The sequence below is a fragment of the Streptomyces sp. NPDC001339 genome, from assembly GCF_042895955.1.
In the GTDB taxonomy this organism is placed as follows: domain Bacteria; phylum Actinomycetota; class Actinomycetes; order Streptomycetales; family Streptomycetaceae; genus Streptomyces.
In genome coordinates, this window is sequence record NZ_JBIAWT010000019.1 from 1 (window position 1) to 56093 (window position 56093).

54 protein-coding genes, 1 rRNA gene, 1 pseudogene and 1 riboswitch (1 of these 57 running past the window's edge) are annotated in these 56093 nt (G+C 71.3%); of the genes and pseudogenes, 35 read left to right on the forward strand and 21 right to left on the reverse strand.

Going from position 1 to position 56093, the window contains the following annotated elements; all coding sequences use genetic code 11:
- The 11 genes from rrf to ACFY12_RS33710 form a co-directional block, all read left to right on the forward strand.
- Nucleotides 1-88: ribosomal RNA gene (rrf, locus tag ACFY12_RS33660) — 5S ribosomal RNA — on the forward strand; the annotation flags it as partial.
- Between the two features lie 149 nt (nt 89-237).
- Nucleotides 238-846, forward strand: coding sequence for a CDP-alcohol phosphatidyltransferase family protein (locus tag ACFY12_RS33665; protein WP_390719777.1), 609 nt, complete (start codon nt 238-240; stop codon nt 844-846).
- Nucleotides 847-967: 121 nt separating this feature from the next.
- Nucleotides 968-3463 carry a sugar phosphate nucleotidyltransferase gene (locus tag ACFY12_RS33670; RefSeq protein WP_390719778.1) on the forward strand — a complete coding sequence of 832 codons (2496 nt, stop codon included), beginning with the start codon at nt 968-970 and terminating at the stop codon, nt 3461-3463.
- A 76-nt stretch (nt 3464-3539) separates the two neighbouring features.
- Nucleotides 3540-4472 carry a DUF881 domain-containing protein gene (locus ACFY12_RS33675; RefSeq protein WP_390719779.1) on the forward strand — a complete coding sequence of 311 codons (933 nt, stop codon included), beginning with the start codon at nt 3540-3542 and terminating at the stop codon, nt 4470-4472.
- Nucleotides 4469-4801: a small basic family protein gene (locus tag ACFY12_RS33680; RefSeq protein ID WP_003984969.1), complete on the forward strand. Its 333-nt coding sequence runs from the start codon at nt 4469-4471 to the stop codon at nt 4799-4801. The genes ACFY12_RS33675 and ACFY12_RS33680 overlap by 4 nt, the downstream gene beginning before the upstream one ends.
- A 5-nt stretch (nt 4802-4806) precedes the next feature.
- The gene (locus ACFY12_RS33685; protein WP_390719780.1) at nt 4807-5826 is read left to right on the forward strand and encodes a DUF881 domain-containing protein; all 1020 of its coding nucleotides are present in this window, start codon (nt 4807-4809) and stop codon (nt 5824-5826) included.
- Between the two features lie 130 nt (nt 5827-5956).
- Entirely contained in the window at nt 5957-6793 is an 837-nt protein-coding gene (locus tag ACFY12_RS33690; protein ID WP_390719781.1) for an FHA domain-containing protein, read from the forward strand.
- Nucleotides 6794-6810: 17 nt separating this feature from the next.
- A complete protein-coding gene (locus tag ACFY12_RS33695; protein WP_390719782.1) occupies nt 6811-7560 on the forward strand; it encodes a MerR family transcriptional regulator in 750 nt (249 codons plus the stop codon).
- A 53-nt stretch (nt 7561-7613) separates the two neighbouring features.
- On the forward strand, nt 7614-8087 hold the full coding sequence (locus ACFY12_RS33700) for a bifunctional nuclease family protein (protein WP_006606439.1): 474 nt from the start codon (nt 7614-7616) through the stop codon (nt 8085-8087).
- A gap of 195 nt (nt 8088-8282) precedes the next feature.
- On the forward strand, nt 8283-8888 hold the full coding sequence (locus ACFY12_RS33705; protein ID WP_390719783.1) for a MerR family transcriptional regulator: 606 nt from the start codon (nt 8283-8285) through the stop codon (nt 8886-8888).
- Between the two features lie 78 nt (nt 8889-8966).
- The gene (locus tag ACFY12_RS33710) at nt 8967-10478 is read left to right on the forward strand and encodes a DNA polymerase IV (RefSeq protein WP_390719784.1); all 1512 of its coding nucleotides are present in this window, start codon (nt 8967-8969) and stop codon (nt 10476-10478) included.
- Nucleotides 10479-10612: 134 nt separating this feature from the next.
- Here ACFY12_RS33710 and ACFY12_RS33715 read toward each other — a convergent pair.
- Nucleotides 10613-10822, reverse strand: a pseudogene (locus ACFY12_RS33715) (PRC-barrel domain-containing protein); the annotation flags it as partial.
- Nucleotides 10823-10885: 63 nt separating this feature from the next.
- Nucleotides 10886-10983, forward strand: a riboswitch (glycine riboswitch).
- Nucleotides 10984-11169: 186 nt separating this feature from the next.
- Here ACFY12_RS33715 and gcvP point away from each other — a divergent pair.
- Nucleotides 11170-14055, forward strand: a complete 2886-nt coding sequence (gene gcvP, locus ACFY12_RS33720) for an aminomethyl-transferring glycine dehydrogenase (RefSeq protein WP_390719785.1) — start codon at nt 11170-11172, stop codon at nt 14053-14055.
- Nucleotides 14056-14155: 100 nt separating this feature from the next.
- Here gcvP and ACFY12_RS33725 read toward each other — a convergent pair whose 3' ends face one another.
- Both ACFY12_RS33725 and ACFY12_RS33730 read right to left on the reverse strand, forming a co-directional pair.
- On the reverse strand, nt 14156-14350 hold the full coding sequence (locus tag ACFY12_RS33725; protein ID WP_066939193.1) for a DUF5999 family protein: 195 nt from the start codon (nt 14348-14350) through the stop codon (nt 14156-14158).
- A 337-nt stretch (nt 14351-14687) separates the two neighbouring features.
- Nucleotides 14688-15275, reverse strand: coding sequence for a hypothetical protein (locus tag ACFY12_RS33730; protein WP_390719786.1), 588 nt, complete (start codon nt 15273-15275; stop codon nt 14688-14690).
- Nucleotides 15276-15963: 688 nt separating this feature from the next.
- Here ACFY12_RS33730 and ACFY12_RS33735 point away from each other — a divergent pair.
- Nucleotides 15964-17520 carry a glutamate-cysteine ligase family protein gene (locus ACFY12_RS33735; RefSeq protein ID WP_390719787.1) on the forward strand — a complete coding sequence of 519 codons (1557 nt, stop codon included), beginning with the start codon at nt 15964-15966 and terminating at the stop codon, nt 17518-17520.
- Between the two features lie 305 nt (nt 17521-17825).
- Nucleotides 17826-18683 (forward strand): CPBP family intramembrane glutamic endopeptidase, encoded by an 858-nt coding sequence (locus ACFY12_RS33740; protein ID WP_390719788.1) that lies wholly within the window; start codon nt 17826-17828, stop codon nt 18681-18683.
- 13 nt (nt 18684-18696) lie between these two features.
- On the opposite strand, the gene ACFY12_RS33745 is transcribed toward ACFY12_RS33740, so the two are convergent.
- Nucleotides 18697-19518, reverse strand: coding sequence for a PhzF family phenazine biosynthesis protein (locus tag ACFY12_RS33745; RefSeq protein ID WP_390719789.1), 822 nt, complete (start codon nt 19516-19518; stop codon nt 18697-18699).
- 216 nt (nt 19519-19734) lie between these two features.
- The gene (locus tag ACFY12_RS33750) at nt 19735-19929 is read right to left on the reverse strand and encodes a hypothetical protein (RefSeq protein WP_390719790.1); all 195 of its coding nucleotides are present in this window, start codon (nt 19927-19929) and stop codon (nt 19735-19737) included.
- Nucleotides 19930-20154: 225 nt separating this feature from the next.
- On the opposite strand from ACFY12_RS33750, the gene ACFY12_RS33755 reads away from it, so the two are divergent.
- Entirely contained in the window at nt 20155-20787 is a 633-nt protein-coding gene (locus ACFY12_RS33755; RefSeq protein ID WP_390719791.1) for a PadR family transcriptional regulator, read from the forward strand.
- Between the two features lie 203 nt (nt 20788-20990).
- Complete coding sequence (locus tag ACFY12_RS33760; protein WP_390719792.1) at nt 20991-21521, forward strand: Clp protease N-terminal domain-containing protein; 531 nt, start codon at nt 20991-20993, stop codon at nt 21519-21521.
- On the opposite strand, the gene ACFY12_RS33765 is transcribed toward ACFY12_RS33760, so the two are convergent.
- Together ACFY12_RS33765 and ACFY12_RS33770 are read right to left on the reverse strand one after the other, a co-directional pair.
- The gene (locus ACFY12_RS33765) at nt 21481-22206 is read right to left on the reverse strand and encodes an FMN-binding negative transcriptional regulator (protein ID WP_390719793.1); all 726 of its coding nucleotides are present in this window, start codon (nt 22204-22206) and stop codon (nt 21481-21483) included. The two genes, ACFY12_RS33760 and ACFY12_RS33765, sit on opposite strands and share 41 nt — an antisense overlap.
- A 9-nt stretch (nt 22207-22215) precedes the next feature.
- Complete coding sequence (locus ACFY12_RS33770; RefSeq protein WP_390719794.1) at nt 22216-22884, reverse strand: pyridoxamine 5'-phosphate oxidase family protein; 669 nt, start codon at nt 22882-22884, stop codon at nt 22216-22218.
- A 35-nt stretch (nt 22885-22919) separates the two neighbouring features.
- Here ACFY12_RS33770 and ACFY12_RS33775 point away from each other — a divergent pair, with 35 nt between their 5' ends.
- Nucleotides 22920-24251 (forward strand): aminotransferase class I/II-fold pyridoxal phosphate-dependent enzyme, encoded by a 1332-nt coding sequence (locus ACFY12_RS33775; protein WP_390719795.1) that lies wholly within the window; start codon nt 22920-22922, stop codon nt 24249-24251.
- A gap of 112 nt (nt 24252-24363) precedes the next feature.
- Here ACFY12_RS33775 and ACFY12_RS33780 read toward each other — a convergent pair whose 3' ends face one another.
- The 3 genes from ACFY12_RS33780 to ACFY12_RS33790 form a co-directional block, all read right to left on the reverse strand.
- Nucleotides 24364-25191: an APH(3'') family aminoglycoside O-phosphotransferase gene (locus ACFY12_RS33780; RefSeq protein ID WP_390719796.1), complete on the reverse strand. Its 828-nt coding sequence runs from the start codon at nt 25189-25191 to the stop codon at nt 24364-24366.
- A 70-nt stretch (nt 25192-25261) separates the two neighbouring features.
- Nucleotides 25262-26722, reverse strand: coding sequence for an acyl-CoA synthetase (locus tag ACFY12_RS33785; RefSeq protein WP_390719797.1), 1461 nt, complete (start codon nt 26720-26722; stop codon nt 25262-25264).
- 209 nt (nt 26723-26931) lie between these two features.
- The gene (locus ACFY12_RS33790; RefSeq protein ID WP_390719840.1) at nt 26932-27423 is read right to left on the reverse strand and encodes a pyridoxamine 5'-phosphate oxidase family protein; all 492 of its coding nucleotides are present in this window, start codon (nt 27421-27423) and stop codon (nt 26932-26934) included.
- A gap of 179 nt (nt 27424-27602) precedes the next feature.
- Here ACFY12_RS33790 and ACFY12_RS33795 point away from each other — a divergent pair, with 179 nt between their 5' ends.
- Nucleotides 27603-28250, forward strand: coding sequence for a cysteine hydrolase (locus tag ACFY12_RS33795; RefSeq protein ID WP_390719798.1), 648 nt, complete (start codon nt 27603-27605; stop codon nt 28248-28250).
- Nucleotides 28251-28332: 82 nt separating this feature from the next.
- Here ACFY12_RS33795 and ACFY12_RS33800 read toward each other — a convergent pair whose 3' ends face one another.
- On the reverse strand, nt 28333-30426 hold the full coding sequence (locus tag ACFY12_RS33800) for a prolyl oligopeptidase family serine peptidase (RefSeq protein ID WP_390719799.1): 2094 nt from the start codon (nt 30424-30426) through the stop codon (nt 28333-28335).
- 433 nt (nt 30427-30859) lie between these two features.
- Here ACFY12_RS33800 and fabG point away from each other — a divergent pair, with 433 nt between their 5' ends.
- The 4 genes from fabG (at nt 30860) to ACFY12_RS33820 (ending at nt 34054) form a co-directional block, all read left to right on the forward strand.
- Nucleotides 30860-31621 (forward strand): 3-oxoacyl-ACP reductase FabG, encoded by a 762-nt coding sequence (gene fabG / locus ACFY12_RS33805; RefSeq protein ID WP_390719800.1) that lies wholly within the window; start codon nt 30860-30862, stop codon nt 31619-31621.
- Nucleotides 31622-31651: 30 nt separating this feature from the next.
- Nucleotides 31652-32422, forward strand: a complete 771-nt coding sequence (locus ACFY12_RS33810; RefSeq protein WP_390719801.1) for an SDR family oxidoreductase — start codon at nt 31652-31654, stop codon at nt 32420-32422.
- Between the two features lie 235 nt (nt 32423-32657).
- The gene (locus ACFY12_RS33815) at nt 32658-33326 is read left to right on the forward strand and encodes a uracil-DNA glycosylase (protein ID WP_390719841.1); all 669 of its coding nucleotides are present in this window, start codon (nt 32658-32660) and stop codon (nt 33324-33326) included.
- Between the two features lie 227 nt (nt 33327-33553).
- Nucleotides 33554-34054 carry a hypothetical protein gene (locus ACFY12_RS33820; protein WP_390719842.1) on the forward strand — a complete coding sequence of 167 codons (501 nt, stop codon included), beginning with the start codon at nt 33554-33556 and terminating at the stop codon, nt 34052-34054.
- A 154-nt stretch (nt 34055-34208) separates the two neighbouring features.
- Here ACFY12_RS33820 and lnt read toward each other — a convergent pair whose 3' ends face one another.
- The 4 genes from lnt to ACFY12_RS33840 form a co-directional block, all read right to left on the reverse strand.
- Entirely contained in the window at nt 34209-35792 is a 1584-nt protein-coding gene (lnt, locus tag ACFY12_RS33825; RefSeq protein ID WP_390719802.1) for an apolipoprotein N-acyltransferase, read from the reverse strand.
- Between the two features lie 167 nt (nt 35793-35959).
- Nucleotides 35960-36445, reverse strand: coding sequence for a nuclear transport factor 2 family protein (locus ACFY12_RS33830; protein WP_390719843.1), 486 nt, complete (start codon nt 36443-36445; stop codon nt 35960-35962).
- Between the two features lie 108 nt (nt 36446-36553).
- A complete protein-coding gene (locus ACFY12_RS33835) occupies nt 36554-38530 on the reverse strand; it encodes an ABC transporter ATP-binding protein (protein ID WP_390719803.1) in 1977 nt (658 codons plus the stop codon).
- 178 nt (nt 38531-38708) lie between these two features.
- The gene (locus tag ACFY12_RS33840; protein ID WP_390719804.1) at nt 38709-40361 is read right to left on the reverse strand and encodes a GAF domain-containing protein; all 1653 of its coding nucleotides are present in this window, start codon (nt 40359-40361) and stop codon (nt 38709-38711) included.
- A gap of 265 nt (nt 40362-40626) precedes the next feature.
- On the opposite strand from ACFY12_RS33840, the gene ACFY12_RS33845 reads away from it, so the two are divergent.
- A complete protein-coding gene (locus ACFY12_RS33845) occupies nt 40627-41067 on the forward strand; it encodes an STAS domain-containing protein (RefSeq protein WP_390719805.1) in 441 nt (146 codons plus the stop codon).
- 117 nt (nt 41068-41184) lie between these two features.
- Here the strand turns inward: ACFY12_RS33845 and ACFY12_RS33850 are convergent, their stop codons facing one another.
- Nucleotides 41185-41349 (reverse strand): hypothetical protein, encoded by a 165-nt coding sequence (locus ACFY12_RS33850; RefSeq protein WP_390719806.1) that lies wholly within the window; start codon nt 41347-41349, stop codon nt 41185-41187.
- A gap of 124 nt (nt 41350-41473) precedes the next feature.
- Nucleotides 41474-43111, reverse strand: a complete 1638-nt coding sequence (locus tag ACFY12_RS33855; RefSeq protein WP_390719807.1) for an FAD-dependent oxidoreductase — start codon at nt 43109-43111, stop codon at nt 41474-41476.
- Nucleotides 43112-43441: 330 nt separating this feature from the next.
- Between ACFY12_RS33855 and ACFY12_RS33860 the strand changes: the two genes are divergently transcribed.
- The 7 genes from ACFY12_RS33860 (at nt 43442) to ACFY12_RS33890 (ending at nt 48777) form a co-directional block, all read left to right on the forward strand.
- Nucleotides 43442-44551 carry a SchA/CurD-like domain-containing protein gene (locus tag ACFY12_RS33860; protein ID WP_390719844.1) on the forward strand — a complete coding sequence of 370 codons (1110 nt, stop codon included), beginning with the start codon at nt 43442-43444 and terminating at the stop codon, nt 44549-44551.
- A 79-nt stretch (nt 44552-44630) separates the two neighbouring features.
- Entirely contained in the window at nt 44631-45065 is a 435-nt protein-coding gene (locus ACFY12_RS33865) for a cupin domain-containing protein (protein ID WP_390719808.1), read from the forward strand.
- Entirely contained in the window at nt 45062-46330 is a 1269-nt protein-coding gene (locus ACFY12_RS33870; protein WP_390719809.1) for a beta-ketoacyl-[acyl-carrier-protein] synthase family protein, read from the forward strand. The genes ACFY12_RS33865 and ACFY12_RS33870 overlap by 4 nt, the downstream gene beginning before the upstream one ends.
- On the forward strand, nt 46327-47577 hold the full coding sequence (locus ACFY12_RS33875) for a ketosynthase chain-length factor (protein ID WP_390719810.1): 1251 nt from the start codon (nt 46327-46329) through the stop codon (nt 47575-47577). The genes ACFY12_RS33870 and ACFY12_RS33875 overlap by 4 nt, the downstream gene beginning before the upstream one ends.
- Nucleotides 47578-47592: 15 nt before the next feature.
- On the forward strand, nt 47593-47898 hold the full coding sequence (locus tag ACFY12_RS33880) for an acyl carrier protein (protein ID WP_390719811.1): 306 nt from the start codon (nt 47593-47595) through the stop codon (nt 47896-47898).
- Between the two features lies 1 nt (nt 47899).
- Nucleotides 47900-48373 (forward strand): SRPBCC family protein, encoded by a 474-nt coding sequence (locus ACFY12_RS33885; RefSeq protein WP_390719812.1) that lies wholly within the window; start codon nt 47900-47902, stop codon nt 48371-48373.
- 77 nt (nt 48374-48450) lie between these two features.
- A complete protein-coding gene (locus ACFY12_RS33890; RefSeq protein WP_390719813.1) occupies nt 48451-48777 on the forward strand; it encodes a TcmI family type II polyketide cyclase in 327 nt (108 codons plus the stop codon).
- Nucleotides 48778-48858: 81 nt separating this feature from the next.
- On the opposite strand, the gene ACFY12_RS33895 is transcribed toward ACFY12_RS33890, so the two are convergent.
- Both ACFY12_RS33895 and ACFY12_RS33900 read right to left on the reverse strand, forming a co-directional pair.
- Entirely contained in the window at nt 48859-49887 is a 1029-nt protein-coding gene (locus ACFY12_RS33895; RefSeq protein ID WP_390719814.1) for a methyltransferase, read from the reverse strand.
- Between the two features lie 41 nt (nt 49888-49928).
- The gene (locus ACFY12_RS33900; protein WP_390719815.1) at nt 49929-51017 is read right to left on the reverse strand and encodes a nitrous oxide reductase family maturation protein NosD; all 1089 of its coding nucleotides are present in this window, start codon (nt 51015-51017) and stop codon (nt 49929-49931) included.
- A 407-nt stretch (nt 51018-51424) separates the two neighbouring features.
- Between ACFY12_RS33900 and ACFY12_RS33905 the strand changes: the two genes are divergently transcribed.
- Nucleotides 51425-51685 carry a hypothetical protein gene (locus tag ACFY12_RS33905; RefSeq protein ID WP_390719816.1) on the forward strand — a complete coding sequence of 87 codons (261 nt, stop codon included), beginning with the start codon at nt 51425-51427 and terminating at the stop codon, nt 51683-51685.
- 50 nt (nt 51686-51735) lie between these two features.
- Nucleotides 51736-52140 carry a GNAT family N-acetyltransferase gene (locus ACFY12_RS33910; RefSeq protein ID WP_390719817.1) on the forward strand — a complete coding sequence of 135 codons (405 nt, stop codon included), beginning with the start codon at nt 51736-51738 and terminating at the stop codon, nt 52138-52140.
- A 127-nt stretch (nt 52141-52267) separates the two neighbouring features.
- Here ACFY12_RS33910 and ACFY12_RS33915 read toward each other — a convergent pair whose 3' ends face one another.
- Complete coding sequence (locus ACFY12_RS33915; protein WP_390719818.1) at nt 52268-53026, reverse strand: CbtA family protein; 759 nt, start codon at nt 53024-53026, stop codon at nt 52268-52270.
- Nucleotides 53027-53040: 14 nt separating this feature from the next.
- Nucleotides 53041-53256 carry a CbtB domain-containing protein gene (locus ACFY12_RS33920; protein WP_066939286.1) on the reverse strand — a complete coding sequence of 72 codons (216 nt, stop codon included), beginning with the start codon at nt 53254-53256 and terminating at the stop codon, nt 53041-53043.
- Between the two features lie 306 nt (nt 53257-53562).
- Here ACFY12_RS33920 and ACFY12_RS33925 point away from each other — a divergent pair, with 306 nt between their 5' ends.
- The 3 genes from ACFY12_RS33925 to ACFY12_RS33935 form a co-directional block, all read left to right on the forward strand.
- Nucleotides 53563-54135 carry a histidine phosphatase family protein gene (locus ACFY12_RS33925; protein ID WP_390719819.1) on the forward strand — a complete coding sequence of 191 codons (573 nt, stop codon included), beginning with the start codon at nt 53563-53565 and terminating at the stop codon, nt 54133-54135.
- 138 nt (nt 54136-54273) lie between these two features.
- Nucleotides 54274-54720: an SPW repeat protein gene (locus ACFY12_RS33930; RefSeq protein ID WP_390719820.1), complete on the forward strand. Its 447-nt coding sequence runs from the start codon at nt 54274-54276 to the stop codon at nt 54718-54720.
- 247 nt (nt 54721-54967) lie between these two features.
- Nucleotides 54968-56093: the 5' portion of an alkyl/aryl-sulfatase gene (locus ACFY12_RS33935; protein WP_390719821.1), read on the forward strand. The gene runs 704 nt beyond the window's last position; 1126 of the gene's 1830 nt are visible here — the first part of the coding sequence; it begins with the start codon at nt 54968-54970; the stop codon falls past the right edge of the window.

Sequence of the window (56093 nt, forward strand, 5' to 3'; positions counted from 1 at the left end):
CGGTTACATTCCGAACCCGGAAGCTAAGCCTTTCAGCGCCGATGGTACTGCAGGGGGGACCCTGTGGGAGAGTAGGACGCCGCCGAACAAATTTTGAGAGAAGCCCTGTGGGAATGTCAGTTCCCACAGGGCTTCTCTGCGTTGTGGGGATCTTGGGACCCCCGGCGCGGCGCGGCCGGCGGGGCGGGTAAGGTCGAGGGGCATCATAGGCGCACATTTCCCACAGGAGGCCCCCGCGTGGAGGTCCAGGAGACGCGGGTCCAGACGGATCGAGTTCTCACCATCCCCAATATCCTGAGCATGGCTCGCCTGGCCGGCGTACCACTGTTCCTGTGGTTGATCCTCTGGCCGGAATTCGGTGGTCCGAATGCGGACGGCTGGGCGCTGTTGGTCCTCGCGCTGAGCGGCGTGAGCGACTACCTGGACGGTAAGCTCGCCCGCCGCTGGAACCAGATCAGCAGTCTGGGACGGATCCTCGACCCGGCGGCCGACCGCCTGTACATCCTGTCCACCCTCGTCGGTCTCACCTGGCGCGAGATCCTTCCGCTCTGGCTCACCGCGGCCCTGCTGGCCCGCGAACTGATGCTGCTGATCGCGGTGGGTTTCCTCGGCCGTCACGGATACGGTCCTCCCCAGGTGAACTTCCTGGGCAAAGCGGCTACGTTCAACTTGATGTACGCCTTCCCGTTGCTCCTCCTGAGCGGCGGGGACAGCTGGCTCCGTATGCTCGCTACTGTTTTCGGATGGGCGTTCGCCGGATGGGGTACAGCGCTGTACTGGTGGGCAGGGATCCTCTACGTGGTCCAGGTCCGCCGGATCATCAAGGCGGACACCACAGCCGACTGAACTCTCCGAACCGGCATGTTCTGCCAAGGCCCGGCGCCCGTAGGTGAGAACCGGAACAGTGGGCGAGCTGGATAAGTGAAGTCGGCAAGACCGTCGTCTCTCAGAGGAGGACGCTTCCGACATGAAGGCCGTCGTGATGGCCGGTGGCGAAGGAACACGCCTTCGCCCCATGACGTCCAGCATGCCCAAGCCGCTGCTTCCCGTCGCCAATAGGCCGATCATGGAGCATGTGCTGCGGCTGCTGAAACGGCATGGTCTCAACGAGACCGTCGTGACCGTGCAGTTCCTTGCCTCGCTCGTCAAGAACTATTTCGGTGACGGGGAAGAGCTCGGCATGGAACTCACCTATGCCAATGAGGAAAAGCCGCTCGGCACCGCCGGCAGCGTCAAGAACGCCGAGGAGGCCCTCAAGGACGACGCCTTCCTCGTCATCTCCGGTGATGCCCTAACAGACTTCGATCTCTCCGACCTGATCCGGTTCCACAAGGAGAAGGGCGCTCTCGTCACGGTGTGTCTGACGCGGGTACCCAATCCGCTCGAGTTCGGCATCACCATCGTCGATGAGGGCGGCCGGGTCGAACGCTTTCTGGAAAAGCCCACCTGGGGTCAGGTCTTCTCGGACACCGTCAATACCGGCATCTACGTCATGGAGCCGGAGGTCTTCGACTACTTCGAGCCCGATGTCCCGGTGGACTGGTCCGGTGATGTCTTTCCGCAGCTCATGAAGGAAGGCAAGCCGATCTATGGCTATGTCGCCGAGGGCTACTGGGAGGACGTCGGCACCCACGAGAGCTATGTGAAGGCCCAGGCCGACGTGCTCGAGGGCAAGGTCGATGTGGAAATCGACGGCTTCGAGATCTCGCCGGGCGTGTGGGTCGCCGAGGGCGCCGAGGTCCATCCCGACGCTGTGCTGCGCGGGCCGCTGTACATCGGCGACTACGCCAAGGTCGAAGCGGGAGTGGAGATTCGTGAGCACACCGTCGTCGGCTCCAATGTTGTGGTGAAGAGCGGGGCTTTTCTGCATCGGGCCGTGATCCACGACAATGTCTATCTCGGCGAGCAGAGCAATCTGCGCGGCTGTGTGATCGGCAAGAACACCGACGTCATGCGAGCCGCCCGGATCGAGGACGGCGCGGTGATCGGCGACGAATGCCTCATCGGCGAGGAGTCGATCGTCCAGGGCAACGTGCGGGTCTATCCGTTCAAGACCATCGAGGCCGGTGCGTTCGTCAATACCTCGGTGATCTGGGAATCCCGTGGCCAGGCACATCTGTTCGGCGCCCGGGGCGTGTCCGGGATCCTCAATGTCGAAATCACCCCGGAACTCGCCGTGCGGCTCGCGGGCGCGTACGCCACCACGCTCAAGAAGGGCTCCACGGTCACCACCGCCCGCGACCACTCCCGGGGCGCCCGGGCGCTCAAGCGCGCGGTGATCTCCGCACTGCAGGCCAGCGCCATCGACGTACGCGACCTGGAGAACGTCCCGCTGCCCGTCGCCCGCCAGCAGACCGCCCGGGGCAGTGCCGGCGGCATCATGCTGCGGACGACGCCCGGCGTGCCGGACTCCGTCGACATCATGTTCTTCGACGAGCGCGGTGCAGACCTCTCGCAGGCGGGGCAGCGCAAGCTCGACCGGGTCTACGCCCGGCAGGAGTACCGGCGCGCCTTCCCCGGCGAGATCGGCGATCTGCGCTTCCCGGCCAGTGTCTTCGACTCGTACACCGGAGCGCTGCTGCGGGCCATGGACACCACCGGCATCGCCGAATCGGGGCTGAAGGTCGTCGTGGACGCCTCCAACGGCAGTGCGGGCCTGGTACTGCCCAGCCTTCTGGGGCGGCTCGGTGTCGACTCGCTGACGATCAACCCCGGGCTCGACGAGGCCCGCCCGACCGAGACCGCCGACGCCCGGCGCTCCGGGCTGGTCCGGCTCGGGGAGATGGTGGCCTCCGCGCGGGCCGCCTTCGGGGTGCGCTTCGACCCTGTGGGCGAGCGGCTCTCCCTCGTGGACGAGCGTGGCCGGATCATCGAGGACGACCGTGCACTGCTGGTCCTGCTGGATCTGATCGCGGCCGAGCGGCGCACCGGGCGGGTGGCGCTGCCGGTGACCACGACCAGGATCGCCGAGCAGGTGGCGGCGTACCACGGCACGCAGGTGGAGTGGACGACGACCTCGCCGGACGACCTGACCCGGGTGGGGCGTCAGGACGGCACGGTCTTCGGCGGGGACGGTCAGGGCGGATTCATCATTCCGGAGTTCAGCAGCGTCTTCGACGGCGCGGCCGCGTTCGTCCGGCTGATCGGCCTGGTGGCCCGTACCCAGCTCACCCTCAGCCAGATCGACGCCCGGATCCCACAGGCGCATGTGCTGCGCCGGGATCTGGCCACCCCCTGGGCCGTCAAGGGCCTGGTCATGCGGCATGTTGTCGAGGCGGCCGGCGACCGGGAAGTCGACACCACCGACGGTGTGCGGGTCGTGGAGGCCGACGGCCGATGGATCCTGGTGCTGCCCGACCCGGCCGAGGCGGTCACCCACCTGTGGGCGGAGGGGCCGGACGAGGCCTCCGCCCAGCAGCTGCTGGACGAGTGGTCGGCCGTGGTCGACAGCGCGGGGCGCTGACCCGGATTCCCACCGGCGGGCCGCTGATCGGCACGCCGGTGGGGCCATTGGGAGACCGCGCGGCCGACGTGGGACGATGTGCGGCATGTCGCAGCAGCGCCCCGACCGGAGCACCCCGACCACGTCGGCCGTGCGCCCCGACGCGTCCATGTCGCTGCTGACCAACGTGATGGATCACAGCCTCGACGACGGGTATGCCGAGGCCGCCGCGCGGAAGGCCGAGTCCGGGGTGCGGGGTCTGCCGCGTACCCTGCGGGCGAAGTTGGGCCTCGCGGCCGGTCTGGTGCTGGCCGCGCTCGTGGTGACGGTGGGGGCGGCGCAGGCGCAGAAGTCCGCACCGACACTCGCCAAGGAGCGGGAAGAGCTGATCAACCGCATCCAGAAGGGCACCGGCGAGGCGGACCAGCGGCAGCAGCGGGTCGACGCCCTCCGGGACGACGTCAGCCGGATGCAACGCGAGGCGCTGCAGCACTACGGCACCGGCAAGGCCGAACTCCTCGCCCTGCTCTCCGGTTCGACGCAGGTCACCGGACCCGGAGTGAAACTCGTCGTGGACGATGCCAAGGGCGCGGAGTCCAACGGCGGCGGGCCGCGTGAGGGCGGTGGTTTCTCGGACACCGGGCGGGTCCGCGACAGGGACATGCAGCGTGTGATCAACGGCCTGTGGGAGTCCGGTGCGGAGGCCATCGCCGTCAATGGGCAGCGGCTCACGTCGCTCTCGGCGATCAGGGCCGCGGGAGACGCCATACTGGTCGACAACAAGCCACTGGCGCCGCCCTATACGGTGCTGGCGGTGGGGGACGGGCAGCGGCTGAGCACCACGTTCCAGGGCAGTGCCGACGGCCGGTATCTGCACGGACTGCAGGAGAACTTCGGCATCCGCACCAGGATTTCCGCCGAGAGCGAGGTCATGCTGCCGCCCGCGCCGAGTTTGATCGTACGTACCGCAAAGCCGCAGACCGGTCCCGCCACGTCGGGCGGCGCCGACAAGGGGAAGGGCACATCGTGATCGCCGTACTGGGCCTCATCGTGGGAGTCGTGGTCGGACTCGTCGTCCGACCCGTGGTGCCGACGGTGGTCGAGCCCTACCTGCCGATCGCTGTCGTGGCGGCGCTGGACGCCGTGTTCGGCGGACTGCGGGCCATGCTGGACGGGATCTTCGACGACAAGGTCTTCGTGGTCTCCTTCCTGTCCAACGTCGTCGTCGCCGCGCTGATCGTCTTCCTGGGCGACAAGTTGGGCGTCGGCGCTCAGCTCTCCACCGGCGTCGTCGTGGTGCTGGGCATCCGGATCTTCTCCAACGCCGCGGCGATCCGTCGGCATGTCTTCAGGGCGTGAGGCGGATGGCAACGGACGAGACACCGGAGCCCGGGAAGGCACCGGAGCCCGAGCGGAAGCCGGAGCGGGAGCAGCGGCCTGAGCCGGAACAGCGGCCGGAGCACCCGGAGCCGGGCCCGGCCGGCCGGCGGCCGATGCCGCCCGAGAGCCCGCGCGTCCCCGAGCGGGTGCCGTCCGCGGACGGGGCCGAAACCGGAGCCCCGGAACCGGACAGCACTGGACAGAAGCCCCACAAAGCGGCAGACTCCTCGGCCCCGGACGTGGTCGTCGGTGACGGGAGCGGCGAGGGGAAGGACGAACGGCCGAAGACCGGTCGGGAGCGGCTCGTCGCGAGCCTGTGGCCGCCGCGGCTGACACGGGCTCAACTGATCGTCGCGCTGCTCCTGTTCATTCTCGGCCTCGGCCTGGCGATTCAGGTACGTTCCACAAGTGACAGCAGTGCGCTGCGGGGTGCGCGCCAGGAGGATCTGGTACGCATTCTGGACGAGCTGGACAACCGCTCCCAGCGGTTGACGGACGAACAGCGGCGCCTGGAAGGGCAGAAGACCGAGCTGGAGAACAGCTCGGACCAGGCCGAGGAGGCCCGTAAGCAGACCGTGGAGAAGGAACAGCAGCTGGGTGTGCTGGCCGGGACCGTCGCGGCACAAGGGCCCGGCATCAACCTGACCATCGACGACCCGACGCACTCCGTGAAGGCGGACAAGCTGTTGGACGCCATCCAGGAACTGCGTGCGGCCGGCGCCGAGGCCATCCAGGTCAATGATGTCCGGGTGGTCGCGAGCAGCTATCTCTCGGACGTCCAGGGCGGCGTGGAGATCGACGGCAGGCGTGTCGCGCAGCCGTACCGCTTCAAGGTCATCGGCAAGCCCCGGGACCTGGAACCGGCGCTGAACATCCCTGGCGGAGTGGTCCAGACGCTGGAAAAGGAGCAGGCCAAGGTGTCTGTGGCCCGTGAGGAGAAGATCATTGTGGATGCCTTGCGGGAGACGAAGCGGCCTGACTACGCTCGGTCGTCATCGCAGTGAGGCGTCCAGGTATGGCGAATGCCCGGAGAGGGCATGAGGTAGCGGGGGGTCGACGCACCGTGCGTGTGGTGTGTGGTGGAAACTGTCTGAAGGCCACGGACGTTCACAGGATGTCCGGACTGGCCGGTGTGTGCATCGAGGGTTCGTCCTGCCCCACGGGCGGGTCTGTTTCGTTCAAGGGGAATCGCCCGTGAAGTTGTTTGCAAAGCTGTTCGGCAAGCGCGCACGCCAGGAGGGCGGCAGCGGCACCGCACGGCACCGTGCTCCGCGCCAGCCCGCCGAGAGCGGTGCCGCGGCGGAGCGTCCGCTCTTCCGTGACGAGGTCGGCGGTCCGTCCGAGGGGCACGACACGGGTGCTGTTGACCCCTCCGGTGCAGGCCCCATAGGTTCCCAGGGACCATCGGCCTCACACACGGCTGGAGGGCAGGCCTTGCCGGTTTGTACGAGGTGTGGGCACCGGAACGCCGAGGCGAGCCGGTTCTGCTCCAACTGCGGTACGCCGCTGCGCCCGGGCGCCCAGGCCGAGCGGGCGTCCGAGACGACCTCGACGATCTCCATTTCGGGGCTGGAGGCCTACGACTCGGAGACGACGGGCCAGACTCCGGTGCCGTCGCTGTCCCCGGAGGCCCAGGCGGCGGTGGACGCCCTTCCGCTGGGTTCGGCGCTGCTGGTCGTCCGCCGGGGTCCGAACTCGGGCAGCCGCTTCCTGCTGGACGGCGAGCTGACCACCGCGGGCCGGCATCCGCAGGGCGACATCTTCCTCGACGACGTCACGGTCTCGCGTCGGCATGTGGAGTTCCGCCGCGGCCCGGACGGGCTCTTCACGGTCGCCGATGTCGGCAGTCTGAACGGCACCTACGTCAATCGCGAGCGGATCGACTCCGTTGTGCTCGCGAACGGTGACGAGGTCCAGATCGGCAAGTACCGCTTGGTCTTCTACGCGAGCCAGCGAGGCGCCGGTATCTGACCGGTCAGGGAAGGCATATGCGCCATACACCGAAAGGCGGTGCCGGTGTCGCCGGCGCCGCCTCCTCGGGCGGCAAGCCGGTGAGCATCGGCACGGTGCTCACCGTGCTGCGCGAGGAGTTTCCCGAGGTCACCATCTCCAAGATCCGTTTCCTGGAGGCCGAGGGGCTGGTCGAGCCGAAGCGCACTACTTCCGGATACCGGAAATTCACACCGGCCGACGTCGAGCGGCTGGCCAGCGTCCTGCGCATGCAGCGGGACCACTATCTCCCGCTGAAGGTCATCCGCGAGCATCTGGACGCCCTGGAGCGCGGTGAACAGGTACCGCTGCCCGCCCCGGCCGCGCCCTCCGGGGAGTTGGCCGACGGCGTGCCCGGCCCGCGCGAGGACCATCCGACGGCTGCCAGGATCGGCCGGGCCGAGCTGCTGGCCGCCGCGGAGGTGGACGAGGCGACGCTCGCCGACTGGGAGTCGTACGGACTCATCGTCTCCCATGCGGACGGCGCATACGACATCGAGGCCGTCACGGTCGCCAAACTCGTCGCGGAGCTGGGCCGCTTCGGTCTGGAGCCGCGGCATCTGCGCGTGGTGAAGGCGGCCGCCGAACGCGAGGCGGACCTGGTCGAACAGGTCGTGGCACCCCTTCGGCGGCACCGCAACCCGCAGACCAGGGCGCATGCCGAGGGCACCGCCAAGGAACTGGGGGCCCTGGCCGTACGGCTGCACGCGGCGCTGCTCCGGAGCGCTCTGCGGGGTCGGCCGCAGTGAGCAAACGAGTGCCCGACTACCCAAACCTGCCGGGCACGTCCTAGGGTTGCTGTGTGAACGAGCTCGACGTCGTGGGTGTCCGGGTGGAAATGCCTTCCAGCCAGCCGATCGTGCTCCTGCGGGAGGTGGGAGGCGATCGCTACCTGCCCATTTGGATCGGGCCGGGGGAGGCCACGGCCATCGCCTTCGCCCAGCAGGGCATGGTCCCCGCCCGGCCGCTGACGCACGACCTTTTCAAGGACGTGCTGGAGGCGGTGGGCCAGGAGCTGACACAGGTCCGGATCACGGACCTGCGCGAGGGGGTTTTCTATGCCGAACTGGTCTTCGCCAGCGGGGTCGAGGTCAGCGCCCGTCCGTCCGACGCGATAGCGCTGGCGCTGCGCACCGGAACGCCGATCTTCGGTACCGACGGGGTGCTGGACGACGCGGGGATCGCCATCCCGGACGAGCAGGAGGACGAGGTGGAGAAATTCCGCGAGTTCCTCGACCAGATCTCACCCGAGGATTTCGGCACCAACAGCCAGTAGCGTGCGGCGTCGGCCAGGCGGAGCGAGTGATTCCAGCCAAACTTCCGACACGTTCCCCGTGCGAGGTCACGGGAAACCACTCGTAGGGTGATTATCACTCGGCGTGGCGAGCGCGGCGATCGTTGACGCACCCCGAGCGACTGCATACCGTCGATGTGGCAGGTCCCGTCCGGGACGTGGAGGACGGAGGGCGGCGTGGCAATCACCGGCGACGGTACGGCGGCGGAAGGGGCGTTGCCGCTCCACACGAGCGCGGCGGCGAACCGCGCCCCGGCACCGGCCGCGGCGGTGCCGGGGGACCGCGAGGCCCAGGGCATCGGCTACCGCGGCCCGACCGCCTGTGCGGCAGCGGGCATCACCTACCGGCAGCTCGACTACTGGGCCCGTACGGGTCTGGTCGAGCCCAGCATCCGGCCCGCGTACGGTTCCGGCACCCAGCGGCTCTACAGCTTCCGGGACGTCGTCGTCCTGAAGATCGTCAAGCGGCTGCTGGACACCGGGGTCTCCCTGCAGAACATCCGTACCGCCGTCCAGCACCTCCGCTCGCGCGGGCTGGCGGACCTGACGCGGATGACGCTGATGAGCGATGGCGCCACGGTCTACGAGTGCACCTCGCCCGATCAGGTCGTCGACCTGCTCCAGGGGGGGCAGGGCGTCTTCGGTATCGCCATCGGCGTCGTATGGCGGGACGTGGAGAGCGCGCTGTCACAGCTCCACGGAGAGCGTGTGGACACCGGCGAGACGCTGATCGGGCAGAACCCGCACGACGAGCTGGCACGGCGGCGCAACCGGGCCGGCTGATCCGCCGGGCGGGCTCCCGTCCGTGAGCCCGGCCCGGTGGCGGGTCGATTGTCAGTGCCATGCGGCAGCATCGGAGATGTGAGACCCGCCCCGACGATCCTGCATCTGGACATGGATGCGTTCTACGCGGCCGCCGAGCAGGCGGCCAAGCCGAGCCTGCGCGGCAAGCCCGTGATCGTCGGCGGGATCGGGCCGCGCGGGGTGGTCGCCACGGCGTCGTACGAGGCCCGGGTCTTCGGGGTGCGCTCCGCGATGCCCACGGCCCAGGCGCGTCGGCTGTGCCCCAACGCGGCCTATCTGAATCCTCGTTTCACCCTGTACCGCCAAGTGAGTGACACGGTGATGGATCTGCTGCGCGCGCTGTCGCCACTGGTGGAGCCGCTCAGCCTGGACGAGGCGTTCGTGGACCTGGAAGCGGGCGGTGTACCGCCCGACACGGCCGCCGCACGGGCCGTGGGGGAGCGGCTGCGGCGCGACATCCGGGAGGCGACGGGACTGACGGGCTCGGTGGGGCTCGCCGGCGCCAAGATGCTGGCGAAGATCGCCTCCGAGGCGGCGAAGCCGGACGGCCTGGTGGTGATCGAGCCCGGCACGGAACGGGAGCTGCTGGGGCCGATGCCGGTACGGACACTGCCCGGTGTGGGGCCCGCGACGGCCGAGACGCTGCGCAGGGCGGGGATCCACACCGTGGCGGAGACCGCGGAGGCCGGTGAGGCCGAGCTGGTGCGGCTGCTGGGCAAGGCACACGGCATGGGGATCCACACCATGGCGCTGGGCCAGGACGACCGCCCGGTGGTGGCCGAACGGGACGCGAAGTCCATCTCCGTCGAGGACACCTTCGAGGTCGATCTGACCGACCGGACGCGGGTACGGACCGAGCTGCTGCGGCTGGCCGACCGCTGTGTCCAGCGGCTCCGGGAGTCCGGGCGCTCCGGGCGCACGGTGGTGATCAAGGTCCGTAACTACGACTTCTCGACGCTGACGCGCTCCGAGACGCTCCGCGGGCCCACGGACGACCCCGCCGTCATACGGGAGGCTGCGGTACGGCTGCTGGAGACGGTGGACACCACGGGCGGGGTGCGGCTGCTGGGCGTGGGAGTCAGCGGGCTGGCCGATTTCACCCAGGAGGACCTCTTCGCCCAGCTCGCGACGGAGCGAACGGAGCGCGAGGCCGCGGAGCCGGCCGGGGCGACACCCGAGGCGGCCGGGGACGAGACCGGTGGGGGCCGTTCCGAGGACGAGGTGCCGCGGCGCTGGCTTCCGGGCCTGGATGTGGTGCACGACGAGTTCGGTGCCGGGTGGGTGCAGGGTAGCGGGGTGGGGAGAGTGACCGTCCGCTTCGAGACGCCGTGGTCCGCACCGGGGAGGGTGCGGACCTTCGCCGTCGACGACCCGGCCCTGCGGCCGGGGGAGCCCCTGCCGCTGGTCGGCGGGGGACCGGAAGCCGGTCAGTCCTCCGAGCCGGCGATCTTGCCGAAGTCCTTGTCGCCGGGGCCGGAGCCGGAGCCGGGGCCGGAACCCGGTCCGGAGCCGCCCGCGTCGTCGGAGGGCAGCGATTCCGCATCCGGTGAGGCGATGTCCAGCCGGTAGTGGTGGTAGAGCTGGAGCTCCTGTTCGGGGGAGAGGTGGCGGCCCACGCCGAAGTCCGGGGCGTCTTTGATCAGCTTGCGGTCGTACGGGATGTGCAGGGCATCACCGACCATCTTGCTGGGCTCCAACGGGACGAACGCGTCCCGGCTGAAGAGCCCGGTGCGTACGGCCGCCCACTCCGGCTCCCCCGTGGCGTCGTCCAGGTACACCTCGTCGATCGTGCCTATCTTCGTGCCGTTCCGGTCGAACGCTTTGCGGCCGATCAGGCTCCGGGGATCGATGTCGGTTTGCACGGTCCCTCCAACTGGTCGCAACTGGCCCGTGACACCTACCAAACGGCACATTTCCTGCCCTGGCCACTCGAAGGATCCTTCGAGTGGTGCGCTGGTAGGCTGGCCAGTGGCCGCTGAACCCGTGCGGGAGAGTCCTTTGTCGTTCGCGACCAGGGCGCCGAAGGAGCAAATCCTCCCCGGAATCTCTCAGGCACACGTACCGCACGGACGAGGTCACTCTGGAAAGCAGGGCGGGCCGCGGACAGGCACCACACCGGGACCCCTCCTCACCGACGGTGAAAGCCGGACCGCCCGCGGGCCGGTGAAGCTCTCAGGTTGAGATGACAGAGGGGGAGGCCGTCCGGGCACCCACGCCGTGGTGCCCCTCGCAGGTCGTACTGACCAGGAGGCCCCCGCAGATGACCACCCCTCGCACCTCCCTGACCGAGCTGGAACGCGGTATCCCCTTCGAACAGCGGCACATCGGCCCCGACCGCGAGGCGCAGGCCAAGATGCTCGCGCAGGTCGGCTTCGGTTCGCTGGACGAGCTCACCGCCACCGCGGTCCCCGATGTGATCAAGAGCACGGAGGCGCTCGGCCTCCCCGAGGCCCGTACCGAGGCCGAGGTCCTCCAGGAGCTGCGTGGCCTCGCGGAGCACAACCAGGTGCTCACGTCCATGATCGGCCTGGGCTACTACGGCACGTTCACCCCGCCGGTGATCCTCCGCAACGTCATGGAGAACCCCGCCTGGTACACCGCGTACACGCCCTACCAGCCGGAGATATCGCAGGGGCGTCTGGAGGCGCTGCTGAACTTCCAGACCATGGTCGCCGACCTGACCGGACTGCGCACCTCCGGTGCCTCGCTGCTGGACGAGGGCACCGCCGCCGCCGAGGCGATGGCCCTCTCCCGCCGGATCGGCAAGGTCAAGCAGGGCGTCTTCCTGGTGGACGCCGACTGTCTGCCGCAGACCATCGCCGTGATCCGGACCCGTGCCGAGCCGACCGGCGTCGAGGTCGTCGTCGCGGACCTGAGCGAGGGAATCCCCGCCGAGATCGCCGAGCGCGGTGTCTTCGGCGTGCTGCTCCAGTACCCGGGCGCCTCCGGGGCGGTCCGTGACCCCCGGGCGCTCATCGAGCAGGCTCATGAGCTGGGCGCCGTCGTCACCGTCGCCGCCGACCTGCTCGCCCTCACGCTGCTCACCTCGCCCGGTGAACTCGGCGCGGACATCGCCGTCGGCACCAGCCAGCGCTTCGGCGTCCCGATGGGCTTCGGCGGGCCGCACGCCGGCTTCATGGCCGTCCGTGAACAGTTCGCCCGCAGCCTGCCCGGCCGCCTGGTGGGAGTCTCCGTCGACGCCGACGGCACCAAGGCCTACCGCCTCGCGCTGCAGACCCGCGAACAGCACATCCGCCGCGAGAAGGCCACCAGCAACATCTGCACGGCGCAGGTGCTGCTCGCCGTCATGGCCGGGATGTACGCCGTCCACCACGGCCCCGACGGCCTGCGGACCATCGCCCGCCGTACCCACCGCTACGCCACCGTCCTCGCCGAGGGCCTGCGGGCCGGCGGCGTGGAGATTGTCCATGGCGCGTACTTCGACACGCTGACCGCCCGGGTTCCCGGCCGGTCCGCCGAGGTCGTTGCCGCCGCCCGCGAGGCCGGGATCAACCTGTGGCAGATCGACGCCGACCTGGTCGGTATCGCCTGCGACGAGACCACCGGACGCGCGCAGCTGACCGGCGTCTGGGGCGCCTTCGGCGTGACGGGCGACATCGAGCGGCTGGACGCCACCGCCGCCGACACGCTGCCGGAAACGCTGCTGCGCACCGACGAGTACCTCACCCACCCGGTCTTCCACCGGCACCGCTCCGAGACCGCGATGCTCCGCTACCTGCGCTCCCTCGCGGACAAGGACTACGCGCTGGACCGCGGCATGATCCCGCTCGGCTCCTGCACGATGAAGCTCAACGCCACCACCGAGATGGAGCCGGTCACCTGGCCCGCCTTCGGCCAGCTGCACCCCTTCGCGCCGGCCGAGCAGGCGGAGGGCTACCTCACGCTGATCCGGGAGCTGGAGGAGCGGCTGGCTGTCATCACCGGTTACGACAAGGTCTCCCTCCAGCCGAACGCCGGATCGCAGGGCGAGCTGGCCGGCCTGCTGGCCGTACGCGCCTACCACCGCGCCAACGGCGACGAGCAGCGCACGGTCTGCCTGATCCCGTCCTCGGCGCACGGCACCAACGCCGCCAGCGCCGTCATGGCCGGGATGAAGGTCGTCGTCGTCAAGACCGGCGAGGACGGGGAGGTCGACGCCGACGACCTGCACGCCAAGATCGAAAAGCACCGTGACGAACTCGCGGTCCTCATGGTCACCTACCCGTCCACGCACGGTGTGTTCGAGGAGCACATCACCCAGATCTGCGCGGCGGTGCACGAAGCCGGCGGCCAGGTCTACGTGGACGGCGCCAACCTCAACGCACTGGTCGGCCTCGCCGAACCCGGCGTGTTCGGCGGCGATGTCTCGCACCTCAACCTGCACAAGACCTTCTGCATCCCGCACGGTGGCGGCGGCCCCGGCGTCGGCCCGGTCGCCGTACGCGCCCACCTGGCGCCGTACCTGCCCAACCACCCGCTGCAGCCCACCGCCGGCCCGGAGACGGGCGTCGGGCCCATCTCCGCGGCCCCCTGGGGCTCGGCCGGCATCCTGCCGATCTCCTGGGCGTATCTCCGCCTGATGGGCGGCGAGGGCCTCAAGCGCGCCACCCAGGTCGCGGTCCTCAGCGCCAACTACATCGCCAAGCGCCTGGAGCCGCACTACCCGGTGCTCTACACCGGTCCCGGCGGCCTGGTCGCGCACGAGTGCATCATCGACGTCCGGCCGCTCACCAAGGCGACCGGTGTGAGCATCGACGACGTCGCCAAGCGGCTCATCGACTACGGCTTCCACGCGCCGACGATGTCCTTCCCCGTGGCCGGCACGCTGATGATCGAGCCGACCGAGAGCGAGGACCTCGGCGAGCTGGACCGGTTCTGCGACGCGATGATCGCCATCCGCGCGGAGATCGAGAAGGTCGGCTCGGGGGAGTGGGACAAGGACGACAATCCGCTGCGCAACGCCCCGCACACCGCGGGTGCGCTCGGCGGCGAGTGGACCCACCCGTACAGCCGCGAGGAGGCGGTCTTCCCGGCCGGTGTCGTCGCGGCGGAGAAGTACTGGCCGCCGGTGCGCCGGATCGACGGGGCCTTCGGTGACCGGAACCTCGTCTGCTCCTGCCCGCCGCTGGACGAGTACGACAGCTGATCGTCGACCGGTCCGGCTGATCGTCATCGGTCCGTCCGGGCAACAGCAAGGGCCCTCGGCAGTTCTGCCGGGGGCCCTGGTGGTACGTGCCGGGCGCGGGTCAGGCCGCTGCGGTGATCCGGTCCCGGTGCGGGGCGATGACCTGCCCGTCAGGCAGCAGTTCACCGGTGTCCTCGAAGAGCAGGACGCCATTGCAGAGCAGGCTCCAGCCCTGCTCGGGGTGGTGCGCCACAAGGTGTGCGGCCTCCCGGTCGCTGGAGTCTGCGGACGGGCAGGGTGGTTGGTGCTGACACATGGAAGTTGTCTTTCGCTGCGGTGTGGTAATCGATGTGCGGCGCGACGTGCTCGATGAGGTGGTCATGGCCGCTCCCCCGTTCCAGTGGTCGGTTCCAGTGTTGCCCTACGGACCGGATTCCGCAGGGATTTCGCAGCAGCGGTACTCACTCGGTATCGACGCATCACCCGTGCGGGCGGTTGCTTCCAATTGTGCTCCTCCCCACGGGGGTTGGGAGTGGTATCGGTGGGCTAGCCCGCGTGGGTGAGCACGGCAGAGCGCCCCGCGGCCGGCAGGGCTCGCGGGGCACGCTCTTGCGGGACGGCGCGCGCCGGCGCGTGGCGCGGCGCGGCACCGGTCAGGCGGGTTCGCGCAGCAGCGGGGCGGGGGTGAGGCGCAGGGTGAGCCGGGGGAGCAGGTCGGCGACCCGGTGCGGACGGTGCGCGGCGATCCCCGGAGGGGCGGGGGCCAGCGGAATCAGGAGGTCAGCGGGGTCGGGCAGCCCTTCGGCGCCATCGGCGGCGAGGTCGTTGTGCAGCCACAGGGTGAGCATGTACAGCTCGGGTACGGAGAGCAGCCGCGGCTGGTACGGCGTGGTGAGCGCCTCGGCCTGCACCAGGGCCTGCTCGGTCGCGGCCACGTAGGGGCCGCCGCAGAAGCGGGCGAACGCCCAGCCGTCCGGGGTGGGTATCGCGTCGGCGGTGGCCACCGCCCCTTCGCCGCCCCGGACCAGGAAGCTCCAGCCGGCCGGCCGGGTGTGCGGCGTCCCGTCGGCCTGGCTGACGTCGTCCCACACGTGGAGAGGCAGCGGGTGATCGGGGCTGAGCGGACCCTGGTGGGTGCGCAGCGCGGATACGGGGGCGGCGCGGAGGGCGCCGGGCGAGCCGAGGGCGGCGAGAACGCTGCGCAGGGCGGGCGCGGGGGCGGGGGCAGGGTGCAGCGGCATGGTGGGTTGCCTCTCACTTCGGAGACACGGTGGAGCGTGGAGGCGCAGACAGCGTTGTCTGCGTCCGGGCGGGGCCAGAGCACATGGCCGGCGTGGGGCTCAGGGCCTGCGCCGGACGCCGCGGGGCCCGCCCTTCGGGTGGACGACGGGGCTGCCGGCGCAAGCCCTGGGCCCTGTCGTCGCGTTCCCGCCTGCTGTGTGGGGCGCTGCGGGCCTGCCCCGGGCAGGCGGCGGGAAGGCGGCGACCGGGCCCAGGGCCCGCCCGGCGCCGGTGGGAACTCCGCGACGCCGGGCGTCAACTCTCTGCCTCGTTACCGGAGTTTATACGACGTATGTTCTGAAAGTGTTTCAGCTACTCGTCCTGCAGATTTCCGGCAAGGCGGAATCCGGACCCTTGCCCGAGGCGTTTTATGCCGCTTTGTGCAGGACTTTCGCCGGGCCGCCTCGTAATTCGTCGCCGGTGCGGTAGGCCGGATCACGCCGGTGTTTCTCGGACGGAAATGCGCACGGCCCTCGCCACCGAGATATGCCCTCGGAGGATGCCGGTGCCGGTATCACTTCGAGCCTATCGGTACCGGCCTGCTCCCGAGGCGTTATCGATCAGATTGCCGGGGCATCATCGACCGTAGCGCGAGCCCCGGCGTGCAGCCCGTGGTCGCAGGCCGTTCACTGGAGGAGGGACCCTTCGATGGGGGAGAAGGTCGCCGCGGGCGAGACCGACCTGGCGGACCGGGAGCGTTACCGAAGAAAGCTTCACGAGTGTCTCGAGGCGTTACGGAGGCTCCTGGCGGAGAAGCGGTTCGACCGGCCCAGGAATCTCATGGGCCTGGAGATCGAACTCAATCTCGTCGGTGCCGACGGGCTGCCCCGCATGATGAACTCCCAAGTTCTCGAACGCATCGCCAGCGGTGATTTCCAGACCGAACTTGCCCAGTGCAATCTGGAAGTCAACATTCTTCCGCACCAATTGTCCGGACGCGTCCTGGACCAGCTCGCCGAAGAACTCCGCACCGGACTCGGCTACGCCGAACGGAAGGCCCGCGAGGTCGCCGCCAGAATCGTGATGATCGGCATTCTGCCGACCCTGCACGCCACCGATCTCACCGCCGCCAGCATCTCCGCGAACGACCGCTACGCGCTGCTCGACGAACAGATGCGAGCGGCCCGCGGCGAGGACTTCGCGCTCGACATCCAAGGCGTCGAGCATCTGGCCGCCCGGTCGCCGTCGATCGCTCCGGAGGCCGCCTGCACCTCCGTCCAGCTGCACCTCCAGGTGACCCCCGGCCGCTTCGCCGCCGTCTGGAACGCGGCCCAGGCCATCGCCGCGGTACAGATCGCGGTCGGGGCCAACTCGCCGTTCCTGTTCGGCCGTGAGCTGTGGCGGGAGTCGCGGCCACCGGTCTTCCAGCAGGCCACCGACACCCGCGCACCCGAGCTGCAGGCCCAGGGCGTACGCCCCCGTACCTGGTTCGGCGAACGGTGGATCGATTCGGCGTACGACCTCTTCGAGGAGAACCTGCGCTACTTCCCGCCGCTGCTGCCGCTGTGCGGCCCGCAGGAGCCGCTCCGGGTCCTCGACGAGGGCGGTGTGCCGGACCTGGCCGAACTGGCGCTGCACAACGGCACGGTCTACCGCTGGAACCGCCCCGTCTACGCGGTCGCCGACGGCGTCGCGCACCTCAGGGTCGAGAACCGGGTGCTGCCGGCCGGCCCCACCGTCACCGATGTCATCGCCAACACCGCCTTCTACTACGGCCTGGTACGGGCCCTGGCCGAAGAGCCGCGCCCCCTGTGGACACGGCTTCCGTTCACCGCCGCCGCCCGCAATTTCGACACCGCCTGCCGGCACGGCATCGACGCGACCTTGAGCTGGCCCCGGTCCGGCCGGAACAGCGGCGCGCTCACCGAGATCCCGGCCGTACGGCTGGTGCGTCGGGAACTCCTGCCGCTGGCCGCTCGCGGACTGGACGCATGGGGTGTGGAACCGGCCGACCGGGACCACTATCTGGCCATCATCGAGGAGCGCTGCCGCCGCCGGGTGAACGGTGCCTCGTGGCAGGCCACCGCGTTCCACCACGCGCGCAGCCAGGGCCTGGACCGGGACACCGCGCTCGCCGCGATGACCCGGCGCTACAGCGAGCTGATGCACACCGGGCGGCCGGTCCACACCTGGCCGGTCGCCTGGGCCGTCGGCCGGCGGTCGGCCGTACCGGGGCCGCGGGAGCAGGCGGCGGAGGGGGCGTAGCGGGCTTGGGGCGTATCTGACGGACCTCCGCGCCGCGCCTTCTCCCACGGAGATCCGTCAGAAGCGCCCTGGACCGGGCCCCTGTGCGCTGCGCCGCGGAGTCGTCGGGCAAGCTGTGTCGTCCCCGTGCGGTGGCGCTTCGCCGTCTGCCGGGGCATCGCTGTCGGGGTGGCGAGGGGGAGGGGAGCGGGCGCTCTGCGGACGGCGCCCGTCCCCGGCCTGTCGTGCGCGGTCTTCGTCGCTGTTGCCGGGACCCTGGCGGGGCGGTGGTGGCGAAGAGGCGGTAGCGCGGAACTGGAGGAAGTGTGCAGTCGGATACGAGTCCCCTGGCCGATCCGGACCTTCCGGGACGAGGCCCTGGAACCGGGGCGGGCCCGGGGACGGCGGGGAAGTCCTTCCGGAGCCTGGTGCGGAGCGAGACGCTGATCGTGCTGGCCCTGTCGGTAGGCGCCAGCGCGGTGTCGGCGCTGATCAGCTTCGTCGGGTCGGTGACCAGGCCCGGCGGCCTCAAGGACCAGGCGGCGACGCTCAACGCCTCCCATGCGCCCGGCCGGCCGTGGCTGGACCTCGCCTGGCAGCTGTTCGGGATCGCGACCGCGCTGGTGCCAGTGGCACTGGTGGCACATCTGCTGCTGCGCGAGGCGCCGGCCGGGCAGCGGGGGGCCGGACTCCCGACGATCGGTTTCGACCGGCGGCGTCCCGGCTTCGACCTGAGCCGTGGCGTGGGGCTCGCGGCGGTCATGGGCGGCAGCGGCCTGCTGCTCTATCTGGGCGCGCGGGCGGCCGGAGCCAATCTGACGGTCGTCCCCGAGGCGCTGCCCGAGGTGTGGTGGAAGATCCCGGTGCTGATCGCCTCCGCGGTGCAGAACGCCGTCCTGGAGGAGGTCATCGTCGTCGGGTATCTGCTGCGCAGACTGGGACAGTTGGGCTGGACGCCGACGGCGGCGCTCGCGGCCAGTTCGGTGCTGCGCGGTGTGTACCACCTCTACCAGGGCATCGGCGGCTTCTTCGGCAACATGGTGATGGGCGCGATCTTCGTTCTGCTGTATCGGCGGTGGGGCCGGGTCGGCCCGCTGGTCGCCGCCCACGCCGTCATCGACATCGTCGCGTTCGTCGGTTACGCCCTGCTGGCGGGGCGGGTGGGGTGGCTGCCCACGAGGTGAGGGTCGCAAGATTTCAGCTCGTGGCCAGCAGTTCGCCATCGATCACGGTGACCGCCGAGCCGGTCAGCAACGTACGGTCGCCGCGCAGTTCTGTCCGTACGAAGCCGGTACGGTCCGCGCCCTGCCGGCCGACGAGTGCGTCACGGCCCAGCCGCGGCGACCAGAAGGGGGCGAGCGCCGTGTGTGCGCTGCCCGTTACGGGGTCCTCGTCGATACCCACCGCCGGGAAGAAGCAGCGCGAGACGAAGTCGTAGCCGCCGTCGGGGTGCTCGGCGCGGGCTGTGGCGATCACGCCGCGGCCGCCGGGCCCGGCCAGCGCCTTGAGATCCGGGGACAGGGTGCGCACGGACCTCTCGTCGGCCAGCTCGACGAGTAGTTCGCCGACATGGGGGCCGGTGTCGTGCGCCGAGAGGATCTCGGTGTCCAGCGCGGCCGCGACGGCCGGCGGCACCTCCACGGGCGTCAGCGGCGCGGTCGGGAAGTCCATGGTGATCGCCCCGTCGTCGCCGACGGCTGTGATCAGCACCCCGCTGCGGGTGGCGAAGCGGACCGTTCCGGTGGCCGTCCCGGTGGTGTGCAGGACGTGCGCGGTGGCCAATGTGGCGTGCCCGCACATGTTCACCTCGGCGGACGGGGTGAGCCAGCGCAGCGCCCAGTCGGCGTCGCCGCCCTCGGGCAGGGGGTGCGCGAAGGCGGTCTCGGAGAGGTTGACCTCGGTGGCGACCTGCTGGAGCCAGGCCGTGTCGGGGAACGTGCCGGAGTCGAGGAGAACGACTCCCGCGGGGTTGCCGGCGAACGGACGCGCACTGAAGGCGTCGACGATGCGAATCCTCATGGCCGCGAGCGTAGAGGCGCCGCAACGCCGCAGGCCAAGGCCAATCCCGAGGAATTGGACACGGATGCTCGCGCGCCGGCCGCCTGCGGTGTCCCGTCTCAAACGATCTGGTCCCGGCCCGGACCTGTGACCTGGGGCGACCAGATCAGGTGCGACGCAGGCACGCCGAGGACCTCGGTTGATCCGGTCCTGGGCAGCTGGATGCCGGCCCTCATCTCAACCGATCTGGTTCGGTTCCCTGCTGAGGTGGAAGTCGTCCGGGCGGTCGCGACGGAGCTCCTCGTATCGCTGGGCGTAGACATCGACCGCCTCGTGAAGCGTGCAGCCGAGTGATTCACGGATCGCCTTGAGCGCGAGGATGGTCCGGTTCTCCAGAATGTCAAGGTCCACGTTCTCGGGCAGCTGCTCCATGGGTCCGTCACCCTACCTGTCCCACGGGGCTGCGCCGCACCCGAACCAGACCACCTGAGACCGCAAGCGAATCGGACCAGATGACGTGAGACGGGGACCAGATCGTCGGAGACGGGACATGCGGATTGCGGTCGAGGCCTTGCTCCGACGAACGGTCTCGATATATCGTTGAGACATCGCGAAAGGATCGCGATCAGTCAATGAGTGAGAGAAGGAGAGTGCCTCATGCGTTCACCAGGACAGGGACATGAGCATGGGCGTGAGCATCGGTACGAGCAGTGCGGGCCATGGCGTCAGGGCGGCCGGGGCGGCTTCGCGGGGGGCGGGGAGCGGCGGCGTTCGCCCTTCGGCCCGTTCGGCCCTCCGTTCGGAGGCCCGCCCTTCGGTGGCGGCCGGGGGCGCGGCGGGCCGCGCGGCCGGGCGCGCCGGGGTGATGTGCGTGCCTCGATACTGGCGCTGCTCAAGGACCGGCCGATGCACGGCTACGAGATGATCCAGGAGATCGCCGAGCGCAGTGGCGGGGCGTGGAAGCCGAGCCCCGGCTCGGTGTATCCGACGCTGCAGCTCCTGGAGGACGAGGGGCTCATCGCCAGTGCCAGCGAGGGCGGCAAGAAGCTGTTCTCGCTGACCGACGCCGGGCGCGCCGAGGCCGACAGCGGCGCGGATGCTCCTTGGGCGGACGCCGGCCGCGGATTCGACTGGGAGGCGATGAACGAAATCCGCAAGGCGGGCAGCGGTATGGTCGAGGCGTTCCACCAGGTGTGGGCCACCGGCACGCCCGAACAGCGGGAGAAGGCCATGGCGGTGGTCAACAGGGCCCGCAAGGAGCTCTATCTGATCCTCGCCGAAGAGGACTGAGGGGGACTGGGGAGGACTGAGGGGGCCCGGTCCTGTCGGGCCCGCCGCGACGATGTCTGATCTTCACCATTCCCGCACAGAGCCTCCACCCCGTCTCCTCCGTAAGGAGGAGATCCCCCGCACGCATCCCCAACCAGCGTCGGATGCGTAAATGCTTCGCGCCGGGGATGTTCCAGCGCTCACGGGCTGGTGGGGTGGAGGCTGTGCAAAACCGTACTGCCCACAGCGGTGCCGACGGCCCCGCCCAGGAGGAGACCGGCGCACAGCTCACCGTCGAGCTCGCGTCGGTGGTTTCCGCTGCGCGCAGGCGGGCGACCCGCGACGGTGACCGGCAGGTCGACACCGCCCATCTGCTGCACGGTCTCCTGGAATCGGACCCCGCGGTACGCGAGGTCTTCGATGGCGGGCCCCAGATCGCGCGGCTGCTGGGCTACCTCGTCCAGCGCAGCATCGGTTACGGACTCCAGTGGCACGGCACCGTCGAGGACTCCGGCGCCGTCCCGGTGGTCACCGAGGGCAGCGCCCCGGGATGGTCGCCGGCCGCGGCCGCGGCCATGGACGGGGCCTTGGACCACGCGCACGCCCGTTACGCCCGCCGCGCGGGCTGCCTCGATCTGCTCGCGGCGCTCGTGGATGACCCCGAATCCCGCGCCGTCGAGGTCCTGCGCCGGGCGTCCGTCGATATCCCCCGGCTCACCGCCCGGCTGGACGGGGAGCGCTCCGGACGGGACTGACCCGGGTGGCGGGGGCCGGGGCGGCGGGGGCGGCGCTGCCTGGAACGGCCGCGTTCGCCGCCAGACGGCGCTGTTGGTGGGCGCGGGCTGCCGCGTCACCGGGGCCGTTCCGTTCAGCGAGGCGTTCCGATATGCGGTGCTGGACGGTCTCGCCCCGTTTGCCCCCGTACTTGAACTTCGCGTGTACGTCCCGTACTTCGAGGCGCAGTCCGCGGATGCCGGACAGCAGCCGCCCGTACGGAGCCTGGCCCGCGGCCACCGGGGCCGAGCCGCCGTTCGGCTGGAAGTGGCTCATCTGCCGCCGCAGCAGGTCCGCCTTGGCCTCCGGATCGTCCACGACATGGGCGGTGCAGGTCAGTTGAACGGCGGCGTAGAAGCTGGTGGGCACGCCGTGCTCGGGCGGCTGGTCCTCGTTCGCCTGCCAGGGGCCGGGGATGAAGGTGTAGTCGTCCACCACGCTCAGCAGCACCGTCGGTGAGACGGCCAGCGCCTCCCAGAGGGGGTTGGGGCGGGCGAGATGGGTGACGGCCTCACCGCGGGCCGGGTCGTAGGCGAAGTGCAGCGGCTGCACCCTCGGCGGTTCTCCGGGCAGGCCGTTCGCGGCGAGCTGGCCGAAGTCGTGGGCCGCGAGCCAGTGTTGCCACTCGGTGTCGTCGGACGGGGCGTCCCAGGGGTGGATCAGCACGGTGGCTCCTCAGTGGACGGAGAGGTACGCGGGCTCGGGGGTGCCGGGCGCGAGGTCGTCGGACGGTATGGGGGCGCCGTACACCGGTGCCACGGGAAGGACGCCGCTCCAGTACGGCAGGGCGAGGTCCTCCGGCTCGTCGTTGGGCCCGCCGGTACGGATCTTGGCGGAGACCTCGCGCAGGTCGAGCCGGAGTACGGCGGTGGCGGCCAGTTCCTTGGCGTTGCCGGGGCGGGAGTCCGCGGCGCGTCCGGGCAGGACGTGATCGACGAGCGCGTCGAGAGCGGCCTTCTTCTCCTCCTGGTCGGTCACCTGATATGCCGTGCCGTGCACCACCACGCAGCGGTAGTTGACGGAGTGGTGGAACGCGGACCGGGCCAGGACGAGGCCGTCGACATGGGTGACCGTGACGCAGACCTCCAGGCCGGGGTCCGACGCGTCTCCGGCCATCCGCAGCGGGCGGGACCCGGTCGAGCCGTGCAGGTAGAGGCGGTCGCCGACACGGCCGTAGAGCGTCGGCAGGACGACCGGGGAACCGTCGCGGACGAAGCCCAGATGGCAGACGTAGGCCGTGTCGAGGATCGCGTGCACGGTTTCGTGGTCGTAGGCGGCGCGTTCGCGGGCGCGGGTGGGCGTGGTGCGGGCGGTCGCCGCGTACGACTCGGCTCGGGCAGCCATTGCGATCTCCATTGCACTAGTGCATAATTGGTTTTGTGCTAGGAGAGTATCGGATCGAAGGGCGGCGCGCATCGGAGATTGCCGCCAGTGTCGAGCGAGCCGTCGGTGCGGGCGAGCTCCAACCGGGCGAAGTCCTGCCCCCACTCCGGGAGTTGGCCGTCTATCTCGAGGTCAATCCCAATACGGTCGCGGCCGCGTACCGCACGCTCCGAGATCGGGGAGTGATCGAAACGGCGGGCCGGCGAGGCAGCCGCGTACGCTCCCGTCCGGCGAGCACCTCGCGCGAGGCGATGGCGGTGGACGTGCCGCCGGGTGTCCTGGATGCCTCCAGCGGCAACCCCGATGCGTCCCTGCTGCCCCCGCTCGAGCGGGCGCTGGCCGAGGCCGCGGCGCGCAGCGCGCGGCGGCCTGTGCTCTACGGCGCACCGGCCGTCGACGATGACCTGGCGGCTCTGGCCCGTTCGGCCTTCGCGGCCGACGGTGTCGCGGAAGGGCCGATCGCCGTCACCAGCGGTTCACTGGACGCGATAGAGCGCGTACTGGCCGCCCATCTGCGCCCCGGGGACACCGTGGCCGTGGAGGACCCGGGATGGGGCAGTCTGCTGGATCTCATTCCCGCGCTCGGACTGCGCCCGGCCCCGGTCGGCGTGGACGACGAGGGCCCGCTGGCCGAGCAGTTGGCCCGCGCGCTCCAGGACGGCGCCCGCGCCGTCGTCATCACCGACCGGGCGCAGAACCCGACCGGGGCCGCCGTCAGCCGCGCCCGCGCGGCACAGCTCCGTACGCTCCTGTCCGGCCACCCCGGCACCCTGCTCATCGAGGACGACCACGGCCATGGCATCGTCGACCTGCCGCTCCACCCCCTCTCCGGCGCCACCGACCACTGGGCCCTGGTCCGGTCGACCGCCAAGGCCTACGGCCCGGACCTGCGCCTCGCGGTGCTGACCGGCGACCCGGTGACCGTCGACCGGGTGCGGGGCCGGCAGCGCCTCGGCCCCGGCTGGATCAGCCATCTGCTTCAGGACACGGTCGCCCATCTGTGGCGTACCTCCGCGGTCGACCCGGAGAAGGTGGCCGGAGCGTACGGACGACGGCGCGACGCGCTGATACACGCACTGTCCGAGCGCGGAGTGCGGGCGCGGGGCCGCAGCGGGATGAACGTCTGGGTGCCGGTCCTGGACGAGACCGGCGCGGTGGCCCGGCTCCTGCACGCCGGCTGGGCGGTCGCCCCCGGTGCCCGCTTCCGCCTGAACTCCCCGCCCGGTATCCGCATCACCGTCTCCGGGCTCTCCGACGACGACATCGTTCCCATGGCCGACGCGGTCGCCGCGGCGACGGGAGTGGGGGAGGCCCGCCGGTACGAATGAGGACGGCGGCCGGCCGAATCTCTCGCCTGCTTCCCCACGGCTTGTCCGACGGGCCAGGCCAGAAGGGCCGTGCCAGGCGCCCCGGACCCGGCCCTGACCCATCGGACAAGCCCTAACCCCAGGTGAGCGGGTCGAGATGGAGGTAGAAGCGCAGCCGATCGTGGTCGAGGGTGATGCCGTATCTCTCGGCGAACGCCGCGTCCGCGGCCTGTGCCTGCTCCTCGTCCGGCCATGTCTCCCGGGCGTTGGTGAGCAGCAGTGCCAGGTCGGCGTAGCGGTCGGCCAGACCGAGGCGGCCCAGGTCGATGAAGCCCGACACGTCCAGGGTGCGTGGGTCGAGGACGATGTTGGGCAGGCACAGGTCGCCGTGGCAGACAACCGTGTCGGCGGCCTCCTGGTCCCGTCGTCGCGCGACCTGCGGGAGGAGGCGGGCCAGCAACTCCGTGGGCGGCGTGTGCTGCTGCTCGGCGGGGAGGAACTCCGGGTTCGTCGCGCCACGGGCCACGACGTCGCGTGCCCGGGCGACCATCCCGTCCACGTCCCGGCGGAACGGGCACTGCCGTACGGGCACTTCGTGCAGTCGGCGCACCGCGTCCGCGATGCGGTCCCAGTAGGCTCGCAGGTCCGCGGCGGACACCTGGTCGGCGGCCACGCCGACGACAGCGGCGGTTACCAGACAGGCGCCCGCATTGCCGGAGTGCCAGTCGAGGACACGTGGCCCGGGGACGCCCCGACCGCTCAGCCACGCGACCCGGTCGCGCTCGGCCTTGAGGCCGGCCGCGTCCGCGGCGGCCACGCACTTGGCATACCGGGTGCCGTCCGCGCTGCGGAAGACCGCGGCTTCCGACTCACCCGCGGTGACCGGCACCCAGTCGCCGCTGCCGCCACCCACCCCGAGCAGCACCGGTGACACCGTCCAAGGGCCGGGACAATCGCTCATGGCGGCCACTCCAGCCAGTCGGCCGGCCGTCCCGGCGCCCTGGCCCGGCACCCCGGCCCCGGCCTCACGATCACGCGCGGAGCTGCCGTTTCATGACCTTGCCCATGTCGTTGCGTGGCAGGGCGTCCAGGAAGTGCACCGTACGTGGGCGCTTATGGGGTGCGAGCTGCCGGGCGACATGGTCGGCGAGCTCCTCCCCGGACGGTGGCGGGCCGGCGTCCGGGCCGGTCTCCGGCACGACCCAGGCGACGATCCGCTCGCCGAGGTCCTCGTCCGGGACACCGGTCACCGCTGCCTCGGCGACTCCGGGGTGGGCCAGCAGCGCATTCTCGATCTCGCCCGCGCCGATCTTGTAACCCCCGCTCTTGATCAGATCCGTGGCCTTGCGGCCGACGATGCGGTAGTTCCCCGACGCGTCACGGATCGCCATATCGCCCGTGCGGAACCATGCGCCGTCGAAGGCCGCGGCGGTGGCATCGGGGCGGTTCAGATACTCGGCGAAGAGGTTCGGACCGCGGACCTGGATCTCGCCCACGGTCTCGCCGTCACTCGTCCCGATCGTCCGCCCCTCATCGTCGACCAGCCGGACCTGTACCCCCGGCAGCGGTACCCCGACCGTCCCCACGGCATCCGGGCCGTCCGCCCGCACGCTGGTGTTCATCAGCGTCTCCGTCATGCCGTACCGCTCGATCACCCGCCGTCCGCAGGCCGCGGTGATGCGTTCATGATCCGTCAGCGGCAGCGCGGCCGACCCGGAGACCAGCAACCGGGCCCCGCCCAGCGCCTTGGCCAGCGCCGGATCGTGGCCGGCCGCGGCGGCCAGCCGGTGGTACATCGTCGGTACGCCGAACAGCATCGTGCCGTCCGCCGACAGCTCCCGGGTGACCGCGTCGGTGCTGAAGCGGCCCAGGTGGTGCACGCTGCCGCCGCGTCGCAGCGGCCCGAGGACGCCGAGGATCAGACCGTGGACGTGGAACAGCGGGAGAGCGTGGACGAGGACGTCGTCGGCGGTCCAGTTCCAGGCGTCCTGGAGGGCGTCGAGGGTGTGGGTGAGGGCGCGGCGGGGGAGGACCACACCCTTGGGCGGGCCCGTGGTGCCGGAGGTGTAGACGATCAGGGCCGGTGTCTCGTCGCCCGGTTCGTACGGCAGCGGAGGCGGTTCGGTCCCCTCGGGCGGCCCGGCGGCCGTGACATCGATACGGGGCAGGTCCGCGAGGGAGCCCGGCAGCTCGGCCCCCGGCTCCGTCAGGACGACCGAGGGCGTGCTGTCCCCCACGATGTGGGCCAGCTCGCTCTCACCGATCTTCGGATTCACCGGTACGGCGGCCACTCCGGCGAGCAGCGCGGCCACCACCGCGACCGAGGTCTCCATCGTGGGCGTCGCCCAGACCGCGATCCGGGTCTCGCCGGCGATCCGTTCGGCCAGCGCACCGGCCACCGACGCCAACTGGCGGTAGCTCAGGGCGCGGTCGCCGAAACGCAGCGCGGGTGCGGTCGACGCGTCGCGCAGTGCGGGGAAGAGCACGGTCACCGGATCTCCTTGGTTCTCGTCGGCGCCCGGCCCGGCCGTACGGCCGGGCCGTCCCGCTCGTGCACCCTGCGCGGGCGGGAACGGGCTGACACCACGCGCGGGTGCGGAACAGGCTGACACCACTGTCGCAGAGACCACTGACAACGCGGTCGGAGCGTGGGACAACGCGGTCGGAGCGCGGGTTCGGAGCGCCGCTCCGCCCTGGTCGCTCACCCTGGAATATCTGGAACATGGGGAAACTCGGGCATCTTGCCGAAGTCCCATGAGACGACGGTCTCCGGTCTGAGCCGTAGCCAGGCGTGGCGCCCGTCGTGCGGCATCACGGTCGTCCCGAAGTACTTCCGCGCGAACATCCGCTCCGGGGCGTCCAGTCCGGCGTACTGCTCACCGGTGCGCGGCGCCTCGCCGACGCACTCCGCGCGGCCCGCCAGCTCGGCCCCGCGCAGCTCGCCGTACTCGTGCCCGTCGTCGACGACCACCGCTATCCGCGGGTCTTCGCGCAGCTGGGCCCACCGCTTGCTGCGGATGAGCGAATACAGCCACAGCGCCGCTCCGTCCCAGACGAACCACAGCGCCCCGACGTGGGGCGCGCCGTCGCCGCCGGCCGTCGCGACCCGGCAGGTGCGCTGTTCGGCGAGGAAGGTGTCCAGTTCGCCCCGGGTCATCATGATCCGGCGCCCGCGCCGCTGTGTGCCGGTCATCTCAGCGTCGGTCGTCTCCGCGTCGGTCATCTCCGCGTCGGCCCTCTCGGTCTCGGCCATCCGTCATCGCCTCCGGTCCTGACTGAGTGTCAGAAAGGATGCGGTCCCTTCCTGGTGGAACGCAATGCCCGCTACCCTCGCCCGCCTTGAGGACGACGTCACGGAGAGGGGCGCACACCATGGCACCGGACACCGCACGGCTCGGTGAGCAACTGGACCCCGCCTCGACGGTGCTGCTCACCGTCGAGTGCCAGCGCGGTGTGGTCGGCCCGGACAGCGCGTTGCCCGAACTGGCGGCGACGGCCCGCAGATCGGGGGCACTGGCGAACATCGCCCGCCTGGTGGCGGCCGCGCACGACGCCGGCGTCCAGGTGCTGCACGCGGTCGCCGAACGCCGTCCGGACGGCCGCGGCGCGAGCCGCAACGCCCGCCTGTTCAAGGCCGCCGAGCGGCTGCCCGTCCAGCAGGTCATCGGGTCCACCGCGGTACGCATCGCGGAGCCGATACCGGTGACCGAGGACGACCTGGTGGTGCGCCGGCTGCACGGCCTCTCGCCGGTCGCCGGCACCGGTGTGGACGCGCTGCTGCGCAACTTCGGGTGCCGGACACTGGTCGTCACCGGGGTGTCGGCGAACGTGGCGATCCCCAACGCGGTCTTCGACGCGGTCAACCTCGGTTACACGGCCGTGGTGCCCGCGGACGCCATCGCCGGGGTGCCGGCCGACTACACCCCGGCGATGGTCCGCCACACGCTGGCCCTGGTCGCCACCGTCACTTCCACCGATGACGTCCTGAACAGCTGGCGGCGCCCCCACCGCGGCCGTTGACCGCTGCCACCGACCAGCTACCGCTACCGCTGCCGCCGACCGTGGCCGCTGTCCGCTGCCGTGGGGCAGCTGATCCGCGCGTTCAGCCCCCGAGGGCCTTCAGCAGGAAGTCCCGCTGGAAGAAGAGAAGTTGTTCGTTGACGGTGGCATCGGCAGGTGAGTGGGTGGCGCCCGGGAGCGGCAGCACACTGTGCGGCTTGCCCGCGGCGAGCAGCTCCGCCGAGAACCGCAGGGTGTGCGCGGCCGCCACGTTGTCGTCCGCGAGCCCGTGGACGAGCAGCAGCGGGCGGCTCAGCAGATGGCCCTGGCCGGTCAGGGAGGAGCGCTCGTAGTTCTCCGGCCGCTCCTGAGGGTGGCCCAGATACCGCTCCTTCCAATGGGTGTCGTACAGCCGCTGGTCCGTGGGCGGGGCGCCGGCGACCGCCGCGTGGAAGACGTCGGGACGGTGCAGCACCGCGGCCGCCGCCAGGAACCCGCCGAACGACCAGCCACGGATCGCCACCCGCGTCAGGTCGAGGTCACCGAAGCGCGCCCCCGCCGCCCGGAGGCCGTCCACCTGGTCCTCCAGCGCCGGGGTGAGCTGGTCGCCGTACACGGCCTTCTCCCAGTCCGGGCCGCGCCCGGGCGTCCCGCGCCCGTCGACGACCAGTACCGCGAAGCCCTGCTCGGCGAACCACTGCGACACACAGGCGAACCAGCTGCGCGCCCGCCCCACCAGCTGCATGGCGGGCCCGCCGTACGGATCGAGCAGCACCGGCAGCTTCGCCGCGCCCTCCTGATGCCATGAGGGCAGGAAGAGGGCGCCGCGCAGCTTCCGTTCGCCGAGCGTGAGATGGACCGGTTGCGGGGTGACCGCCGGCTCCTCGGCGAGCGAGGCGATGACCCCGGAGGCCTGGTACGGCTCGCGCCCGGCCTCCGGTGCGTCCCGTACCAGGGACACCTCGGCCCCCCGAGGCGTCATCCCCTCCAGGACGACGGTGCCGCCCCGTCCCACGCCGGTGAACCTGCCGGGGCCCCGGCTCAGCCGGTGGACGCCGTGGCCGGGCTCATGGCGCCACACATGGGTCTCCAACGGGTCCTCGCTCGCCGTGAACAGCACCCGTTCGCCCTCGACCCCCAGGACCGCCCGCAGGTGCAGCCCCTCCGGGGTGACCCGCCGGCCGCCGACGGTCAGATACCGGGTGCCGTCGCCGTCCTCCGGGAGCACCAGCGCGCCGGACGCCGTACGAGCCGGGGTGCCGGGCACCAGCTCCACCCACGCCTCGTCGGTCTGCTCGTGCCGCACCTCGGTGGCCCCGGTCGCCGGATCGACCGCCAGCGTCCGCACCGTGCGCTGGTCCCGGCTCTGCACGGCGAGGAACGGACCGTGCGCGTCCCAGCCCGCGTCGACGAGGTACTCGTAGGCCCTGTGGTCCCATACCACCTCCACCCGTTCACCTTCCAGGGAGAGCAGGTGCACGGTGACCTCGGCATTGGGCGTACCGGCCGCCGGATACGCGAGGGTCCGCGGCGGCTTCGCCGGGTCGGCCGGATCGCTGAGGTAACGCCGTTCCACCGGGCCGGTGTCGACCCTGGCCACCAGGAGCCGGCGGCTGTCCGGCGCCCACCAGTAGCCGCGCGTCCGGTGCATCGACTCGGCCGCCACATATTCGGCCAGCCCGTAGGAGATCTCCGGCCCTTCCGCCCGCGCCAGCTGCCGGTCGCCGCCGGCCAGGTCGACGACATGGAGCGAACGGCGGCTCACGTAGGCGATGTGCCGGCCGTCGGGGGAGGGCCGGGGGTCGACCACCGGACCGGCCGCCGGCACGGAGAACGGTGTACCGCCCTCCGTACGCACCGCCCAGAGGGCCCCGGACAGCGCGAACGCCACCAGCCGGGCGGCCGCGTCGGCCGCGTACGACACCACCCCCACCGAGTGCTCGCGGGCCCGTTCCCGGCGCAGCCGTTCCTCCTCGGGGACCGCTTCGGCCGGGCCCGCTATCAGGAGCCCCGGATCGGCCAACAGCCGTTCCGTACCGTCCTCGTACTGCCAGAGCCGGCCTACGGGGTCGGTGCCCGAACCCGTACGGACGAAGAGCACACGGTGGCCGTCGGGGGAGAGGGCGAACTGCCGGGGGACTCCGAGGGAGAAGCGGCGGGTGCGAGCGAATTGCCGGGGAAAGTCAGTGGAGTTCATGGAATTCGTGGAATTCGTGGAGTTCATGGCGGTGTTGCTGTCCAAGGTGCTGTCCTCCAGCGGTGGTGCGCCTGGGCTCCGTGTCGGGAATGTGGCCAGAGGTTACGGGGTGTCGCCCGGATCCGCTGGTCAATAAGACGGCGGCCTGGTGACGCCGACAAGAAGGCGGGTCGGTGACGGTGCCGGAAAGGCGGGCGGGTGACGGTGACACAAGGCGGGCTGGTATCGGCGACCGCGTGGTGGTGGGGCGTTGACAGCGCCGTGCCGGGCTTCTAGCGTCAGCCCTGCTCAGGCTACTAAGCGGTTGCTCACCCACGGGTCCGCTGCGGCGGACCGCTTGTCGAGTCGCAGGTTCGCACGTTCGCCGGGTCGCCGAGCTGCCGAGCCGCCGAGTGCCGAGGTTTCGAAGATTTCGAAGGTGAGGAGAACCCGCATGTCCACCACCGAGCAGCGCGTCGCCATCGTGACGGGCGCGGCCCGCGGCATCGGCGCGGCCACCGCCGTACGTCTGGCCGCCGAGGGCCGTGCCGTCGCCGTACTCGACCTCGACGAGGCGGCCTGCAAGGGCACCGTCGAGAAGATCACCGCGGCCGGCGGCAAGGCCGTCGCGGTCGGCTGTGACGTCTCGGACGCCGAGCAGGTGGAGGCGGCCGTCGAGCGGGTCGTGAGCGAGCTGGGTGCGCCGACCGTCCTCGTCAACAACGCCGGTGTGCTCCGCGACAACCTGCTCTTCAAGATGAGCGAGAGCGACTGGGACACGGTCATGAACGTGCATCTGCGGGGTGCGTTCCTGATGTCCCGCGCCTGCCAGAAGCACATGGTCGACGCCGCGTTCGGCCGGATCGTCAACCTCTCCTCCAGCTCTGCGCTCGGCAACCGGGGCCAGGCCAACTACTCGGCCGCCAAGGCCGGTCTGCAGGGCTTCACCAAGACCCTCGCCATCGAGCTCGGCAAGTTCGGCGTCACCGCGAACGCCGTCGCTCCGGGCTTCATCGTCACCGACATGACCGCTGCCACCGCCGAGCGGGTCGGCATGGGCTTCGAGGAGTTCCAGGCCGCGGCCGCCACCCAGATCCCGGTGCAGCGCGTCGGCCGGCCGGAGGACATCGCCAACGCGATCGCCTTCTTCACGGGCGATGCGGCGGGATTCGTCTCCGGCCAGGTCATGTACGTCGCCGGCGGCCCGCTCAGCTGACCGCCCCCACCGAACCCAGGAGGACGAGACATGACCGAGCGGGACAGCGGGCTCCCCGCGCTCTCCGGCAAGGTGGCGCTGGTCACCGGAGCCAGCCGCGGCATCGGCTACGGCATCGCCCAGGCCCTGGTCGCCCGCGGCGACCGGGTCGTCATCACCGGCCGTAACGAGGACACCCTCAAGGAGGCCGTCGAGAAGCTGGGCGCGGACCGGGTGGTCGGCGTCCCCGGAAAGGCGCACGACGAGGCGCACCAGGCCGCCGCCGTCGAGCGTGCGGTGGCGGCCTTCGGGCGGATCGACTACCTCGTCAACAACGCCGGTACGAACCCGGTGTTCGGCCCGATCGCCGACCTGGACCTCAATGCCGTGCGCAAGGTCTTCGAGATCAACGTCGTCTCGGCGCTCGGCTTCGCGCAGCGCACCTGGCACGCCTGGCAGAAGGACAACGGCGGCGCGATCGTCAACATCGCCTCGATCGCCGGCCTCAGCGCCTCGCCCTTCATCGGCGCGTACGGGATGAGCAAGGCCGCGATGGTGAACCTGACGCTCCAGCTCGCGCACGAGTTCGCGCCGGTGGTGCGGGTCAACACCATCGCGCCCGCGGTGATCAAGACCAAGTTCGCGGCCGCGCTCTACGAGAACCGCGAGGAGGAGGCGGCGGCCGGCTACCCGATGGCGCGGCTGGGCGTGCCGGAGGACATCGGAGGGGCCGCGGCCTTCCTGCTCTCCGAGGCCTCGGGCTGGATCACCGGGCAGACGCTCGTCGTCGACGGCGGCCTGTTCCTCAACGCCGGGGTCTGAGGGGCCGGGGTCTGAGGGCCGGGGGCTGCGGCGCTGCGGTCTGAGGCGCTGCGGTTCGAGGCGCGCGGGGGGGGGAGAGAGAGAGCCGCAGCGGCGGGGGCCCGCCCCCCTCCGGCACGTCGCGAGGCCCCTCCCGGCGTCCCCACGGCCCGTGGTCGGCGTTGTCAGTGGTCGCCGGTAGGTTTTGTGAGGGAGAACGCAACGCACACCGGAGGATGCTGACGTGGTGACCGACATGCTGCCCGAGTCCTGGCGCCGGGTACTCGCCGAGGAGCTGGAGAAGCCCTATTTCAAGGAGCTCACCGACTTCGTCGAGCAGGAGCGGGCCCAGGGCCCGGTCTACCCGCCCCGTGAGCAGGTCTTCGCGGCGCTGGAGGCGACGCCGTACGACCAGGTGAAGGTGCTCATCCTCGGCCAGGACCCCTACCACGGCGCGGGGCAGGGGCACGGCCTGTGCTTCTCGGTGCGGCCCGGTGTGAAGACGCCGCCGTCGCTGCGGAACATCTACAAGGAGATGCTGGAGGAGCTGGGCCACCCGGTTCCGGACAACGGCTATCTGATGCCCTGGGCCCAGCAGGGTGTGCTGCTGCTGAACGCCGTCCTGACGGTCCGCGAGGCCGAGCCCAACTCGCACAAGGGCAAGGGGTGGGAGAAGGTGACGGACGCGGTGATCCGCGCCGTGGCCTCCCGGCCCGATCCGGCGGTCTTCGTCCTCTGGGGAAACTACGCCAAGAAGAAGCTGCCGCTGATCGACCAGGAGCGGCATGCCGTGGTGCAGGGCGCGCACCCCTCCCCGCTGTCGGCGAAGAAGTTCTTCGGCTCCCGCCCCTTCACCCAGATCAACGAGGCGGTCGCCGCCCAGGGCCACGCCCCGATCGACTGGCGCATCCCCGACCTGGGCTGAGCCACCGGCCCCACCCGGCGGCCCAGGGCACCGGACCTGTCCCGGGCCGCCGCGCGGCCGGTACCACCCGGCGCGTCGCGTACACCGCGCGAAGGTCTTCCACGGCGGTTAGCGTCGAGGAAACGGCACGGACGGTGGCCAGCGAATACGGGGAGTGCGCGGTGACGGACAAGCTGCGGGAGGCGACGCCGGAGAACTGTGTGCTGACCCGGATCGGCCAAGCGATCATGCTGCACCGTGCCGGAGACCGGGAAGAGGCACGTAACCGTCTGTCGGAGCTGTGGCACGAGATCGGGCCTCAGGGCGACGCCTTCCACCGCTGCGCCCTCGCCCATTACATGGCCGACACCCAGGACGATCCGCGGGACGAGCTCGACTGGGACCTCAGGGCCCTGGAGGCGGCCGAGCACTTTGTCACCGAGCGGCCCGACGGCTGCGGAACCGGCCCGAGGCAGCCGGGCGTCGCCGGAGGCCCCGACCTCGACCCCGACCCCGGCCCCGGACCCCGCCACCCCCTCGTCGCACTCCGGGCCTTCTTCCCCTCGCTGCACCTCAACATCGCCGCCGACTACGCCGCCCTCGACCGGCCGGCGGACGCACACGCCCAGCTCCGGCGGGCCCGGGCATCGGTCAGTGCGCTCGCGGACGGCGAATACCGCCAGAGCCTCCGGGACGCGATCGACCAGCTCCAGCTGCGGATCGACGGTGCGGCAGGCCAGATGCCGTGAGAACCGCCGGGCAGCGCGGTATCGAGCAGATCGTGCCGGCGTTCCTCTCGTGCCGGCGTTCCCCTCGTGCCGGCGTTCCTCGACGACGTACGGGCCGGCCGGCGGCCGTCCGCCCAGGACGCGCCGCGCACCCATGAGCGGTGCGAACGCGTGGTCACCGACGCGATGACCGCGATGACACAGGCCGCTCGCCGAGTCCGCCGCCGAGTCCACCGTCTCCCGCGGGCCGCCGGCCGAGCGCGCGGACACCGGCGTACGCGCCGGAGAGCACCAGCGCGCCCACCGCCCCGTAGACCGCCCAGTCACCGAACCGGGTATACGGGCTGGTGCCCGCGGCGAGCGGCAGGTCGTAGACGGCGACGGCGCTGCGGTCGGTGCCGAGCCGTTCACCCAGCCGTTCGCCCCGGGGCCCGTACACGGCACTGACGCCGGTGAGCGTGGCGTGCACCATCGGACGCCAGGTCTCCGCGGCCCGCAGCGCCCCCAGGGAGGCGTGCTGCGCGGGCGCCCAGCTTTCCTGGAACGTCGAGGTCGACGACTGGGCGACCACCACCTGCGCACCGCGGCGCGCCAGATGGCGGCTCATATCGGGGAAGGCGCTCTCGAAGCACACCAGCGGGCCGATGCGCAGTCCGCCCGCGGCGGCGACCGGCATCACCACCGGGTGGGGGCCGCGTATGCGGTCGGTCGTGGCCGCTTTGCCCACCTTCGTGGCCCAGCCCAGTACGGACCGCAGCGGTATGTACTCGCCGAAGGGGACCAGCCGCATCTTGGCGTAGCGGTCACCGGTCGGCCCGGCCGGACCGATCAGCTCGGCGCTCTTGTAGATGCCCGGTCCGCCGCCCCGCGCCGCGTCGGCGTTGACCAGCAGCATGGCTCCCGTCCGCCGGGACAGCGCGGCCAGCCGGGCGGCGAGGGCCGGATGGTCGGCCGGGTCCCGGTAGAGGCTGCTCTCGCCCCAGACGACCAGCCGGACTCCACGGCCCGCGACCGACCGGGTCAGTTCCTCGCTGCGGGCGAGCCGCTCCGTCGGGGTGCCGGTGAGGCCCGGCTGGACGACCGCGATCCGCACCGTACCGGCGGGGCGGGGGACCGGCGCCCAGAACCACACCACGGTGGCGGCCAGTGCGCACACCAGCAGCCCGGCGACGGCGGGCAGCCGCGCCGGCGGGCAGGCGATCAGCTCGGCCAGCGCGGTGTTCACCGCCACGATCAGCAGGCTGACCAGCCACACCCCGCCGACCGAGGCCAGCCGCAGCGCGGGCGGAACCTGCCACTGGCTCGCGCCCAGCAGCCCCCACGGCCCGCCCAAGTACTCCCAGGAACGGACCAGTTCGACCATCAGCCAGCCCGACGGGACCAGCACCAGCGCGGCGGCGCACCTCCCGGCGGACGGCGCGCCGCCCAGCAGCGCCCGCACCAGCAGCCCCCAGGGTGCCCACAGCGCACCCAGCAGCAGGGCGAGCACCAGGATGAACACATGGAGGTTCGGCAGGAGCCAGTGGTGCACGGCGAGTATGAACCCGGTGCCGCCGAGCCAGCCGTCCAGCGCCGCCCGCCGGTACGTCGGTGCCGACCGGACCAGCAGCAGCCAGGGCACCAGGGCGAGGAACGCCAGCCACCACCACGACGGAGCGGGGAAGGCGAGGGCCGGCACCGCCCCGGCGAGCACCCCGGCGGCGCCGCGTCCCCAGGGGGAGGCGAGCCATCGCGCCCGGGGAACGGGCGAGCTGTCCATAGGGCCTCCCAGGGCCTCCCCGGGGCCGGTTCCGGCCGGCCGGACGATCAGTGGTCGATCAGTGGACGGTCAGTCTGCGCGGCGGGACCGGCTGGGGGAAGAGGGCGTGGCCGGACGGCCGGAACGGGCCGTCGGCCGGGACGGTCGTCAGCCGCCCAGGACGGCGGTCAGCCGCCCGGGGACCGTACCTGCCGCCACTTCTCGTGCACCACGACCCTGGTCAGCCGCCAGCCCTCCCAGGTACGGCGGGCGGTGAACTCGTAGCGGCCCGCGCAGGTGTAGTTGGGGGCGGTGGGGCCGCCCGCGGCATCGTCCTCGGAGCCGGCGAGCCGCATCGGATTGAGGTAGTCGGCCTGGACCGTCGCGGTATCGCCGGGTGCGCCGCCGTCCCGCCGGGACAGGGTGATCCGGCGGTTGACGATCAAGTGCTGCCGGATCGAGAAGTGCCGCAGCATCTCGGCGAGCCAGGTCGCGATCTCCTCGATACTGCCTTCGATACCGCCTGCGGAGCGGTAGTCGGCCCGGCCGTCCGGGGCGAACAGGGCCCGGTAGCCCGGCCAGTCGCCGTCGTCCACGGCGATGGCGTAGCCCGTGATCAGATCGTCGATGGCGAGGCGGTCCATGACCATGGCGTGTTCCGCGCGCTGCGTCATCTCTTCAGTCTTCGGCATGCGGGAGGCCCCCGCCAAGGCGCGGGGGCCTGTTTGGTGCGGTCGCGTTGTGCGACGGTGAGGTGCCGGGCCTGTTCGGTCCGGTCGCGGTCAGTTCACCAGCGCCGGCGCCGGACCGGAATCCGGTACGGCCCCGGCCCCGGCCCCGACCCCGACCTCCGGTACCGCCCCGGTCTCAGGTACGGCCCCGGACTCCCGCCGGTTCTCCGAGTCCGTGAACTGCGTCCGGTACAGCTCCGCGTACCGCCCGTCGGCCGCCAGAAGCGTCTCGTGCGTCCCCCGCTCGACGATCCGTCCGTCCTCGACGACCAGGATCAGATCCGCGGCCCGTACGGTCGACAGCCGGTGCGCGATGACCAGGGCCGTACGGCCTTCCAGGGCCTCGGTGAGCGCCTCCTGCACCGCCGCCTCGGAGGTGTTGTCCAGGTGGGCGGTGGCCTCGTCCAGGATCACCACCCGGGGGTGGGCGAGCAGCAGCCGGGCGATGGTCAGCCGCTGCCGCTCTCCGCCCGAGAGGCGGTAGCCGCGCTCGCCGACCACGGTGTCCAGGCCGTCCGGCAGCCCGGTGATCAGCCCGTCCAGGCGGGCCCGGCGCAGGGCGGCCCAGAGCTCCTCCTCGGTCGCCTCCGGGTTGGCCAGCAGCAGGTTCTCGCGGATCGAGTCGTGGAAGAGGTGCCCGTCCTGGGTGACCATGCCGAGGGCGTCGCGCAGGGAGGCGGCGGTCAGCTCGCGGACGTCGACGCCCGAGAGCCGTACGGCCCCCGCGTCGGCGTCGTACAGCCGCGGCAGCAGCTGCGCGACGGTCGACTTGCCCGCGCCCGACGAGCCGACCAGGGCGACCATCTGGCCGGGTTCGGCGCGGAAGGAGATGCCGTGCAGTACCTCCTCGCCGCCACGCGTGTCGAGGGTGGCGACCTCCTCCAGGGAGGCCAGTGAGACCTTGTCGGCGGACGGGTAGCCGAAGCGTACGGAGTCGAACTCCACCGACACCGGGCCGTCGGGCACCGCGCGGGCGTCCGGCTTCTCGGTGATCAGCGGTTCGAGGTCGAGCACCTCGAAGACCCGCTCGAAGCTGACCAGTGCGCTCATCACCTCGATGTGCGCCCCGGACAGCGCGGTCAGCGGTGCGTAGAGCCGGGTGAGCAGCAGGGCGAGGGAGACGATCGCGCCGGCTTCCAGCTGCCCGCGCAGGGCGAGGAAGCCGCCCAGGCCGTAGACCACGGCCAGCGCCAGCGCGGAGACCAGGGTGAGCGCGGTGACGAAGTACGTCTGGACCATCGCCGAGCGGACCCCGATGTCCCGCACCCGGCGGGCCCGGGCGGCGAACTCCGCGGATTCGCGGGACGGGCGGCCCATCAGCTTGACGAGGGTGGCGCCGGGTGCGGAGAACCGCTCGGTCATCTGGGTGCCCATGGCCGCGTTGTGGTCGGCGCCCTCCCGGCGGAGCTGCGCCAGCCGCCGTCCGACCCGGCGGGCCGGCAGGACGAAGACCGGCAGCAGCACCAGCGCGATCAGCGTGACCTGCCAGGACAGGGTGAGCATCACTCCGAGCGTGAGCAGCAGCGTGACGATGTTGCTGACGACCCCGGACAGGGTGTCGCTGAACGCCCGCTGGGCGCCGATGACATCGTTGTTCAGCCGGCTGACCAGCGCTCCGGTGCGGGTGCGGGTGAAGAACGCGATCGGCATCCGCTGGACGTGGTCGTAGACGGTCCTCCGCAGATCCAGGATCAGCCCTTCCCCGATGCTCGCCGACAGCCACCGGGTCAGCAGCCCCAGCCCGGCCTCCGCGACCGCGATCACCGCGATCAGCCCGGACAGCCCGACGACGAGCGCGCCCGAGCCGCCGCCCACGATCGCGTCCACCACCCGCCCGGCGAGCAGCGGGGTCGCCACGGCGAGCATCGCCGTGACCGTGCTCAGGAGGAGGAACCACACCAGATGCCGTCGGTGCGGCCGGGCGAATGCCATGATCCGGCGCAGCGTGGCGCGGGAGAAGCGCCGCCGGTCCTGCTCCGCCCTCATCGTGCTGTGCAGCGAATGCCAGGCGGTGACTTCCATGTCCATGGTGGCCTCCTGTCGTCGGGATCGTCACGGGATCGCCGTGCGTGATCGGCGACACACAAGGAACCTAGGACCTCAACCAATATTGAGGTCAAGAGATTCCCGTACGGTCACCCGTGGGGGCGTACGACAGGACTTACGACAGGACTGCCGAGGCCGGCCCTCAAGGCCGGGACCGGCCTTAAAGAGGGTGTTCCCAGGTCAGGGGCTCGTCGGCGGTGTCCGGGCGGGCGACCGTCAGACGTACGGCGGGGTGGCCGTCCGGGAGGGTGGTGGCGGCGTCCACGACGATCTCGGTACGGACCCCCGTCCGGTGGTCCGCCGAAGCCGAAGCCGAAGCCGAAGCCGAAGTCGAAACCGAAACCGAAGCCGAAGTCGAAACCGAAGCTGAAGGCGCCGGCCCGGTCGACGGCGACGGCGGTGACGCCGGCGCAGGAGCCACCGACGCCAGCGCTCTGCGGAGGGCGGTCAGCAGCCCCCGGGCGGTCTCGTCGTCGACGCGGGCGTCCACCGGGCCGACGAACTGCACGGAGGGACGGGCGCCGAGCGCCTCGGCCGCCGTGCCGGCCTCGTGCAGGACGCGGGTGCGCAGGCCGGGCGGTGTCTCCGGCGGGCCCTGCTGCAGCGCGATGATCGCCGTCCTGATCTCCTGGATGGTCGCGTCCAGCTCGTCGACCGCCCGGCTGACGCCCTCCCGTACCTCCGGTGCCACCTCTTTGCGCTCGGCGCTCTGCAGCAGCATCCCCGTGGCGAAGAGCCGCTGGATGACCAGGTCGTGGAGGTCGCGGGCGATCCGGTCGCGGTCCTCGTACACCGCGAGCCGCCGGCGGTTGCGGTGCCGGTCGGCGAGGACCAGCGCCAGCGCCGCCTGCGCGGCGAACTGCGTGCCCAGGGTGCGTTCGGTCGGGCTGAAGCGGCGGCCGCCGGACATCCGGCCCAGAGCCAGGGCGCCCAGTACCCGGCCGTTGCTGCTCAGCGGCAGCAGCATCGTCGGGCCGTAGTGGCGGGACAGCGGGGAGATCGCGCGAGGGTCGGTGGAGAAGTCGTCGGTGAAGACCGCGTGTCCGGCGTTGATCTGGTGGAGGACGGGGCTCTCCGGCGGGATCCGGCCGCGGTACGCCTCGGCGCGTACCGCCTCGGGCAGCTCGGTGGAGATCGCCACCACCTCCATCCCGCCCTCGGCGTGCGGCAGCAGCACCGCCGCGGTGGCCGCCTCGGCCAGCTCGCGGCCCTTCTCCGCGACGACGGTGAGGGCGTTCGCGGTCGTCGAATGGGCCTCGGGCCCGGCCAGGAGCGCCGTGGTGACGGAGGCGGCGCCGTCGATCCAGCGGGTGCGCTGTCGGGCGGCGGCCCGCATCCGGGCGTTGCCCGTCACGATGCCGGCCTCCGTGGCCAGCACCTGTACCAGGTGCAGATCCTCTTCCCCGAACCTCTCGCCGTCCCGCTTCCCGGCGAGTCGGAGAACGCCGCAGGCCTCTCCGTGGAAGGTGATGGGCACGTCCATGGTGACCCCCGCGGCCGGCCGGCCCTCGGGCGCGGGGGAGCCGTCATGGGTGATCACCTCGCCGGTCCGCTCGCCGTCCCTCGGGTACAGGGCGATGGCGGCGTGGCGCGCTCCGGTGAGGGAGGCGGTGGTCTCGGCGATACGGGCCAGGGCGCGGGGCAGGTCGTGGTCGGAACCGACCGCGGCCATCGCCTCCAGCAGCTGCGGAAGCCGGGATACCGGCCCGCCGGCCCGCCCGTGCGGACTCCGTACGGCGCGCTGGGCGGGATCTGTGGCGGCGCCGGCGGGCGGCTCGGCTGCCGGGTCGGGCGACTTCAGGACACACCTCACTCTTGCCGGCGGTTCGGACAGGGCCTTTTGCCGTGAAGAGGGTTATGTGAGGGGGTTGGTTCCATCGGAAGAGGCGCATCGCCCCCAGAGGCAAGGGGCGACTTTCGGCCAACCTGTGGATGTGGCGGGCCCGGCGACTCGCGGCGGCGGTCCGTGGGTAAGCCGTAGTCAACTACGGCCGCCGGGGATCGCGTGGCCCAGTCCCGCGCCTCGGCAGGAAAGTGGGTCGGGGCCGATGGACAAAGGTCAGTACTACCCGAGACTCGTGGGTCCCTGCCGTGCCGCGGGCGGCGTGACCGTGCTCGAACTCCGCGGTGACCTGGACATTCTCGCCGTTTCGGTGCTGTCCGGCCGACTGGACGACATCACCGGAGCCCAGGGCGTCGATCTCGTCATCGACCTGCGGGCGGTGACCTTCCTCGACTGCGCCGGACTGTCCCTGCTCAGCCGCGCCCGCTACCGGACGCGGCAGCGCGGTGGCCGGCTCCGGCTGACCGGTGTCATCGCCGGCGGGAGCGTCGCCCGGCTGCTGCGGATGACCGGGCTGACCGGTGCCTTCGAGACCGTGGCGGACGAGGCCATGGCCTGCCGGGCCACCGATCGCGGGGTCACCACCCAGGAGGCCACGGCCGGTGCGGCCCGCCGCCCGGACGCGGACCGCGCATCCAGGGAGGCGGCGCAGGCCGCGGACATCGTCGTGGCGTGACGCCCTCCCGCACTTTCGGCTTCTCCCCCACTCTCGGCTCCGCTCGAGCGGGGGGACCCCCATGAGCGGGGGACCCCCATGGCTCGGGCCGGAGGGCCCGCCGGGAGCGCGGCGGGCTCACCGGCCGGGGTGCGCGGGCGGACGCAGCTCGCCCGCGCGCCACTCCTTCAGCAACTGGTCGAAGATCGGCGTCTGTTCGTGGGCCGGGCGCCAGGCCGAGGGTGCCGGCAGCCGCGACGGCTGGGCGGGGGAGGGGAGGGAGACACGCTGAAAGGGGTGCACGGCGGCTTTCCTGACGTCCATGCCGACTCAACCGGAATTCGGTCCCTGGGTTGCGGGATGCGGCCGCTACCGCCCGCAGATGCCCCTGCGCTGGTGACGGGCAGAAGATGTGTTCCCGGCCGCGTCAGTCCCGGCAGAGCAGCGCCTCGAAGACCTCCGTGAGTGCCGCCTCCGGGTCGATCACCCGGCCCTCCGCCCGCCACGCCACATAGCCGTCGGGCCGCACCAGCACCGCGCCCTCGGGCGTCGTGCCGTGCCGCGCGGCCCAGTCGGCGCCCTCCTCGGGGACCAGGTCGTCGTCCGGACCGGTGCCGACCAGCCAGCAGTCCAGACGTACCGAGAAGCGCTGTACGGCGCCCTTGGCGGCGGTACGCCACATCTCGCCCTCCGAGCCGCTCAGCAGGACGAACGAGGTCTCGTAGAGGTCGAGGGTCGAGCGGCGCTGACCGTCCCGGTCGCGCAGCCACATGTGCGGGGCGCGGGTGCCCGGCTCGCCCGTCAGCCGCAGCTGTTCGGGTACCACCGGCAGGCCGGGGTCGGCGCCGACGACCGCACCGGACGGGTAGCAGTAGCCGAGGGCGACGTTGAGGATGCCGCGCTGCCGGCCGCCGCCCGCGCCGGGCCCCGGGACGTACCCGGGATGGCTGTGCTCGGCGGAGCGGGCCGAGGCGCGGGCGCTGGTCTCGCGGGCCACCGGCTGCCGCTCCGCCTCGTAGGTCGCCAGCAGTCCGGGGTCCGCCGAACCGTCCAGCACCGCCGCGAGCTTCCAGGCGAGGTTGTGGGCGTCCTGGATGCCGGTGTTGGAGCCGAACGCCCCCGTGGGGGACATCTCGTGGGCCGCGTCGCCGACGAGGAAGACCCGGCCGGCCGCATAGCGCTCCGCGACCCGCTCGGCGGCGTGCCACGGCGCCTTGCCGGTGATCTCCACGGCCATGTCCGGTACGCCGGTCGCCCGGCGGATATGGCCGATGCACCGCTCGTCCGTGAAGTCCTCCAGGGTCTCGCCCTGTTCGGGGTGCCAGGGCGCGTGGAAGACCCAGTCCTGCTCGTTGTCCACCGGCAGCAGCGCGCCGTCGGCTTCGGGATGGGTCAAGTAGCAGGCGATGAAGCGGCGTTCGCCCACCACCTCGGCCAGTTGAGGGGCGCGGAAGGTGATGCTCACGTTGTGGAACAGGTCGCCCGGCCCGGCCTGGCCGATGCCGAGCCGCTCGCGGACCGGGCTGCGGGGGCCGTCGGCCGCGACGAGGTAGTCCGCCCGTACGGCCGACCGCTCGCCGGTCCGCCGGTCCTCCAGGAGTGCCCGCACGCCCCGGGCGTCCTGTTCGAAGGAGACCAGCTCGGTGGAGAACCGCAGGTCACCGCCGAGTTCGCGGGTACAGCGCAGCAGGACCGGCTCCAGGTCGTTCTGGCTGCACAGGCACCACCCGGACGGGCTGATCCGGGCCAGCGCGCCACCCGGGTCGATCTCCTTGAACAGCCACTCCTGGTCGTCGCCGGTGAGCGAACGCGCCTGCAGGATGCCGTGGTTGTCCGCCAGCACCGACGCCGCCGCGCGGATCCGCCGTTCCGCCCCGGCGACCCGGTACAGCTCCATCGTGCGGACGTTGTTCCCCCGCCCCCGCGGATGGTGGGAGGTGTCCGGGTGCTTCTCGACCAGCAGGTGCCGCACGCCCAGACGTCCCAGGAACAGCGAGGCGGACAGGCCCACGAGGGACCCGCCGACGACGAGTACCGGAACGTGGTCTTCGGCGGTGGGTTGCATGGCGTCTCCAGTTCCAATCCAGCCGGGCCCCGTCGTCACCCTCCCGCCGGGCGGACGACGGGAGCGGGAGGGTGACGACAGGTCCTGGGGCGCAGTGAGGGCAGATGGATCACGAATGCCCTGATCCGGCCGTGTTCGATCACGGTTCACCTGCATGGCTCACAGATCTCGCGCCACCGGCGGGCGGCCCCCACGATCGATTCCGGGAACGCGCCCCCACCGGCTCACCGGCCCGGCCGCCCCACCACCCGGCTCCGTCACCCGGACCGCACCGGAACTGACGACGCACCACTGGAGCGCCCCTCGGGCCCCGAAGGAGATGCGTAGATGATGACCACGCTGTCGGAACGAATATCCCAGTCAGCCTTCGACGGCTCCCGGCTCAGGGTCGTCCTGCTCCTGGAACTCCACGACGGAGCCCAGCAGCGCTTCCTGGAAGCCTACGAGCACCTGCGCAACCAGGTCGCGTCCGTTCCCGGGCACATCACCGACCAGCTGTGCCAGTCCATCGAGAACCCCTCCCAGTGGCTCATCACCAGCGAATGGGAGAGCGCCCCGCCCTTCCTCGCCTGGGTCAACAGTGAGGAACACGTCAAGATGGTCCAGCCGCTGCACTCCTGCGTCCGCGACACCCGCTCGCTGCGCTTCAGCGTCCTGCGCGAGACCTCCAACGCCACCCTCGCGCCCGATCCCCCCAAAGGCCGGCTGCAGGCCGGCCCGCGCGTCGGCGACGGTGTGGTCCGGCACGCCCTGACCTTCACCGTCAAGCCCGGCAGCGAGGAGAAGGTCGCCGAGATCCTCGCCGGCTACTCCTCTCCGGAGGCCCGGGTCGACGAGGTCACCAGGCTGCGCCGCACCACCCTGTTCATGCACGGCAACCGCGTCGTACGGGCCGTCGAGGTGCAGGGCGACCTGGTCGCCGCGCTGCGCCACATCTCCCGGCAGCCCGAGGTCCGGGCCGTGGAGGAGGCCATCAACCCGTACCTGGAGCAGGACCGCGACCTCAGCGACCCCAACTCCGCCCGGGTGTTCTTCACCCGAGCGGCCCTGCCCGCCGTCCACCATGTGCACGGCGCGGCGCCCGAGGGCGTACGGCGGCACGCGCTGCTCTACCCCGTCAGAGAAGGCTGCGGTATGGCGCTGGCCCGGATGCTGGCCCGCCAGGACGAGCTGACCGCCGACGACCCGTCATGTCCCGTAGTGGGCAGCACCGTCTTCCAGCGCGACGACATCGTCGTCCGGCTCATCGACCTGAAGATCCCCCTCGACACCGACCCCCACCTGGCGCTCGGCGCGCGCGGCCCCCGCAAGACGGCCGTCCTGCGGCGGCTCCTCGACCCCGAGGTGGCCGGCGGTCTGTCCACCGACCGCGAGCTCGCGAGCCTCCTCGCCCGCTCCGACATGACCCTGATCACCGACCGCCGGGCCGCCGACGCCTGACCGCGCGTCCGCACTCACCAGCACGTCACCCACCCCCGCCCGCTCAACCGCCGGCCGCACGCCACTGGAGGAATCAGCCATGACCACGCACCGCCCACGCATCGTGGACCTCAGCGAGACCAAGCCCAACCGCCGGCGCGGAGGCGACCTGCGCGCCATGCTGACCCCCGGCGTGGTGGGCGCCACGAGCGGCTTCATGGGCATGGCACTCGTCCAGCCCGGTGAGCGCATCGGCGAGCACTACCACCCGTACTCCGAGGAGTTCGTCTACGTCGTCCAGGGCTCGCTCGAAGTGGACCTGGACGGGGAGACGTACCCGCTGCGCCCGGACCAGGGGCTGATGATCCCGCCGTACATGCGCCACCGCTTCCGCAACGTGGGGGACGTGGAGGCCCGGATGGTCTTCCACCTCGGCCCGCTGGCCCCGCGCCCCGAGCTGGGCCATGTCGACACCGAGGCCACGGAGGAGAGCACCCCGGCCGCGCCTCCCGAACGTACGGAGCCGGTGTCATGACCCGCCGCGTGGCGGTCACCGGGATCGGGATCGTCGCGCCCGGCGGTGTGGGAGTACCGGCCTTCTGGGACCTGCTGTCCGCCGGCCGGACGGCGACCCGTGGCATCACCCTCTTCGACCCGGAGGGTTTCCGCTCACGTATCGCCGCCGAGTGCGACTTCGATCCCTCGGAGCACGGGCTGTCCCAGGACAAGATCGCCCGCTCCGACCGGTACATCCAGTTCGCCATGGTCGCCGCGGACGAGGCGCTGCGCGACGCCGGACTGGACACCGGCCAGGAGGACCCCTGGCGCATCGGGGTGTCGCTGGGCACCGCGGTCGGTGGCACCACGCGCCTCGAACACGACTATGTCGCCGTCAGCGACCACGGCGAGCGGTGGGACGTCGACCACCGCCCGGCCGGCCGCTACCTGGAGCGGGCGTTCTCCCCCAGTTCGCTCGCCTCCGCGGTGGCCGAACAGGTCGGTGCCCACGGCCCGGTGCAGACCGTCTCCACGGGCTGCACCTCCGGCCTCGACGCCATCGGCTACGCCTTCCACTCGATCGAGGAGGGCCGGGTGGACGTCTGTGTCGCGGGAGCGTCGGACTCGCCGATCTCTCCGATCACCGTGGCCTGCTTCGACGCCATCAAGGCGACCTCCGCGAACAACGACGACCCCGCCCACGCCTCCCGCCCCTTCGACGCCCACCGCGACGGGTTCGTCATGGGCGAGGGCGGCGCCGTCGTCGTCCTGGAGGAACTGGAACACGCCCGCGCCCGCGGCGCGACCATCCACTGCGAGATCCGCGGCTACGCCACCTTCGGCAACGCCTACCACATGACCGGGCTCACCCAGGAGGGCCTGGAGATGGCCGAGGCGATCAACAACGCCCTCGCCCATGCCCGGCTCGACCCCACCCAGGTCGACTACGTCAACGCACACGGCTCCGGAACCCAGCAGAACGACCGGCACGAGACGGCCGCGGTCAAGCGGTCGTTGGGCAACCACGCCCACAACGTGCCGATGAGCTCCATCAAATCCATGGTGGGCCACTCGCTCGGCGCGATCGGCGCCATCGAGATCGTCGCCTGTGTGCTGGCCCTGACCCACCAGGTCGTGCCGCCCACGGCCAACTACGAGACCCCGGACCCGGAGTGCGACCTCGACTACGTGCCGAGGACGGCACGGGAGGTGCCGATGCGTTCGGTGCTCTCGGTCGGCAGCGGATTCGGCGGATTCCAGTCAGCGGTCGTCCTGACCCGACAAGGCGGGAGGGCACGATGAACTCCCCGGCAGAACGGCGCTCGGTCGTCACCGGCATCGGAGTGATCGCCCCCAACGGCGTGAACACCGACGCCTTCTGGAAAGCGACCATGGAGGGCATCAGCGTCCTGGACCGGGTGACCCGCGAAGGCTGCGAGCACCTGCCGCTCAAGGTCGCCGGTGAGGTCCGCGACTTCCACCCGGGGGATCTGATCGAGGAGCGCTACCTCGTCCAGACCGACCGGTTCACCCACTTCGCCATGGCGGCGGCCAACCTCGCGCTGGACGACGCCCGGCTCGGCCGTGCCGACTACAACGACTCGCCGTTCGCGGTGGGCGTCGTCACGGCCGCCGGCTCCGGCGGCGGCGAGTTCGGCCAGCGCGAGCTGCAACGGCTCTGGGGCCAGGGCTCCCGCCATGTCGGCCCGTACCAGTCCATCGCCTGGTTCTACGCGGCCAGCACCGGACAGATCTCCATCCGCGGCGGATTCAAGGGCCCCTGCGGCGTCGTGGCCAGCGACGAGGCGGGCGGCCTGGACGCCCTGGCGCACGCCTGCCGCACCATACGGCGCGGCACCGACGCCGTCGTCGTGGGCGCCGCCGAGGCACCGCTGGCCCCCTACTCGATCGTCTGCCAGCTCGGTTACGAGGATCTGAGCGTGGTCGACGACCCGCACCGCGCCTACCGTCCGTTCACCGGCGCCGCCTGCGGATTCGTGCCCGCCGAGGGCGGCGCGATGCTGGTCGTCGAGGAGGCCGCCGCGGCCGTGCGGCGCGGCGCTCCCGTCCGGGCCGTACTGTCCGGGCACGCCGCGACGTTCACCGGTGCCTCGCTGTGGCAGGAGTCCCGCGACGGGCTCGCCCACGCCATCCGCGGGGCGCTGGAGGACTCCCGGTGCGAACCGGAGGAGATCGACGTGGTGTTCGCCGATGCCCTCGGCGTCCCCTCCGCCGACCGGGCCGAGGCACTGGCCCTCATGGACGCCCTGGGCCGGCACGCCGCGCGGGTCCCGGTCACCGCGCCCAAGACCGGCACCGGCCGGGCGTACTGCGGCGCCCCCGTCCTGGACATCGCGGCCGCGGTGCTCGCCATGGAGCACGGCGTGGTGCCGCCCACCCCCAACGTCGTCGATGTGTGCCACGACATCGACGTGGTGACCGGCCGGGCCCGCCCCGGCGAACTGCGCACGGCGCTGGTGCTGAGCCGGGGACTGATGGGCTCCAACGCGGCGATGGTGCTGCGGCACGGCCCCACGTCCCCCTCGTGAGAAGGAGATCCCGTGATGACCGCTCAACTGACGCTCGACGAGCTGGCGGCGCTGATGAAGTCGGCCGCCGGCCTCACCATCGACCCGCAGGACCTGGCCAACCGCGCCGATACGCCCTTCGCCGAGTTCGGCCTCGACTCGCTCGGCCTGCTCGGCATCGTGGGCGAGCTGGAGAACCGGCAGGGCCGCCCGATGCCGACCGACGCGGAGCGCTGCAAGACCCCGCGTGACTTCCTCGCTCTCGTCAACACCGGACCCGACCTCGTCACCACCGAATACGCCGGCGCCGAAAAGGCGGCGGTGCCTACGACAGGAGCCTGATATGCCCGGCCACACCGAGAACGACATCACCATCGCCGCGCCGCTCGACCTCGTCTGGGACATCACCAACGACATCGAGGACTGGCCGCAGCTGTTCAGCGAGTACGCCTCGGTCGAAGTGCTGTCCCGCGAAGGCGACAAGACCACCTTCCGGCTGACGATGCACCCGGACGACAACGGAACCGTCTGGAGCTGGGTCTCCGAGCGCGTGGTCGACCGCCGGAACCGCAGTGTCCGTGCCCGCCGGGTGGAGACCGGCCCGTTCGAGCACATGGACATCCACTGGCGGTACACCGAGATCCCCGGCGGCACGTCCATGCACTGGACGCAGGACTTCGCCATGAAGCCGCAGGCCCCGGTCGACGACAAGGGCATGACCGACCTCATCAACCGCAACTCCCGGATCCAGATGGAGCTCATCCGGGACAAGATCGAACAGCGGGACCGCGAGCTGCGCACCACCCCCGTCAGCTGACGCCCCGCCGGACCGCGGCCGGACCGCCCGCCGGCGGCAGCGGACCGCCCGCCGGCGGCAACGAAGGGAACCCCCCGATGCACCACGCTCTGATCGTCGCCCGTATGAAACCCGGCTCGGCTCCGGACATCGCCGAGGTCTTCTCGGCCTCCGACCGTACGGAGCTGCCGCACCTGGTCGGCGTCTCGCGACGGACCCTCTTCCAGTTCGGTGAGGTGTATCTGCACCTCATCGAGTCCGACCGGCCCCCGGGACCGGAGATCGCCAAGGTCACCGGGCACCCCGAGTTCCGCGCGGTGAGCGAGAAGCTGTCCGCCTACGTCAGCGCGTACGACCCGGACACCTGGCGCAGCCCCAAGGACGCCATGGCCCACGAGTTCTACCGCTGGGAGCGCGACGGTTGACGCGCACGCGGCCGCCCGGCCAGGAGGAGCCTCCTCACCGGGCGGCCCTCCGTGCACGGGCTTCCTCATGACCGGACCGCCTCACGCCGGGACGGTGCATTCGAAGGCGTGCAGATACGGGTTGACCACCAGGATCTCGCCGACCTCCAGCCCGGCCTGGGTCATCCGGCTGACCAGGCTCTCCTTGGTGTGCTTGGCGCCGCCGACGTTCAGGAGCAGCAGCAGGTCCATGGCGGTGGTGAACTTCATCGAGGGGCTGTCGTCGACCAGGTTCTCGATGATCACGACGCGGGCGCCCGGGCGGGCGGCCCGGATGACATTGGCCAGCGTCCGGCGGGTGCTCTCGTCGTCCCACTCCAGGATGTTCTTGATGATGTAGACATCGGCCCGGACGGGGATGTCGTCGCGGCAGTCGCCGGGCACCAGCCGCACCCGTGAGGCGAGCGTCCCGCCGTCCCGCAGCCGGGGGTCCGGGTTCGCCACGACCGTGGGCAGGTCGAGCAGCGTGCCCTCCAGGGCGGGGTACTTCTCCAGCAGGCCGGCCAGGACGTGCCCCTGGCCGCCGCCGATGTCCGCCACGGACGACGCCCCGGTGAGGTCGAGCAGCCCCGCGATGTCGTCGGCGGACTGCCGGCTCGACGTGGTCATGGCACGGTCGAAGACCTCGGCGGACTCCGCCGCGTCCTCATGGAGATAGTCGAAGAAGCCCTTGCCGTAGAGACCGTTGAAGACCTCGCGCCCCGAACGCACCGCCTCGTCGAGCCGGGGCCAGGCCTCCCAGGTCCACGGCTCGGTGCACCACAGAGAGATGTACCGCAGGCTGTTGGGCGCGTCCTCTCGCAGCAACCGGGACATCTCGGTATGGACGTACCGTCCGTCGTCGGTCTCCGCGAAGATCCCGTAGCAGGACAGCGCGCGCAGCAGCCGCTTCAGCGGTCCCGGCTCGGTGCGCACCGCGGCGGCCAGCTCCTCGGCCGTGGCGGGCCGGTCGCCGAGGGCATCGGCGACCCCGAGCCGCGCCGCGGCCCGCACGGCCGCCGCGCATGCGGCTCCGAAGACGATCTCGCGCAGCCGCATGGCCGGCTGAGGGGTGGAACTTACGGTGGTCATCCCGTCTCTCCGACTCTCCGGGGCCAACTGTCCGGGGCTGCCTAGGACTTGCCGCACAGACCGGCCGGCTTGGAGGTCCGGCAGTAGTTGCGGCTGAACCGGTTCCCCTTGCCCTTGGCGTCCGCGTTGACCAGGTCGGCCGGCTCGTTGTCCGCCAGCGTGTTGTCGAAGACGTCGTTGTTCTCGCTGAGCGCCTTGACGAAGCTCTGGAAGACGACGACACCGCCGGAGAGCGGGGACCTGCCCACGTTGCCCTGGATCCGGTTGTTCAACACCCGCGCCTTTTCGGTGCCCGTGAGGACGATGCCGGAGCCCTGGAGGGCCGGCAGGCGTTTGGTGGCGGGGCACTGCTTGTTGTTCCGGGAGATGTCGTTGTCGCGTACGGTCAGCTCGCCGGCCCGGGGGCGGGACTCGTCGCCGACGATGAAGAGGCCGGCGCAGTTCCCGGTCATGCTGTTGTGGGCGACCGAGAGATTCCTGACCCGGCGGACCGTCAGGCCGATCCGGTTGTTCCACATACGGTTGTGCTCGATCCGGGTGCCCCCGAGGTCCGGGGCGCCGCCCTCCTCGGTGACCGTGTTGGCCACGAAGACGCCGGCGTCGCCGTTCTCGGTGACATCGTTGCCCTTGATCACACCGCGGGTGGACTTCTGCTGGGCGATGCCCCACACACCGTTCTTCCGCGCGGCCACATCGATGACGGAGAGCCGCTCGGTGTCGGACGCCCAGATGCCGTTGCGCGGGAAGCCCTCGACGGTCAGCCCGCGGAGGGTGACGTCACGGAGCGGGTGGTCCTTGCGACCGACGACGCAGATGCCGCTGCCGCTCTGTGCACCGCAGGCGTTCTGCGCCCGGTTTCCGGGCGGTCTGATCACCACCTTCCCGGATCCGACCAGGTGCAGCCCGGATTTGTCGATCACCACGCTCTCCCGGTACTCACCAGGTTTGATCTTGATGGTGTCGCCCGGCCGTGCCGCGTCCACCGCCCGCTGAATGGATTCGCCGGAGCGGACGACCAGCCGTCCCGTGGCGTCCGGCCGTTCCGTGGCGTCGCTCGGAGTGGCCGCGCCCAGTCCGCCGGTCAGCACCGCCGCGACGCAGCCCATGTATGTCATCTGTCGTAGCGCCATGAGGCCGAAGCTATGGTCGATCACCACCGCTCGCCACACGGGCTGACCCAATGGCGAAGGTGCTTGCAGCGGCCACCTGTCGACACGCCGTCAGCTCCGCCGCGCGGGGAGCTTCGTCCCGCCGCCGGACCCGTCCCCACCGGACCGGTGCCTGCCGGACCGGTCCCCGGCACCGGCCTTGGGGAAGGCATTACAGTTGCAGTCGACGCGAGGGCCGCTCGGCCGGAACGCGGAGAACAGGCGTGGGCGCTGTCGCCGGTCCGGCGGCCGGGGCAGGGTGATCGTGGATGACCGGCGTACCGAGGCGGAAGGGGCCGCCGCCCTGGCGGGCGGTCCGTTCGCGCACCTGCATACCCTCGCCCTCCGGGCCGTGCCGGGGCCGGCCTCCCGGGCGGGGAACGCTCCGCGTGGTCCGCGGACACGGCCGAGGCTGCCCCGAGGCCGGCGTCCGCCGCCGCGGCTCCCCGCGCTGCGGTGTCCGGCGGACCCGTACCACCGCCGTCCGGCCCGGGGCCCAGCTGGCGCGGCTGCCGGGCGCGATACGCGTCACGCCCCGCACACCCCGGCGCAGCCGGTGGCGACAGGTGCTGCTCTCCATCGTCGTCACCCATCTGGTGCTGGTCTTCCTGGCACTCGTCATCTACCTGGGGCGGCACGCGGGCACATAGGACGTGGGGCCATAGGGACACGGGGCCATAGGGGCGCGGGGCCGCAGGACGTGACACCGGACGGGGGAGGGGAATCCGGCGCTTACCGGGGGAAATACGCCTCGATCATCTCCGATTACCGAATCACCGCCGACTACATTGCCCGGCACCGGGTTTTCGTGGCCATCGACGCGGTCGGGGAGCTGCTGGGCTTCTACGCGCTGGTGCTGGAACCACCGGAGTTGGACCTGGCCTTCGTGGCGGACAGCGCGCAGGGAAGGGGCATCGGCCGGCTCCTCGTCGAGCACATGATCGGCCAGGCCAGGGAGGCCGGCCTGACGGACGTACGCGTGGTCTCTCATCCCCCGGCCGAGGAGTTCTACCGGTGCTTGGGCGCCGAGCGGGTGGGGACGGTCGCGCCGTCGCCGCCGAAGGTCATGTGGGGACGCCCGGAGTTGCGGTTCAGCACCGTCTGATGAGGCGCGCCCGGTCGCGCGGCAAGGAGAAGAGCCCGCGGCGCACGACCGCGGGCTCTTCCCTCTGTGTGGTGCTCTTTGCGTGGTGCTCCCTGTGTGTGGCGCCCGTCCCCTGGCGGCACCTTGGTCAGGACGCGACGGGTGCCGCTTCCTCGACCGCGGGTGCCGCCTCCTGGTGTGCCGGGACGACGCGCTCCGCCAGATGGCCGAAGACCAGCCCGAAGGCGGTCCACAGCACCAGCTGGACGGCGAGCGTCGACAGTCGGAACTGCCAGAGCACCGCGCCGGGGAACCCGTGCGGCACATTGTCGTAGGCCGGCAGGAAGGCGTACGCGATCCCGACGGCGACCACGAACGCGGCGCCGCCCGCCACCGTGGCGTACCAGTTGCCCAGCTTGGGAGCGAGTCGTCGGCCGAGGATCGTCGCGCCGACGGCCAGCAGGATGCCGAGCAGCATCATCAGGAAGTACAGGGCCGTCCGTTGGCCGATGGTGTCGGGATCGCCGACGGCCGGCGGGTTGGCCGGGTACTTCAGGAACGGTACGAGGTAGACCAGCAGCGCCCCCGCGGCGAGCAGCGCGGCCGTGGCCCGGGTGCTGAACCGGCCGATCCGCCCCAGCAGGAAGCAGAAGACCAGCGCGGCGATGCCGCCCAGCGCCACGCCGTAGACCAGGATGCCGGTGGCCAGCCCCGCGGTGGACTGCATGGCGCGGCTGACGGCCTCCACCTCGCCCCCGTGGCTGTGGCTGTGGGCCTCCTCGAACGCGATGGCGGCGTCCACATGCGGTTCGCCGAGCAGATAGGCGGTGACGAGGGCCGGGAGGCCGGCGGCCAGACCGGCGAGCATCCCGCGCAGCAGGAGGTTTCTGACGGTGACGGAGTTCATGGTGCGGCGTCCGATCAGTGGCAGGGGAAGCCGAGCAGGTGGCGCCCGTCGTGTACCCACTCGTGGACGTCCGTACCGGACAGCAGTGAGGTGGCGCCCTGTTCGGCGCCGACGAAGTAGAGCAGAACCAGCATCAGGACGCCGACGAACAGTGCCCACGGGGCGATCGTCTTGAGGGGGAGCGGAGCGGGGGCGGCGCCGGCGGCCGGGGGTGCGATGGTCTGAGCCATGGCAGAACCTCCTGTGAGGGGAACTCGCGTCCCTGTTCGGTGGAGTACGGGGCGACATGCCGGGTCTGGCTTATCCGGCCCCGGCCCCGCTGGGCTGGTCAAAACCGGACATACAGTGGCGCGACCGCGCCGGGATCCCACCGGCTTCCGTCATGTCGTCGTCAATATCATCGGGAAGGTACCGCGCACCGTTCCCCGGGCCAAGGCCGTGGAGGGGGCGGAGAGGCGCAGGGCAGGGCGCGCCGTCCGGACAACTCCCCTGTACGTACGGTCGGTTGGTGAACGGCGCAGAGTGAGGGAGTGGGCATGACAACTCGGGTGATGTTGGTCTCACCGGCCGCGGGTGAGGCGCAGCGCGAGGTGCGCTTCGATGACGACGGCCCGTTGAGTGAGGCGGGGTTGCGCCGCGTCCGGGCCGTCGCCGGATCGCTGCCGGCCGCCGACCGGGTTCTCGTCTCGCCCTCCGTCCGGTGTCGGGACACCGCCGTGGAGCTCGGACTGTCCGCCCGGTCCGCGCCGGAGCTGGCGGGCTGTGCGATGGGCGGCTGGCGCGGCCGGACCCTGGACGAGGTCGCCGGTGCCGAACCGGCGGCGGTCTCCGCCTGGCTCTCCGACCCGGACTTCGACGGGCACGGCGGGGAGTCGCTGCGGCGGCTGTGCGACCGGATCGGCGACTGGCTGACCGCTGCGGCCCGGGAGCCGGGCCGGGTGCTGGCGGTGGTCGAGCCGGATGTCGTACGGGCCGCGGCGGTGTGTGCGCTGAGCGTTCCGGCGGTTGCGTTCTGGCGTCTGGATGTGGCGCCGCTGACCGTGACCGAGCTGAGCGGCCGGGGCGGACGCTGGAACCTGGGGCTGGGTCGGCGGCTGGACCGCAGGTGAGCCGGGGTGTGGCCGGAACGCCGCACAATCCACTTTCGCCTCATCTATCCATAAAGGCGGCATAAGTGCAAAATAAAGATTGCGTGGCCCGATGCCGCGCGAGCACGGCCGGACTTGCGAACGAAGGAGGCGAGTCGCATGGCCGACGTCTCACACCACAGGGGAGATCTCGCAGGTCACCCCGACGCATCTGAGATGCAGGCTCGGTACGAGCGGGTTCTCGGCGGACGTGACGTGGTACTCGTCGACGGACCGGTGTTCCTGGTCGGCCTGTACTGCGCCGCTTCTCCGTGGATCGTCCACTTCTCGGCCTCTCAGCCCGCGCTCATGACCCACAACCTCATCCTCGGTGTCGCGATCGCCCTGATGGCGGTCGGTTTCACCGTGGCCCCTGAGCGGATGTACGGCCTGAGTGGCGCGATGTGCGCGATCGGTGCCTGGCTGGTCATCTCGCCATGGATCGTCGGCAGCGGCCCGGACGCCGGTGTCGTCTGGAACAACGTCGTCATCGGTGCCCTGACGTTCCTGCTGGGCGCCCTGTGTGTCGCCGTGGCCGCCAGGAGCCGCCGCACGACCACCACGTGACGTGTGCTCCCCGTGGCGGGGGAGTGCGACACGGCGCCGGCCCGCTCGCCGGCCTGGTGTGGCGAGCGGGCCGGCGGCTGCGGTCTCGCCGGGGGCGCTCGCCGCGACCCTGCGGGCGCGCCCCTCCGTCCCGGCCGACGTCGGTGACGGGGACGCATTCGGCCACCTCCCGATACCTCCCTAATTGGGGTTAAATCGGTTACAAGGGGTATGGCTCCGGCCGACCGCCCCGGAGAGGTGGCGTCCCGTGACCGATCTGCCCGTGGATGATCACGAAGACTTCGCCGACGCCGACCGTGGCTTCATCGCCCCGCTCGATCCGCCCGAGGTCACCACGGACGACGGCCGGGTCGTCTGGGACGCCGAGGCGTACGGCTTCCTGGCCCAGAACTGCCCCGACACCGCGCACCAGGGCCTCTGGCGCCAGGGCCGGCTGGTGAGCCGGCAGGGTCTGTACGAGGTCACCGACGGCATCTACCAGGCCCGTGGCCTGGACCTGTCCAATATGACGCTGGTCGAGGGCGACCATGGCGTGATCGTCATCGATCCGCTGATGTCCGTGGAGACCGCCGCCGCGGCCCTGGAGCTCTACCGTCAGTACCGCGGCGACCGGCCGGTCACCGGCCTGATCTACACCCACTCGCATGTGGACCACTTCGGCGGCGCCCGCGGCGTCCTGCCGCCCGGCCACCACCCCGTACCGGTGCTCGCCCCCGCCGGTTTCCTGGACCACGCGGTCGGCGAGAACGTCTACGCGGGCACCGCGATGCGGCGACGCGCCGTCTACATGTACGGCACCGAGCTGCCCAAAGGGCCGGACGGCCAGATCGGCTGCGGCCTGGGCGCCACCCACTCCACCGGCACCGTGAGCCTGATCCCGCCGACCGTGGACATCACCCGCACCGGCCAGGAGGAGATCCTCGACGGCGTACCCATCGTCTTCCAGCTCACCCCGGGCACCGAGGCGCCCGCCGAGATGAACTTCTGGTTCCCGGCGCACCGGGCGCTCTGCCTGGCCGAGAACGCCACCCACACCATGCACAACGTCCTGACGCTGCGCGGCGCCGTCGTCCGCGACACCCGTGCCTGGTCCCGCTACCTGGGCGAGGCGCTGGCCCTCTTCGGCGACGAGGCGGAGGTCGCCTTCGCCTCCCACCACTGGCCGACCTGGGGCCGCGAGCGCATCCGGGCCCTGCTGGCCGACCAGCGCGACCTGTACGCCTATCTGCACGACCAGACCCTGCGGCTGCTCAACGAGGGCCTCACCGGAGCCGAGATCGCCGAGGAACTGCGGCTCCCGCCGGGCCTCGACCAGGTATGGGCCAACCACGGCTATTACGGCTCGCTCAGCCACAACGTCAAGGGCATCTACC

What these genes read in the sequence shown, in the direction of transcription:
- ACFY12_RS33670 (WP_390719778.1), top strand. Translation starts at nt 968, where the DNA reads ATGAAGGCCGTCGTGATGGCCGGTGGCGAAGGAACACGCCTTCGCCCC.
- ACFY12_RS33675 (WP_390719779.1), top strand. Translation starts at nt 3,540, where the DNA reads ATGTGCGGCATGTCGCAGCAGCGCCCCGACCGGAGCACCCCGACCACG.
- ACFY12_RS33685 (WP_390719780.1), top strand. Translation starts at nt 4,807, where the DNA reads ATGGCAACGGACGAGACACCGGAGCCCGGGAAGGCACCGGAGCCCGAG.
- ACFY12_RS33695 (WP_390719782.1), top strand. Translation starts at nt 6,811, where the DNA reads ATGCGCCATACACCGAAAGGCGGTGCCGGTGTCGCCGGCGCCGCCTCC.
- gcvP (WP_390719785.1), top strand. Translation starts at nt 11,170, where the DNA reads ATGACCACCCCTCGCACCTCCCTGACCGAGCTGGAACGCGGTATCCCC.
- ACFY12_RS33725 (WP_066939193.1), bottom strand. Translation starts at nt 14,350, where the DNA reads ATGTGTCAGCACCAACCACCCTGCCCGTCCGCAGACTCCAGCGACCGG.
- ACFY12_RS33730 (WP_390719786.1), bottom strand. Translation starts at nt 15,275, where the DNA reads ATGCCGCTGCACCCTGCCCCCGCCCCCGCGCCCGCCCTGCGCAGCGTT.
- ACFY12_RS33735 (WP_390719787.1), top strand. Translation starts at nt 15,964, where the DNA reads ATGGGGGAGAAGGTCGCCGCGGGCGAGACCGACCTGGCGGACCGGGAG.
- ACFY12_RS33745 (WP_390719789.1), bottom strand. Translation starts at nt 19,518, where the DNA reads ATGAGGATTCGCATCGTCGACGCCTTCAGTGCGCGTCCGTTCGCCGGC.
- ACFY12_RS33750 (WP_390719790.1), bottom strand. Translation starts at nt 19,929, where the DNA reads ATGGAGCAGCTGCCCGAGAACGTGGACCTTGACATTCTGGAGAACCGG.
- ACFY12_RS33755 (WP_390719791.1), top strand. Translation starts at nt 20,155, where the DNA reads ATGCGTTCACCAGGACAGGGACATGAGCATGGGCGTGAGCATCGGTAC.
- ACFY12_RS33770 (WP_390719794.1), bottom strand. Translation starts at nt 22,884, where the DNA reads ATGGCTGCCCGAGCCGAGTCGTACGCGGCGACCGCCCGCACCACGCCC.
- ACFY12_RS33780 (WP_390719796.1), bottom strand. Translation starts at nt 25,191, where the DNA reads ATGAGCGATTGTCCCGGCCCTTGGACGGTGTCACCGGTGCTGCTCGGG.
- ACFY12_RS33790 (WP_390719840.1), bottom strand. Translation starts at nt 27,423, where the DNA reads ATGACCGGCACACAGCGGCGCGGGCGCCGGATCATGATGACCCGGGGC.
- ACFY12_RS33795 (WP_390719798.1), top strand. Translation starts at nt 27,603, where the DNA reads ATGGCACCGGACACCGCACGGCTCGGTGAGCAACTGGACCCCGCCTCG.
- ACFY12_RS33800 (WP_390719799.1), bottom strand. Translation starts at nt 30,426, where the DNA reads ATGAACTCCACTGACTTTCCCCGGCAATTCGCTCGCACCCGCCGCTTC.
- fabG (WP_390719800.1), top strand. Translation starts at nt 30,860, where the DNA reads ATGTCCACCACCGAGCAGCGCGTCGCCATCGTGACGGGCGCGGCCCGC.
- ACFY12_RS33810 (WP_390719801.1), top strand. Translation starts at nt 31,652, where the DNA reads ATGACCGAGCGGGACAGCGGGCTCCCCGCGCTCTCCGGCAAGGTGGCG.
- ACFY12_RS33815 (WP_390719841.1), top strand. Translation starts at nt 32,658, where the DNA reads ATGCTGCCCGAGTCCTGGCGCCGGGTACTCGCCGAGGAGCTGGAGAAG.
- ACFY12_RS33820 (WP_390719842.1), top strand. Translation starts at nt 33,554, where the DNA reads ATGCTGCACCGTGCCGGAGACCGGGAAGAGGCACGTAACCGTCTGTCG.
- lnt (WP_390719802.1), bottom strand. Translation starts at nt 35,792, where the DNA reads ATGGACAGCTCGCCCGTTCCCCGGGCGCGATGGCTCGCCTCCCCCTGG.
- ACFY12_RS33830 (WP_390719843.1), bottom strand. Translation starts at nt 36,445, where the DNA reads ATGACGCAGCGCGCGGAACACGCCATGGTCATGGACCGCCTCGCCATC.
- ACFY12_RS33835 (WP_390719803.1), bottom strand. Translation starts at nt 38,530, where the DNA reads ATGGACATGGAAGTCACCGCCTGGCATTCGCTGCACAGCACGATGAGG.
- ACFY12_RS33855 (WP_390719807.1), bottom strand. Translation starts at nt 43,111, where the DNA reads ATGCAACCCACCGCCGAAGACCACGTTCCGGTACTCGTCGTCGGCGGG.
- ACFY12_RS33860 (WP_390719844.1), top strand. Translation starts at nt 43,442, where the DNA reads ATGACCACGCTGTCGGAACGAATATCCCAGTCAGCCTTCGACGGCTCC.
- ACFY12_RS33865 (WP_390719808.1), top strand. Translation starts at nt 44,631, where the DNA reads ATGACCACGCACCGCCCACGCATCGTGGACCTCAGCGAGACCAAGCCC.
- ACFY12_RS33870 (WP_390719809.1), top strand. Translation starts at nt 45,062, where the DNA reads ATGACCCGCCGCGTGGCGGTCACCGGGATCGGGATCGTCGCGCCCGGC.
- ACFY12_RS33875 (WP_390719810.1), top strand. Translation starts at nt 46,327, where the DNA reads ATGAACTCCCCGGCAGAACGGCGCTCGGTCGTCACCGGCATCGGAGTG.
- ACFY12_RS33880 (WP_390719811.1), top strand. Translation starts at nt 47,593, where the DNA reads ATGACCGCTCAACTGACGCTCGACGAGCTGGCGGCGCTGATGAAGTCG.
- ACFY12_RS33885 (WP_390719812.1), top strand. Translation starts at nt 47,900, where the DNA reads ATGCCCGGCCACACCGAGAACGACATCACCATCGCCGCGCCGCTCGAC.
- ACFY12_RS33890 (WP_390719813.1), top strand. Translation starts at nt 48,451, where the DNA reads ATGCACCACGCTCTGATCGTCGCCCGTATGAAACCCGGCTCGGCTCCG.
- ACFY12_RS33895 (WP_390719814.1), bottom strand. Translation starts at nt 49,887, where the DNA reads ATGACCACCGTAAGTTCCACCCCTCAGCCGGCCATGCGGCTGCGCGAG.
- ACFY12_RS33900 (WP_390719815.1), bottom strand. Translation starts at nt 51,017, where the DNA reads ATGGCGCTACGACAGATGACATACATGGGCTGCGTCGCGGCGGTGCTG.
- ACFY12_RS33915 (WP_390719818.1), bottom strand. Translation starts at nt 53,026, where the DNA reads ATGAACTCCGTCACCGTCAGAAACCTCCTGCTGCGCGGGATGCTCGCC.
- ACFY12_RS33920 (WP_066939286.1), bottom strand. Translation starts at nt 53,256, where the DNA reads ATGGCTCAGACCATCGCACCCCCGGCCGCCGGCGCCGCCCCCGCTCCG.
- ACFY12_RS33925 (WP_390719819.1), top strand. Translation starts at nt 53,563, where the DNA reads ATGACAACTCGGGTGATGTTGGTCTCACCGGCCGCGGGTGAGGCGCAG.
- ACFY12_RS33930 (WP_390719820.1), top strand. Translation starts at nt 54,274, where the DNA reads ATGGCCGACGTCTCACACCACAGGGGAGATCTCGCAGGTCACCCCGAC.